The 57,671-nt window shown below is 56.3% G+C and carries 49 protein-coding genes and 5 pseudogenes (2 of these 54 running past the window's edge); 23 read left to right on the plus strand and 31 right to left on the minus strand.

Translation table 11 applies throughout. The features are described from left to right. The 6 genes and pseudogenes from BSF40_RS09165 to BSF40_RS09185 form a co-directional block, all read left to right on the plus strand. A protein-coding gene (locus tag BSF40_RS09165; protein WP_095964878.1) for a carbon-nitrogen hydrolase family protein crosses the window boundary here: on the plus strand, positions 1–114 show its 3' portion. 708 nt of this gene lie to the left of the window's left edge; only the last 114 of its 822 coding nucleotides appear in the window; its start codon lies beyond the left edge, outside the window; the stop codon is at positions 112–114. Between the two features lie 223 nt (positions 115–337). Next, positions 338–613: pseudogene (locus BSF40_RS09170) on the plus strand (amino acid permease); the annotation flags it as partial. Between the two features lie 38 nt (positions 614–651). After that, a complete protein-coding gene (locus BSF40_RS32990; protein ID WP_256589444.1) occupies positions 652–783 on the plus strand; it encodes a hypothetical protein in 132 nt (43 codons plus the stop codon). Positions 784–938: 155 nt separating this feature from the next. After that, positions 939–1,373: an NUDIX domain-containing protein gene (locus tag BSF40_RS09175; protein WP_095964879.1), complete on the plus strand. Its 435-nt coding sequence runs from the start codon at positions 939–941 to the stop codon at positions 1,371–1,373. A 23-nt stretch (positions 1,374–1,396) separates the two neighbouring features. Continuing rightward, positions 1,397–2,035, plus strand: a complete 639-nt coding sequence (locus tag BSF40_RS09180) for a LysE family translocator (protein WP_095964880.1) — start codon at positions 1,397–1,399, stop codon at positions 2,033–2,035. 2 nt (positions 2,036–2,037) lie between these two features. Continuing rightward, the gene (locus BSF40_RS09185; protein WP_095964881.1) at positions 2,038–2,535 is read left to right on the plus strand and encodes a GNAT family N-acetyltransferase; all 498 of its coding nucleotides are present in this window, start codon (positions 2,038–2,040) and stop codon (positions 2,533–2,535) included. Positions 2,536–2,654: 119 nt separating this feature from the next. On the opposite strand, the gene metR is transcribed toward BSF40_RS09185, so the two are convergent. After that, positions 2,655–3,572: a transcriptional regulator MetR gene (gene metR / locus BSF40_RS09190; protein WP_015093694.1), complete on the minus strand. Its 918-nt coding sequence runs from the start codon at positions 3,570–3,572 to the stop codon at positions 2,655–2,657. A 108-nt stretch (positions 3,573–3,680) separates the two neighbouring features. Continuing rightward, on the minus strand, positions 3,681–8,909 hold the full coding sequence (locus tag BSF40_RS09195; RefSeq protein ID WP_095964882.1) for a dermonecrotic toxin domain-containing protein: 5,229 nt from the start codon (positions 8,907–8,909) through the stop codon (positions 3,681–3,683). A gap of 218 nt (positions 8,910–9,127) precedes the next feature. On the opposite strand from BSF40_RS09195, the gene BSF40_RS09200 reads away from it, so the two are divergent. Continuing rightward, positions 9,128–10,162: an alpha/beta fold hydrolase gene (locus BSF40_RS09200; RefSeq protein ID WP_095964883.1), complete on the plus strand. Its 1,035-nt coding sequence runs from the start codon at positions 9,128–9,130 to the stop codon at positions 10,160–10,162. A gap of 202 nt (positions 10,163–10,364) precedes the next feature. Here BSF40_RS09200 and BSF40_RS09205 read toward each other — a convergent pair whose 3' ends face one another. The 16 genes from BSF40_RS09205 to BSF40_RS09290 all read right to left on the minus strand — a co-directional run bounded on the left by BSF40_RS09205 (position 10,365) and on the right by BSF40_RS09290 (position 29,784). Beyond that, a complete protein-coding gene (locus tag BSF40_RS09205) occupies positions 10,365–11,693 on the minus strand; it encodes a sigma-54 dependent transcriptional regulator (RefSeq protein WP_095964884.1) in 1,329 nt (442 codons plus the stop codon). Continuing rightward, complete coding sequence (locus BSF40_RS09210; RefSeq protein WP_015093698.1) at positions 11,690–13,603, minus strand: sensor histidine kinase; 1,914 nt, start codon at positions 13,601–13,603, stop codon at positions 11,690–11,692. The genes BSF40_RS09205 and BSF40_RS09210 overlap by 4 nt, the downstream gene beginning before the upstream one ends. 163 nt (positions 13,604–13,766) lie before the next feature. After that, a complete protein-coding gene (locus BSF40_RS09215; protein ID WP_057716227.1) occupies positions 13,767–14,501 on the minus strand; it encodes an amino acid ABC transporter ATP-binding protein in 735 nt (244 codons plus the stop codon). Further along, complete coding sequence (locus BSF40_RS09220) at positions 14,498–15,169, minus strand: amino acid ABC transporter permease (protein ID WP_095964885.1); 672 nt, start codon at positions 15,167–15,169, stop codon at positions 14,498–14,500. Before BSF40_RS09220 ends, BSF40_RS09215 begins: the two co-directional genes overlap by 4 nt. Next, positions 15,169–15,915: an amino acid ABC transporter permease gene (locus BSF40_RS09225; protein ID WP_007975080.1), complete on the minus strand. Its 747-nt coding sequence runs from the start codon at positions 15,913–15,915 to the stop codon at positions 15,169–15,171. The genes BSF40_RS09220 and BSF40_RS09225 overlap by 1 nt, the downstream gene beginning before the upstream one ends. A gap of 193 nt (positions 15,916–16,108) precedes the next feature. Continuing rightward, complete coding sequence (locus BSF40_RS09230; RefSeq protein WP_095965129.1) at positions 16,109–17,023, minus strand: glutamate/aspartate ABC transporter substrate-binding protein; 915 nt, start codon at positions 17,021–17,023, stop codon at positions 16,109–16,111. A 277-nt stretch (positions 17,024–17,300) separates the two neighbouring features. Beyond that, entirely contained in the window at positions 17,301–18,929 is a 1,629-nt protein-coding gene (locus tag BSF40_RS09235) for a glucan biosynthesis protein D (RefSeq protein ID WP_095964886.1), read from the minus strand. Positions 18,930–20,502: 1,573 nt separating this feature from the next. Then, entirely contained in the window at positions 20,503–21,198 is a 696-nt protein-coding gene (locus BSF40_RS09245) for a hypothetical protein (protein WP_095964888.1), read from the minus strand. A gap of 100 nt (positions 21,199–21,298) precedes the next feature. Continuing rightward, positions 21,299–21,817, minus strand: a complete 519-nt coding sequence (locus BSF40_RS09250) for a hypothetical protein (protein WP_095964889.1) — start codon at positions 21,815–21,817, stop codon at positions 21,299–21,301. Between the two features lie 1,340 nt (positions 21,818–23,157). After that, on the minus strand, positions 23,158–23,490 hold the full coding sequence (locus BSF40_RS09255) for a hypothetical protein (protein WP_095964890.1): 333 nt from the start codon (positions 23,488–23,490) through the stop codon (positions 23,158–23,160). 400 nt (positions 23,491–23,890) lie between these two features. Continuing rightward, positions 23,891–24,673 (minus strand): slipin family protein, encoded by a 783-nt coding sequence (locus BSF40_RS09260; protein WP_095964891.1) that lies wholly within the window; start codon positions 24,671–24,673, stop codon positions 23,891–23,893. A gap of 3 nt (positions 24,674–24,676) precedes the next feature. Beyond that, positions 24,677–26,062, minus strand: coding sequence for a nodulation protein NfeD (locus BSF40_RS09265; RefSeq protein WP_172435682.1), 1,386 nt, complete (start codon positions 26,060–26,062; stop codon positions 24,677–24,679). A 147-nt stretch (positions 26,063–26,209) separates the two neighbouring features. Further along, positions 26,210–26,743 (minus strand): inorganic diphosphatase, encoded by a 534-nt coding sequence (ppa, locus tag BSF40_RS09270; protein WP_095964892.1) that lies wholly within the window; start codon positions 26,741–26,743, stop codon positions 26,210–26,212. 26 nt (positions 26,744–26,769) lie between these two features. Further along, entirely contained in the window at positions 26,770–27,066 is a 297-nt protein-coding gene (locus BSF40_RS09275; RefSeq protein ID WP_095964893.1) for a DUF6388 family protein, read from the minus strand. 674 nt (positions 27,067–27,740) lie between these two features. Further along, complete coding sequence (locus BSF40_RS09285; protein ID WP_095964894.1) at positions 27,741–29,126, minus strand: HAMP domain-containing sensor histidine kinase; 1,386 nt, start codon at positions 29,124–29,126, stop codon at positions 27,741–27,743. After that, positions 29,104–29,784: a response regulator transcription factor gene (locus BSF40_RS09290; RefSeq protein WP_095964895.1), complete on the minus strand. Its 681-nt coding sequence runs from the start codon at positions 29,782–29,784 to the stop codon at positions 29,104–29,106. Before BSF40_RS09290 ends, BSF40_RS09285 begins: the two co-directional genes overlap by 23 nt. A gap of 1,109 nt (positions 29,785–30,893) precedes the next feature. On the opposite strand from BSF40_RS09290, the gene BSF40_RS09295 reads away from it, so the two are divergent. Beyond that, positions 30,894–34,220: an Ig-like domain-containing protein gene (locus BSF40_RS09295; protein WP_371918070.1), complete on the plus strand. Its 3,327-nt coding sequence runs from the start codon at positions 30,894–30,896 to the stop codon at positions 34,218–34,220. A gap of 131 nt (positions 34,221–34,351) precedes the next feature. Here the strand turns inward: BSF40_RS09295 and BSF40_RS09300 are convergent. The 5 genes and pseudogenes from BSF40_RS09300 to BSF40_RS09320 all read right to left on the minus strand — a co-directional run. Beyond that, a pseudogene (locus tag BSF40_RS09300) lies at positions 34,352–34,504 on the minus strand (Na+/H+ antiporter NhaA); the annotation flags it as partial. A gap of 174 nt (positions 34,505–34,678) precedes the next feature. Further along, positions 34,679–35,152 (minus strand): DoxX family protein, encoded by a 474-nt coding sequence (locus tag BSF40_RS09305; protein WP_095964898.1) that lies wholly within the window; start codon positions 35,150–35,152, stop codon positions 34,679–34,681. 21 nt (positions 35,153–35,173) lie between these two features. After that, positions 35,174–35,938, minus strand: a complete 765-nt coding sequence (locus BSF40_RS09310; RefSeq protein WP_095964899.1) for a DNA-binding domain-containing protein — start codon at positions 35,936–35,938, stop codon at positions 35,174–35,176. Further along, positions 35,935–36,789: a DUF692 domain-containing protein gene (locus tag BSF40_RS09315; protein ID WP_095964900.1), complete on the minus strand. Its 855-nt coding sequence runs from the start codon at positions 36,787–36,789 to the stop codon at positions 35,935–35,937. Before BSF40_RS09315 ends, BSF40_RS09310 begins: the two co-directional genes overlap by 4 nt. A 27-nt stretch (positions 36,790–36,816) precedes the next feature. Then, entirely contained in the window at positions 36,817–37,089 is a 273-nt protein-coding gene (locus BSF40_RS09320; protein WP_095964901.1) for a DUF2282 domain-containing protein, read from the minus strand. Between the two features lie 249 nt (positions 37,090–37,338). Here BSF40_RS09320 and BSF40_RS09325 point away from each other — a divergent pair, with 249 nt between their 5' ends. Both BSF40_RS09325 and BSF40_RS09330 read left to right on the plus strand, forming a co-directional pair. Next, positions 37,339–37,911, plus strand: a complete 573-nt coding sequence (locus tag BSF40_RS09325; protein ID WP_095964902.1) for a sigma-70 family RNA polymerase sigma factor — start codon at positions 37,339–37,341, stop codon at positions 37,909–37,911. After that, complete coding sequence (locus BSF40_RS09330; RefSeq protein ID WP_095964903.1) at positions 37,908–38,549, plus strand: DUF1109 domain-containing protein; 642 nt, start codon at positions 37,908–37,910, stop codon at positions 38,547–38,549. The genes BSF40_RS09325 and BSF40_RS09330 overlap by 4 nt, the downstream gene beginning before the upstream one ends. Before the next feature lie 286 nt (positions 38,550–38,835). On the opposite strand, the gene BSF40_RS09335 is transcribed toward BSF40_RS09330, so the two are convergent. After that, positions 38,836–39,039 (minus strand): hypothetical protein, encoded by a 204-nt coding sequence (locus BSF40_RS09335; protein WP_095964904.1) that lies wholly within the window; start codon positions 39,037–39,039, stop codon positions 38,836–38,838. A 55-nt stretch (positions 39,040–39,094) separates the two neighbouring features. Continuing rightward, positions 39,095–39,340, minus strand: a complete 246-nt coding sequence (locus BSF40_RS09340) for a hypothetical protein (protein WP_095964905.1) — start codon at positions 39,338–39,340, stop codon at positions 39,095–39,097. A 387-nt stretch (positions 39,341–39,727) separates the two neighbouring features. Here BSF40_RS09340 and BSF40_RS09345 point away from each other — a divergent pair. Both BSF40_RS09345 and BSF40_RS09350 read left to right on the plus strand, forming a co-directional pair. Beyond that, positions 39,728–40,936 (plus strand): annotated as a pseudogene (locus tag BSF40_RS09345) (TrkH family potassium uptake protein); the annotation flags it as partial. A gap of 133 nt (positions 40,937–41,069) precedes the next feature. Beyond that, positions 41,070–42,440: a class I SAM-dependent methyltransferase gene (locus BSF40_RS09350; RefSeq protein ID WP_218195149.1), complete on the plus strand. Its 1,371-nt coding sequence runs from the start codon at positions 41,070–41,072 to the stop codon at positions 42,438–42,440. Positions 42,441–42,491: 51 nt separating this feature from the next. On the opposite strand, the gene BSF40_RS09355 is transcribed toward BSF40_RS09350, so the two are convergent. After that, a complete protein-coding gene (locus BSF40_RS09355) occupies positions 42,492–43,124 on the minus strand; it encodes a trimeric intracellular cation channel family protein (protein ID WP_095964906.1) in 633 nt (210 codons plus the stop codon). A gap of 122 nt (positions 43,125–43,246) precedes the next feature. Here BSF40_RS09355 and BSF40_RS09360 point away from each other — a divergent pair, with 122 nt between their 5' ends. Both BSF40_RS09360 and BSF40_RS09365 read left to right on the plus strand, forming a co-directional pair. Beyond that, the gene (locus BSF40_RS09360) at positions 43,247–44,539 is read left to right on the plus strand and encodes a malate dehydrogenase (protein WP_095964907.1); all 1,293 of its coding nucleotides are present in this window, start codon (positions 43,247–43,249) and stop codon (positions 44,537–44,539) included. 85 nt (positions 44,540–44,624) lie between these two features. Then, the gene (locus BSF40_RS09365) at positions 44,625–44,810 is read left to right on the plus strand and encodes a ribbon-helix-helix protein, CopG family (RefSeq protein WP_077185744.1); all 186 of its coding nucleotides are present in this window, start codon (positions 44,625–44,627) and stop codon (positions 44,808–44,810) included. A gap of 69 nt (positions 44,811–44,879) precedes the next feature. Here BSF40_RS09365 and BSF40_RS09370 read toward each other — a convergent pair whose 3' ends face one another. Next, positions 44,880–46,535 (minus strand): SulP family inorganic anion transporter, encoded by a 1,656-nt coding sequence (locus tag BSF40_RS09370; protein ID WP_095964908.1) that lies wholly within the window; start codon positions 46,533–46,535, stop codon positions 44,880–44,882. 140 nt (positions 46,536–46,675) lie between these two features. Between BSF40_RS09370 and BSF40_RS09375 the strand changes: the two genes are divergently transcribed. The 3 genes from BSF40_RS09375 to BSF40_RS33485 all read left to right on the plus strand — a co-directional run bounded on the left by BSF40_RS09375 (position 46,676) and on the right by BSF40_RS33485 (position 47,438). Further along, positions 46,676–46,906 carry a hypothetical protein gene (locus BSF40_RS09375; RefSeq protein ID WP_095964909.1) on the plus strand — a complete coding sequence of 77 codons (231 nt, stop codon included), beginning with the start codon at positions 46,676–46,678 and terminating at the stop codon, positions 46,904–46,906. 24 nt (positions 46,907–46,930) lie between these two features. After that, a complete protein-coding gene (locus BSF40_RS31730) occupies positions 46,931–47,119 on the plus strand; it encodes a hypothetical protein (protein WP_141249720.1) in 189 nt (62 codons plus the stop codon). Between the two features lie 199 nt (positions 47,120–47,318). After that, positions 47,319–47,438, plus strand: coding sequence for a transposase (locus BSF40_RS33485; RefSeq protein WP_141249721.1), 120 nt, complete (start codon positions 47,319–47,321; stop codon positions 47,436–47,438). Here BSF40_RS33485 and BSF40_RS09380 read toward each other — a convergent pair. Continuing rightward, positions 47,439–48,026: pseudogene (locus tag BSF40_RS09380) on the minus strand (IS66 family transposase); the annotation flags it as partial. 418 nt (positions 48,027–48,444) lie between these two features. Between BSF40_RS09380 and BSF40_RS09385 the strand changes: the two are divergent. Further along, positions 48,445–49,032 (plus strand): annotated as a pseudogene (locus tag BSF40_RS09385) (IS66 family transposase); the annotation flags it as partial. Positions 49,033–49,065: 33 nt separating this feature from the next. On the opposite strand, the gene BSF40_RS09390 reads toward BSF40_RS09385, so the two are convergent. The 3 genes from BSF40_RS09390 to BSF40_RS09400 form a co-directional block, all read right to left on the minus strand. Continuing rightward, positions 49,066–49,599 carry an NUDIX hydrolase gene (locus BSF40_RS09390; RefSeq protein WP_095964910.1) on the minus strand — a complete coding sequence of 178 codons (534 nt, stop codon included), beginning with the start codon at positions 49,597–49,599 and terminating at the stop codon, positions 49,066–49,068. A 92-nt stretch (positions 49,600–49,691) separates the two neighbouring features. Beyond that, positions 49,692–50,543, minus strand: coding sequence for a universal stress protein (locus BSF40_RS09395; protein WP_095964911.1), 852 nt, complete (start codon positions 50,541–50,543; stop codon positions 49,692–49,694). A gap of 11 nt (positions 50,544–50,554) precedes the next feature. Next, complete coding sequence (locus tag BSF40_RS09400; RefSeq protein ID WP_095964912.1) at positions 50,555–52,042, minus strand: SulP family inorganic anion transporter; 1,488 nt, start codon at positions 52,040–52,042, stop codon at positions 50,555–50,557. Between the two features lie 513 nt (positions 52,043–52,555). Between BSF40_RS09400 and BSF40_RS33490 the strand changes: the two genes are divergently transcribed. From BSF40_RS33490 to BSF40_RS09435, 5 genes are all read left to right on the plus strand, one after another. After that, positions 52,556–52,900, plus strand: coding sequence for a Na+/H+ antiporter NhaA (locus BSF40_RS33490; RefSeq protein WP_371918071.1), 345 nt, complete (start codon positions 52,556–52,558; stop codon positions 52,898–52,900). Next, a complete protein-coding gene (locus BSF40_RS09410; RefSeq protein ID WP_371918072.1) occupies positions 52,866–53,816 on the plus strand; it encodes a Na+/H+ antiporter NhaA in 951 nt (316 codons plus the stop codon). The genes BSF40_RS33490 and BSF40_RS09410 overlap by 35 nt, the downstream gene beginning before the upstream one ends. Positions 53,817–54,012: 196 nt before the next feature. Continuing rightward, entirely contained in the window at positions 54,013–54,498 is a 486-nt protein-coding gene (locus tag BSF40_RS09415; protein ID WP_218195150.1) for a GNAT family N-acetyltransferase, read from the plus strand. Between the two features lie 1,107 nt (positions 54,499–55,605). After that, a complete protein-coding gene (locus BSF40_RS09430; protein WP_095964914.1) occupies positions 55,606–56,850 on the plus strand; it encodes a malic enzyme-like NAD(P)-binding protein in 1,245 nt (414 codons plus the stop codon). A gap of 365 nt (positions 56,851–57,215) precedes the next feature. Further along, positions 57,216–57,671, plus strand: the 5' portion of a protein-coding gene (locus BSF40_RS09435) for a YoaK family protein (RefSeq protein ID WP_095964915.1). The gene runs 306 nt beyond the window's last position; 456 of the gene's 762 nt are visible here — the first part of the coding sequence; its start codon is at positions 57,216–57,218; the stop codon falls past the right edge of the window.

A 57,671-nucleotide genomic window follows, 5' to 3' on the forward strand; every position in this document is an offset into this window, starting at 1 on the left:
TTGACGGCGGCGCGTCAGGATTATCGGTATCTGGATGATCAGCGGCTGAAGTTGCCGGGGGAGGTGGTCGAGCATGCATCTGGATTGCTGGAGCTGCTGATTCCCAAGGGCTGATCCAGATTCTGTGTGGCTGGCGCTGGCCCCTTCGCGAGCAAGCCCGCTCCCACATTTGATCTCGGGCATTCACAAAACCAATGTGGGAGCGGGCTTGCTCGCGAAGAGGCCCTCCAAACGACATACCTGCTTGATCATTCACCGAAGAACAACAACGCAACACCCGAAATTTGCGCCGAACTCGGCTCTGCCATAAATCCAATAAAATTCGGAGTGGTCGCTCATGGCTCGTTTGCAACGCACCCTGTCACTGGGGGTGGTGGTGCTTTTTGGCATCGCCTGCATGACGCCGATCATTGTGATCGGCACCTTTGGCATCCTCGCTCAATCTACCGTCGGCATGGTACCGGCCGCGTACCTCGCGGCGTTGGTGGCGATGTTCTTCACCGCAATGAGCTACGGCCGCATGGCCTCGGCCTTCCCGGTGGCCGGCTCGGCCTATAGCTATGTGCGCAAGGCCATTAGCCCGAAACTCGGGTTCATCGCCGGTTGGGCCGTGTTTTCCCGTTCATCGGCCTGGCAGCGGATTTGTGGTTGATGGTCAGCCTCGATCACCTGGCGGTGTATCTGGGGTTGAGCTGGCTGGCGATCGGCGTGTTGTACCTGGCGGTGTTGACCGGCGGTTTCCGTCGGCAGCCGCCGGAGATGGATTTCCAGGAAGCCACGTAAAGGAAACTGTAGGAGCGAGCTTGCTCGCGATAAACCTGAGGGCGCCGATGGGCAACTGGTTCTACGCGTTTTCGTTCACGACCATCGCGAGCAAGCTCGCTCCTACAGGGCGGACATGTGATCCTTAGCGCTTTTGAGTCAAAGGCCTTCTGTTTATGACGACGTTTTCCATACCTGCCTCCCGGACCATCCGCATCGCCGCCGCCCTGTTGATCGGCCCCGATGGCCGCACATTGCTGGTGCGCAAGCGCGGTACCACGGCGTTCATGCAGCCCGGTGGCAAGATCGAATCCCATGAATTGCCGGTTCATGCGCTGGCCCGGGAGCTGGAGGAAGAATTGGGTCTGGACATCGACCCGGCGCAGGCCGTTTACCTCGGTCACTTTTCGGCACCGGCGGCCAATGAGCCGGGTTTTGTCGTACACGCCGAGCTGTTTCAGCTGAGGATTGATTCAGACGTCACCCCGGCGGCGGAGATCGAAGAGGTGATCTGGATTGACCCGGTGACCGACGGCGGTGTCTGTCTGGCGCCATTGACAAGGGACCTGATCCTGCCGTTTTATCGTGCATCGCTGACTGCGATCGCCTGATCATCACGCAAAGGACCTCGCCCATGATCCCGCTTCAAGACCTGCTGATTTTTGCTGCTGCCGCGTTGCTGATGGTACTGACCCCGGGGCCGAACATGATCTACCTGATCTCCCGTTCGATCTGCCAGGGGCGCAAGGCCGGGGTGATCTCCTTGCTCGGCGTGGTCGCGGGTTTTTTCGTGCACCTGTTTGCTGCGGCCGCCGGTCTGACTGCGGTGTTCCTGGCAGTACCGATGGCCTATGAGGTGTTGAAGTGGGCCGGTGCGTTGTACCTGTTGTGGCTGGCCTGGCAGGCGGTCAAACCCGGTGCGCGCTCGCCGTTCGAGGCGCAGCAGTTGCCCCCGGATTCGTCGCGCAAGCTGATCACGATGGGCTTTCTGACCAGTGCCCTGAACCCGAAAATCGCGGTGTTCTATCTGTCGGTGTTTCCGCAGTTCATTACGCCGGAGCATGGCTCAGTGTTCAGCCAGAGCATCATCCTGGGCCTGACCCAGATCAGCGTCAGTTTCAGCGTCAACCTGCTGATCGCCATGTTTGCCGCGGGTATTGCCTCGTGGTTCGTCAACAATCCGACCTGGCTGGCGATGCAGCGCTATTTCATGGGCTTCGTGTTGTCGGCACTGGCGCTGCGGCTGATGCTTGAGCAAAAACGGATGGCCTGAGCATGTGGATCGAGCGACTGGATGCCAGCCATGCCCTGGACTATCGGGCACTGATGCTCGAAGCCTACGATCTGCACCCGCAAGCCTTCACCTCGAGTGTGCGTGAGCGGGCGGCGATGCCGCTGGGCTGGTGGGAGTCGCGCCTGACGAGCAAGCTGGACCTGGTGCTGGGGGCGTTCGAGGACGGTCGGTTGGCCGGCATTGTCGGCCTTGCCTTCGAGCCTCGGGAGAAGGCAAGGCACAAGGTGACGCTGTTTGGCATGTACGTGACCGCCGGGGGCCGCCAGCGTGGGCTTGGCTATGAACTGGTTCAGGCGGCATTGGCCGAGGCGCAGCACCATGGAGGTTTGCGCCTGATCCAGTTGACCGTCACCGCCGGCAACGATGCCGCGTTCAATCTCTACCGGCGCTGCGGTTTCGTCCAGTTCGGCCTGGAACCGATGGCCGTGCGGGTTGGGGAGGATTACTTCGACAAAATCCACATGTGGCGCGAGCTCTGAAGTCACCGCAGATCCCCTGTGGGAGCGGGCTTGCTCGCGAAAGCGGTGTGTCAGGCAACATCAATCTTGAATGTTATGCCGCTTTCGCGAGCAAGCCCGCTCCCACATTTGATCGCATTTCAGCGAACCGCACTAACGCCGTCCAGCGTCGAAAACGACGTGTCCTTGGCCGTCAGCAAGAAGTCGCGCATGTACGGTGCATCGAGCATGTCGGCGCGGATCGCCGCATACAGCGTGGCGAACAAGCCCTTCTCACCCAGCCGCTTGGCTTTCACATAACCCCGCGAACTGTATTCATGCAGCGCCCAATGGGGCATGCCGCACACGCCACGACCGCTGGCCACCAGCTGCATCATCATCACCGTCAGTTCCGAGGTGCGGACCTGGGCCGGTTCGATGTCGGCGGGTTCGAGGAAGCGGGTGAAGATGTCCAGCCGGTCCCGTTCCACGGGGTAGGTGATCAGGGTTTCCGGGAGCAAGTCTTCGGGGACGATATAGGCCTTGCCGGCCAGGCGGTGCTGGTTGGCCACCGCGAGCATCGCTTCATAGGTGAACAGCGGTACATAGGTGATCCCGGCCAGATCCAGCGGATCGGAGGTCACCACCAGGTCCAGGTCACCACGGGCCAGGGCCGGCAGCGGAGCGAAGGAGAAGCCCGAGGCCAGGTCCAGCTCGACTTCCGGCCAGGCATCGCGGAACTGGTCGATGGTTGGCATCAGCCACTGGAAGCAACTGTGGCATTCAATGGCCATGTGCAGGCGCCCGGCGGTGCCCCCGGCCAGGCGACTGATGTCGCGTTCGGCGGCGCGCAGCAATGGCAAGGTGGCGTCGGCCAATTGCAGCAGGCGCAAACCGGCGCTGGTGAAGCGCACCGGTTTGGTCTTGCGCACGAACAACGGCATGCCCATGCGCTCTTCCAGCTCCTTGAACTGGTGAGACAGGGCCGACTGGGTCAGGTGCAGGCGATCGGCCGCATCCACCAGGCTATCGGCTTCGCGCAAGGCGTGCAGGGTCTTGAGGTGACGGATTTCAAGCACCGGAGGCTCCATGAGTAAAACTTGTAGATAAGCCGAAAAGGTTGAGTTTGTCTCATGTTGGTGCTGCTGTCCACGACGGGGCACATTGCGTGCCCCGTCGTTGTCATTTTACAGCGTGGAAAAGTGCTTGTTGCCCAGCGGCTTGCCGATGTCGCCGCGCCAGATCGCGTCGACCGTACCGCCACTGGCGACCACGGCCTGCTGCCATTTCAGGCCGAGGTTGCGTTGTTCCGGCAGTTTCAGATGGCCTTTGACGAAGTCACCGAATGCCGGCTGGGCCGAAGTGTAGTGGAAGTGGGCGTACCATAGGGTTTGCGCCGGTTCGCTGCGCAGGTCGCGCACCTCGTACTCTTGCAGGAAATCCCGTCGTCCGTCGGCGCGTTTGCCCAGGTCGCGCAAGCCACCCTCCTTGCGGATGTCCACCACTTGTTGTTCGCGCAGATAGTCCAGATAACCTTCAGTCGGGGTTTTACTGCTCATGCTCTGATTGATGCGCAAGGTACGCCCCGTGCGCAACATTTCATCTGCCCGATTGCGCAGTTGCAGCGCTACGGCATCGGTGGGGGACAAGCGTTCGATGGCCCGGGCACGCATGGTCAATTCGGTGGCCTCGCTGCCCATCATGTGCTCAAGGTCGACCGGTCGCATGTCCCGCCGTGCATAGCCTTCGACTTTGCGGGTATAGGCATTTGCCGCCTCCAGCCTGTTCCTGGCTTCTGTCAGCAGTGGCCCGACATCGGTGGGCAGTTCCGGCTGCACGGAGCCCGTTGGCTCGCTGAGGTGATATTTGCCGCTTGAGCGCGGCAGCCAGGTTTCCGTGTGGCCATCGACCCCTTCGATGGTGATTCGCTTTTGTCGGGTGACGGCGTCGGTGCTGGCGATGCCGATCAGCAACTGGTTGTCTTCGGTCTCGAACAGTTGCTGTCCGGACCGGCCTTCTTTAGGTACCACCGAAGGGGGCGTCTTGGTGGCCCGGCGTGCAAAATCTTCAACCTTGTCCAGGTTGTCCAGAAACGCGGTGACCTGTTCCAGGTCCAAATGCTGCGGATAGCCGAGGGTCCAGGCGCCCAGCTGACGCCGGAACTCGGTATAGGTGGCCAGGCAGTCTTTGAGGACTTTACTGCGCTGACTGACGCTGGCGCTCACCTGGGGTAGCTGATGTTGCGTCAGCAGCGCGCGGCCGACCTTGTTGCGGGCTGTTTTCAACTGTACGTGGAAGTACATCCAGGACAGGTCGGTCACCGCGTCATAACGGGTGATGATTTCCAGGGTGTGCGCCGTTTTCAGGTAGTAGTGATTGGCCTCGCTGAGTTTCTCATTCACGTTCGTCATGGCCTTCGCAATCTCCTTTTTTTGCGCCGGGTTAGTGATACGGCGGTTCCAGCGATTGGCTTCCTCGACCGTCGTATGCAGCTGATCGAAATCTTTGAGAAAGTTTTTGCGGATCTCCTTGCGTTGCGCCATGAACTGCAAGTGCGCGGCGGTATCGGTGATCGCTGTGGCATCTGACCGGGCGATCAGCTGATCGATACGATTGAGGTGTTCCACCAGCCGTTCCTTGGCCAGGTTGATCCGCCGCACCGAACGGTCGACGATGATCCAGGCGCAGCGGCTTTGGATGCCTTCGATCTGCACGCGTTTGCGGCCATGGCTATACAGCATCAACTCATCGAGATTCAGGTATTGGGCCTGGGCAAGGTCGATATCGTTCGCGCAGGCGACATCGGCACGGGTGCGAAGGGCTGGGCGCTGCTGGAGTTCGAGGCCGAAATAGTGCTCAAGCAGGGCGTTGTTGCTGCGGGTCTGGGTATCGAGCCGCGCCCTGTAGGCCTCGGCGGTATTGGTCAGGGTCAATTGCCGGCGCAAGGCGCGGTCGGTCCACCAGCGCGGCAGCCAGCGGCGAATGGCGGCCGGCCAGAGTGGGTCCAATCCATCGGCCATGTGCCCGAGCACCGCGCCACCGCCCACGCCGCCGCCTTCGATCACGGTGCCGTACACCGCGAAGTGGGTGTTCCAGTGGCCTGACTCATCGAGGGCGACTGGCTGTTTGTAGGTCCGGCTGCTGGTGCCACTCAAGCGCCAGCGGGGTGGTTCGCCTTCCAGTTCGATGCGATAGATTCTTCCCTGGCTGAGCATGAAGTCGCCGTCGGCGTGGCGATACACGTTGCGATAAATGCCTTCGCTGCCCGGTTGCAGGTCCGCGAGGGAAATCGGTTTTTCATATTCATAACCCTTGAAGCGCTCCAGCGACCGCCGCGCCTGGGGTTGCGTCGATAGCTGCAGGGCTCGCGGACTTTTGCCCAGCGCCCGCCACTGACGACTGCGCGTGGCGACGCGGGCAGTAGCAGGGGTGGCAGAGGTGCCGGGGAGAATGTCCATGGCCGCGTCGATCAGCGACAACAGCACCGCCTCCACCTCGGCCAGGCCATGGCCGACATCACCGCGCAGAAAGGCCGCCACCGCCAGGTTGGCGCTGTTCCAGGCGTCGTACAGGGCGATGGTCGTACCGATGAAGGGCAGCATGCCCACGGCCATTTTCAGGTAGTTGAACATTGCGCCGGACTTCAAGGCGACCTGTTCCAGGTACAACGCATCATTGGAGCGCGACGTCGCCCGATGGGCCTCCAGCAAACGGCCCATGTGTACATTCAGCAGATGCGCTGCCAGGGAGGTGCTGGCTGGCCAGGGTGTACCGACGCCGATCAGCCCGTCGAAGTTTTTCAATAGGGCCTGGTTGATCCGACTGATGTGGTGGGCGACATCACCCGTCAAGGCGCGGCCGGCCAGGTAGTTGACCATCGGACTGCGCAGGCAATCGTTGAACAGGCGCATCCGTGCCTGTTCAAGGCTGTCGAACTGGCGCAGATAAACGCCGTCGGGGCTGTCGGGCAGATACAGCAGGGTCAGGCCGCTGACGTGCTCCACGATAAAGGTGACGCCGGTCAAGGTGCTCGGTCCCTGGGCGTGGGTGTCCTTGCCGCCCACGGTCAGGTGCGCGGGCAGCAACTCGATGCGCTTGCCGTCGCTGGCAAAGGCTTCACGGCTGTTGGCGTCGATGGCGATTTCCAGCACTTGCCGGCCGCTGGCATCGATGTCCTTTGCCAACTCGGCGAATTCGCCTTGCAGGCGAAGCATAAGGCGCCACGGCTCACTCAGGCATTCGCGTCGATATTCATTACTGAAGGTCGATGCCGTCGAGGTGCCGAGGAACGTCTCACGGATCAGCCTTTCATATTGCCCGGCCAGATCCAGCTCGGTGACCAGCTTGCGCAGCCAGGACGTCGTGATGGCGCTTTTCAGTTTCTGCTGTTGTGTGGCGTCGGCACCGCTGACCTCGACCTGCATGAACGACAGTCGCCACCACATTTCCTGATCGATGTTGCCCAGCGCCAGTTCACCCAGTGACAGCTTGCTGCGCTGCTCGCTGGCGACCAGCACATTTTGTTGAGGGGTGCCCGGAGCGGCGCCTTCAGTCACCACTTTCTGCCACCGAGTGGAATCGGGAACGTCGAGCTGCACCTCCACCCGTTGAGTGAGGTCGAATTCCACGCGCAACCGGGCGTCGACAGCCTTGATGGCGAAGGCTTCCCGTGGCGGCAGTTCGCGTTCGAACCACGCGTGGGAACGCTGCATCGCGGCGATCCAGGATTTGAACAGCGTCTTGAGCCGGTCACGCTGCAGGGCAGGCAGTTCGCGATGCCACGACGGCAATTGAGCGGCCAGTGCACTGCTCTGGTTTTGCTCGACGATGCGTGCGTACACCCAGTCCCGGGCGGCGGATTGGGGGACGGTCAGGCAGGCGAGGGTCTGCTCGCGCAGTTTTTCCAGTTCGGCCGCACGCTGGCTGGTACGAAGCGGAACAGGATTGGCTGCAATGATCCGGGCCGCTTGTTGTTCACAGCTGTGGAGCTGGATTTGCAGGGCGTATTTAAACGGCGAGCCGCTCAGCGGTAAAACGTGCACTGCCAGGGCAGGGTCGTTGACCGGGCGTTTGAACAGCGATTGTTCCAGCAGCTGTCGAGAGGCAAACCGTTGCAGTCCACCGAAGCGTCCGGGCCAGTACAGCAACAGGCTGTCGGTCGAATTCGCCAGCAGCGCCGAGGGTTTGGCAAACAGCAGAACGCCGTCCAGTTCCTCGGTTTGCGTGCGGCGGGTGTCGCCTTCGGTGTCGGTTGCCGACAGTTCCAGCCGCGCGACCACCAGGTCGTCCGCGCGGGGCTGATCGGGGGCATCCAGCACACTGATGAGCCATTGATGCTCTTCACTGCTGATCTGATTCAGGCTCAATTGCAGTTCGGCTTCTGAGCGCAAACCGTCTTGGCGTGCCTGGAGCAGGGCAGCGTAATGCGGGCCCGGCTGGTGGCGCAGCTCCAGCCATTTGAGGCCATCGGCTGCGTCCAGTAGCGCCGTCGCGGCGGCGTTGCTGGCCTGCTCGGCAGCGCTGAGGCCCTCGAGTTGCTGTTGCAGGTGTTGCAGACGTGGATCCTTGGCATCCCCCGCAAAGTCATCGCCGAGCAGACTCTCCAGGGCCGTGCGTTGTTGTGCCAGCGCGCGGTGCCGCACGCCCAAGGGAATATCGGGGTTGAGCTGGCCGAACAGGGCAGCGTTGTCGTCTGTTTCCTCCAGTGGCAGGTCGGGGGGCGCGGCCAGCACGGCAGCATTGCCGGGCCGGTCCGTGGGGGCGACGGACAAGCGGGACAACAGGGCTTCGGCGCCAGTGCGCAGCACAGCCTTGTCGAGGACCGTGTAATCGACGCTGCCCTTGTCCATCGACAGTCGGGGCTGGTCGAACCGCTGTGGTTGATGCTCGGTCAACCAGCGCTCCAGTTCAATCCGGCTTTGAAAGGTCATCCAGGCGGATGAGTGCGACGGCAGGTACAACAGCTGAGCGACCGGTTGATCGGTATCCCGGGTGATGACCAGCGCGCCCGACAGTGGGGCAGACAGGCCGTTGCCATCGTTGAGATTCAACTGTTCGACGTACACAGGGTGCTGGTCCGGTGTTGGCGCTGGCGGGTCGAGGAGCGCCAGTAACGTTTTGATCTGCCCGGTATCGAGGATGCCTTGGGCAAACGCCCATTGGCTCGACACCTCGAAATGCTGGCGATACAAGCGGATGGCTTGCTCCCGACGCGAGCGATCGGTGCCGAGCGCACGTGCGCTCCACCAAGCGGTGTCGAGGTGGGCTTGCGAGCTTTGCGCCATGAGGCTGAGCCACTGCTCGCAGCATTCTTCCCAGCGTGCCGAGGCGCTCAGGCTCAGGCCCTGGTCCGGGTTGGCGGGCAATGGGTGGATGAGGCCGAAATCGGCCGTAAGGGGGGTAGTTTGTTCAACCATGACGATGAGTCTCCAGAAGGCCGGGCCGTGCCGGCGGTACGGGCATTAGGCGGCGTTCGACAGGAGGAGGGGCGGTACATAGTTATCGCCAAACCGGCTGTGACGCCGGATGACCGCCCGGCGCTCTTCATCAAACTGTCATGGAACTGTGGCAGCGCGCTTGAACAAACTTCATCAGACTCGCGCTCTACTGGGGTTCTGCGTTTTGGTGTTTTTTCATGGGTGCTGCATTCTTTTCACGAATCATGTTTCTGGCCGCGCTGTTGTTCGGCCTGCCGTCGTTGGCGGCCTCGCGTTGTGACGTCAATGTTCCGACCGAACGGGTGGATCTGGCCCAGGTAAGCCTGGCGTACCAGAGCATCGGCCGTGTGTCGGATCCGGCCTTGCTGCTGGTGATGGGCCTGGGCGGGCAGTTGATCCACTGGCCGGACGAGGTGGTGGTCGCCCTGTGCCAGCAAGGGTTCCGGGTGATTCGCTATGACAATCGCGATGTCGGCCTGTCGACCTGGCGGCAAGCACCGGCCGAAGCCAACCTGACATTCGAAGTGCTGCGCTACAAACTCGGATTGCCGGTGTCGTCGCCGTACTCGCTGACCGACATGGCCGACGATGGCCTGGGCTTGATGGATGCCTTGCACATCGATCAATTCCACGTGTTGGGCGCCAGCATGGGCGGGATGATCGCCCAGCACATGGCGGCCATGGCCCCGCAGCGGGTCGAGAGCCTGACCCTGATCATGACCAGCTCCGGGGCCGAAGGCTTGCCGGCGCCGAGTGCGGCGCTGGTGCAATTGCTGGCCCGGCGGGGTGCACCGAACCGCGAGGTGGCCCTGGAACAACAGGCCGACTTGCTGGCGGCGCTGGGCAGCCCGATGGTGAGCGATGATCGTCAGGTGCTGTTGCATCAGGCGGCGCAGTCCTATGACCGGGCGTTCAATCCCGAGGGCGTGAAACGCCAGATCATGGCCATTCTCGCCGAGCCGAGCCGGGTCGCGCTGCTCAACCGGTTGCGGGTGCCGGCGCTGGTGGTGCATGGCACGGCCGACCCCTTGCTGCCGGTGATGCACGGGGTGCATCTGGCGGCGCATCTGCGGGGCAGTCAGTTGGTCTTGATTCCGGGCCTGGCCCATCGTTTCCAGGAGGCATTCAAGGTGCCGTTGCTGGCGGCGGTGTTGCCGTACTTGCGCGAGCACCGTGAAGACACTTCGCACTGGGCGCAGATCGAGCCTGTGGCCGATCACAATCTTCTCTAGCTCCCTCGGTCCAGTGTGGGGGCGGGCTTGCTCGCGAAGAGGGAGAATCAGTTGGCATTTGAGTTGACTGACACACCGCTTTCGCGAGCAAGCCCGCTCCCACAGGAGAATGTATTTCTCTGTGAAAGCGTAGTCAGGCCAGCGAGGGGGCTCACCACCACCGCCGCGCCCAGGGTCGTTTTGAGAATCAGGTCCACACAGCTCAATGGCTCAGGCCGTACTTTTTCACTTTGTCGAACAGCGTGGTCTTGGCCATGCCCAGTTCCTGGCTGGCCTGGGTCAGGTTGCCGCCGCTGCGTTGCAAGGCATCGCTGAGCAGGTTGCGCTCGAAGGCTTCCACCGCTTCGGCAAACGCCAGGCCTTGATTGCTGCCGCCGGCACCGGTTTTCTTGAACGCCGGCAGGCCCAGGGCAAAGCGCTCGGCAACGTTGCGCAATTCACGCACGTTGCCCGGCCAGTCGTGGCTCATCAGGTTGGAAACGGTCTGGTTGTCCAGCTCCGGCACCGCGCGATCGAAGCGCAGGGACGACTGCTGCAGAAAGTGTTCGAACAGTTGCAGGATGTCCTCGCGGCGCTCGCGCAGCGGCGGCAGTTCCAGGGTCACCACGTTGAGGCGGTAGTACAGGTCGCTGCGGAATTCGCCGGCCTTGCTCGACTCGACGAGGTCGGACTTGGTCGCTGCGATGACGCGGCAATCCACCGCCACGCTCTGGTTCGAACCGAGGCGTTCGAGGGTGCGTTCCTGCAATACCCGCAGCAGCTTGATCTGCAAGGGCAGGGGCATGCTTTCCACTTCGTCGAGGAACAGCGTGCCGCCGTCGGCGTGTTCGATCTTGCCGATCCGCCGCTTGCCCGCACCGGTAAAGGCGTTGGCTTCGTGGCCGAAGATTTCGCTTTCGAAGAGGTTTTCCGGCAGGCCGCCGCAGTTCAAGGCGACGAACTGCTTGGTGTGCCGCCGACTGAAATCATGCAGGCAGCGAGCGACCAGTTCCTTGCCGGTGCCGGTCTCGCCTTCGATCAACACGTTGGCCGACGTATCGGCGACGTTGGCGATCAGTTCCCGCAGGTTCTGCATGGCCGGCGAGCGCCCGATGATCCGCCCTTCGAGGGAGTCGCGCTCGGCCAGTTGCCGGCGCAGCGACGACACTTCCCGCGCCAGGCTGCGTTGCTCGAGGGCGCGGCGGGCTACGTCCACCAGGCGCTCAGGGGAAAACGGCTTTTCCATGAAGTCGTAGGCGCCTTTCTGCATCGCACCGACGGCCATGGAGATGTCGCCGTGACCGGTGATCAGCACCACCGGCAGGCTGCGGTCGCGCTCCTTGAGCCGGGTCAGCAACTCCAGGCCATCGATGCCCGGCAGGCGAATATCGCTGATGACGATGCCGGCGAAGTTGTCGCCGACCCGCACCAGGGCTTCTTCGGCGCTGCCCACGCCAATGCAGGGAATGTCTTCCAGGGTCAGCGCCTGTTGGCAGCCGAGCAGCACATGGGGGTCGTCTTCGACGATCAATACACTAAGGTCGTTGTTCATATTGGCTCGGCGGGAGTGGGGCTTACCAACGGTAAACTGAGGACGAATGCGGTACCACCGCTGGCCGGGTGCTCGACACCCAGGTGACCGCCGGTGGCGGCGGCCAGGCTGGCGGAAAGGGTCAGGCCAAGGCCCAGGCCCTGTTCGCCGGGTTTGGTGGTGAAGAAGGGTTCGAACAGGTGCTTGCGCGCTTCGGCGTCGATGCCGTGGCCGTTGTCACGCACGCGCAGCCGGTATTTGCCATCGAAAGTTTCGCCTTCGAGCCACAGCTCGGGTTGCGGCTGCGCTTGCATGGCATCGAGGGCGTTGCCGATCAGGTTGACCAGAATCTGTTCCAGGCGGGTCTGGTCGATCTGCACCTGCACCGCGTCAAAATGGCGGTGCAATTGCAGAGGCGTGTTTTCCACCCGTGCGCCGTGCAATTGCAAGGCCGCGTCCACCGCTTTGCCAAGGCAGGCCTGACCCTTGTCGTCACCGCGCCGGGCGAACGAGCGCAGGCTGGCAGTGATGCGGCCCATGCGGTCGATCAGTTCGTTGATGGTCTTGAGGTTGGTGCTGGCGACATCGAGCTGGCCGCGTTCGAGGAAGCGCACGGTATTGCCGGACAAGGTGCGTAGCGCCGCCAGCGGCTGGTTCAGTTCGTGGGCGATGCTGGTGGACATCTGGCCGATGGCCGCGAGTTTTCCGGCCTGTACCAGTTCATCCTGGGCGCGGCGCAAGGTCTCTTCGGCGTGCCGGCGTTCGCGGATCTGCCCCTTGAGCCGTTCGTTGCTGGCGCGCAGGTCGGTGGTGCGTTCGGTAATCCGACGTTCCAGCTGGTTGTTGGCTTCCTGCAAGGCTTCCCGGGCCGCGAGGCGGGTGGCGATCACCTTGCGCCGCTCGTTCCAGGCGATCAACAGAAAGGCGCAGAGGGCAAACGCCACGGCCACCAGAATCCCCTGGTTGATCGCTTCGCGGCGCAAGTCCTGGAGCGGCGTGAGCAGGGTGAAATTCCACGGCGTATCGCTCAAGGGCCGGGTTTGCGACAGGTAGCTGATGTTTTCATCGTCGCGATCTTGTTGGAGCAGCAGTTCACTGTTGGCCGGGAACGTGAGTTTTTCCACGCCTTCGGACAGGGTTTCCCGGGCCAGCGGTTGCAATTCGTTGAGCGGGAACCAGTAGTACTGCAGGCTGCGGGCAAGTTTTTCCTTGGTTTCTTCGCTCAGCGGCACCACCGATTTCAAGCGTCGAGCCGGATCGCTGGAGAGAATGATGATGCCGTTCTCGTCGCTGACGAAAGCTTCCAGCCGCGCGCGCTGCCAGCGCTCTTCCATGGCTTCCAGACGCACCTTGACCACCGCGACGCCGATGATCTTGCCGTGTTCTTCAAGGCCATGGGCCAGGTAGTAACCGGGTTCGCCGTTGGTGCTGCCGATGCCGTAGAAACGCCCCGGCTGACCGCGCACGGCGTTCTGGAAGTAGGCGCGAAAGGACAGGTCTTCACCCAGGTAACTGTCGACATCGCGCCAGTTGCTGGTGGCCATGACGCGGCCGGTGGTGTCCATCACGTAGATGGCCCGACTGCGGCTGCGCCGGTTCAGGCCTTCGAGGTAATCGTTGACCGTTTGCCGGTGTTCCGGGGTCGGGTCGGCCAGCAACTGCGAAACACTGGTTTCGAGCTCCAGCAGGCTGGGCAGGTAGGTGTATTTGCTGATTTCGCTTTCGACGGCACGGGCGTGCAGTTCCAGCTGACGCTGGCCGTTCTCGCCGAGGCTGCGAATGCCATAGTGCTCACTGATCCAGAAGCCGATATAGCCCAGGCCGATCATCATGGCGATGATCAGTGGCGGCAGGAACAAATGACGAACCAGACGGGGTTTCACGGCGAGTGATGGCGACGCTGCGCGATAAAGATTAGGGTCGCATTTCATCACAGATGCCTTGGGTCAACCACAACGCAAATCTCAAGATCACCACTGAACCAGTGTGGGAGCGGGCTTGCTCGCGAAAGCGGTGTGTCAGTCACATCTATGTTGGATGTGCCGCCGTCTTCGCGAGCAAGCCCGCTCCCACATTTGAGGAGCGGTGTTTTTCTTAGTGCTGCAGAATCTTGTTGAGGAAGTGCTGCGTACGCTCGGCGCGGGCATTGATGTCACCGAAGAATTCTTCTTTCTTGCAGTCTTCGATGATCTTGCCCTGGTCCATGAAGATCACCCGGTCGGCCACTTTACGGGCGAAGCCCATTTCGTGGGTCACGCACATCATGGTCATGCCTTCGTGGGCCAGTTGCACCATCACGTCGAGCACTTCGTTAACCATTTCCGGGTCCAGCGCCGAGGTCGGTTCGTCGAACAGCATGACGATCGGGTCCATCGCCAGCGCACGGGCAATCGCCACGCGCTGCTGCTGACCACCGGACAATTGGCCCGGGTGCTTGTGGGCGTGAGCCGAGAGGCCGACGCGCTCGAGCAGTTGCAGGCCTTTCTTGGTGGCTTCTTCCTTGCTGCGGCCCAATACCTTGATCTGCGCGATGGTCAGGTTTTCGGTAATGGTCAGGTGTGGGAACAGCTCGAAGTGCTGGAACACCATGCCCACGCGCGAACGCAGCTTCGGCAGGTTGGTCTTCGGGTCGGCGATGGAGGTGCCGTCGACCACGATGTCACCCTTCTGGAACGGCTCCAGGGCGTTGACGCACTTGATCAGGGTCGACTTGCCGGAACCGGATGGCCCGCACACCACGATCACTTCGCCTTTTTTGACCTCGGTGCTGCAATCAGTCAGAACCTGGAAGTCCCCATACCACTTGTTGATGCTTTTGATAGAGATCATACGGCGAACCTTTTTTGCAGACGCTTGACCAGCTGCGAGGCGGCAAAGCTGATGATGAAGTACACGAGACCCGCGAAAATCAGGAACTCATTGGAGCGGCCAATGATGTCGCCACTGGCGCGCGAAGCATTGAGGAAGTCCACCAGGCCGACGGCGTAGACCAGCGAGGTGTCCTGAAACAGGATGATGCTCTGTTGCAGCAACAGCGGCGTCATCTTGCGGAACGCCTGCGGCAGGATGATCAGGCGCATCATCTGGCCGTAGGACATGCCCAGGGCTTGGGCAGCGCCCATCTGGCCCTTGGGAATCGACTGCACGCCAGCACGGACGATTTCGCAGAAGTACGCCGCTTCGAACATCATGAACGCCACGATGCACGAGGCGAACGCGCCGATCGGGGTGTCTTCGCCGGTGATCCAGCGCAGCACGAACGGTACCGCCAGGTAGAACCAGGTGATTACCAGCAGCAACGGGATCGAGCGGAAGTAGTTGACGTACGCGCCGGCGATGTTTGACAGCAGCTTGCTGTGGGACAGACGCATCAACGCCAGGATGGTGCCGAGGATGATCCCGCCGACCACGCCCATGGCCATCAGCTTGAGGGTCATGACCATGCCGTTCCACAGGCCCGGCAGGGACGGGATGATGCCCGAGAAATCGAATTCCATCATTTACCCCCTACGGAGATCAGGCCCGGTACGGCGACTTTCTTCTCGACCAGGCGCATCAGCAACATCAGGCTCATGTTCAGGGTGAAGTAGATCAGCGTGGCCAGGGTAAAGGCTTCAAACAGGTTGGCGGAGAACTCGGCGGTCTGTTTGGTCTGCGCGAGCAATTCCATCAAGCCGATCAGCGACGCCACGGAAGTGTTCTTGAAGACGTTCAGGAATTCCGAGGTAAGCGGCGGAATGATGATCCGGTAAGCCTGGGGCAGCAGCACGTTCCAGTAGATCTGCGGCAACTTGAAACCCATGGCGCGGGCCGCGGATTCCTGGCCTTTGGGCAGGGCCTGGATACCGGTGCGCACCTGTTCGCAAACCCGGGCGGTGGTGAACAGGCCCAGGCATACGACAACGCTGAGGAAGGCCGAGGTGGTCGGGTTCAGGTCCTGCTTGTACCACTCTTGCAGGTCGGCCGGCAGCAGGTCGGGTACCAGGAAGTACCAGATGAACAGCTGAACCAGCAGCGGCACGTTACGGAAGAGTTCGACGTAGCAGGTGGCGATGCCCGATACGATGCGGTTCGGCACGGTACGCATGACGCCCAGGATCGAGCCCAGTGTCAGGGCGATGATCCAGGCCGCGATGGCGATGCCGATGGTCCAGCCCAGACCGGACACGTACCAGTCGAAATAGGTCTCGCTGCCCACGCCGGTGGACTTGAAGAACACGCCCCAGTCCCAGTTGTAATTCATTAGGGTCTCCCCTCAGTTCAATCGATGTACAAGTGCCCGCTTGGGGGAAGCTCCGTTCCCGCCTGACCTTGACGATCAGGCACACGCTCCCGGCTCGACAGCTACCGGTTCGAGTGTTTCCAAAAATTCCAGCAGGAAGTGACCACCTCCTGAAAGGGCGGCGGCCCTTTCAGGAGATAAGGTTAGTCAGAAATCAGGATTTCTTGTCGTCAGCCGCTTTATCAGTCGGATTGGCGATCAGGGCCTTGAGTTCGTCGCTCATCGGGAAGTTCAGGTTCAGGCCTTTTGGCGGAATTGGCTGCATGAACCATTTTTCGTAGATCTTGTTGATCTCGCCCGATGCGTAGGTGGCCTTGATGGCGTCATCCACAGCCTTCTTGAACGGCTCGTCGCCTTTGCGCACCATGCAGCCGTAGATTTCGTAGGACTGTGGAGTGCCGGTTACGGCCCAGTCGGTTGCCTTCTTGGCCTTGGCTGCTTCACCGGCCAGCAGGGCGTCGTCCATCATGAACGCAACGGCACGGCCGGTTTCCAGCATCTGGAACGACTCGCCGTGGTCTTTGGCGGAGATGACGTTCATGCCCATCTGCTTGTCGGCGTTCATCGCCTTGAGGATGCGCTCGGACGTGGTGCCGGCGGTGGTCACGACGTTCTTGCCGGCCAGGTCAGGGAAATCCTTGTACTTGGAGTCTGCCTTGGACAGCAGGCGAGTACCGATTTCGAAGATGCCGACGGAGAAGTCAACCTGCTGCTGACGCTCGACGTTGTTGGTGGTGGAACCGCACTCGAGGTCCACGGTGCCGTTCTGCACCAGCGGGATACGGGTTTGCGAAGTCACCAGGTTGTATTTGACCTGGAGGTTTGGCATGTCGAGGTCTTTTTTCAGGGCTTCGACGACTTTCAGCTGGATGTCGTGGGAGTAGCCGACCGGTTTGCCGGAAGCATCCGCGATATAGGAAAACGGAATGGAAGCGTCGCGATGGCCCAGGGTGATGGTGCCGGACTCTTTGATCTTCTTCAGGGTGCCGGTGAGTTCGGCGGCGAAAACTGGCGTGCTGATCAGAGCGGCAGCAATGGCTGCGCCCAGGATATGGGGAACGATGCGCATCAAATTTTCCTCGACATTGTTTTTTTTATGGAGCCAGTTCATCGGCCCTTTTGTGCTGCAAAACACCTGAGCGCTACGATGAGTGAGCGCAAAGGACATTCGTCGAAGAAGTGTAGAGCATGACTCGTGCCAGACCAGTCTGAATTAGTCAAAGTATTGATTTATAAGGGAATTAAATATTTTTTGCGCTGAAATGTCAGTGAAGTGATCCGGTTAACCGAACCGACCCGCAGGTCGCGTTCGGAAAACCGAATGCTGGCAGGGTGCTACCCGATCATCAGGTGTACTTGCGTTTGTCCGGCGCTGGCGGGAAGTACTGGTACAACCAGGTTTCACTCAGTGTGCGGTCGTTGGTGCGGATGAACAGGCGCAGCTCGACGGGCTCCACGCTGTCATTGGTCGGGTACCAGTCAAACAGGATGCGGTAGCCCTTGATGTCATCGAGCTTGAGCACGCTGAAATCCTTGACCTCGCCGTTCGAGCAAGTGACCACCGGCTCGATGCCTGTGCCTTCAGGCAAGCGGTCCAGACCACCACCGGTGAAGTCCACGGCAAAACGACGGGCCCAGACGGGCGGGTAATGCTCGCCCGGCGCCCAGCCTTCGGTGAAACCGCCCATCCCGGAACGGGTGGCGTTGACCCGTGCCAACGGCGTTCCGACTGGCGGCAATGCGCTCCAGTACAGCTTGTAGCCGTAGTTCAGCGAATCGCCGGCAGCCACCGGTTTCTTAGGGGTCCAGAAGGCGACGATGTTGTCCATGGTCTCGCCGGTGGTAGGGATTTCCAGCAGATCGACCGAGCCTTCGCCCCATGCGGTGGTCGGCTCGACCCACAGGCTCGGGCGGCGGCTGTACCAGTCGACGGTGTCCTGATAGCTGGCGAACTCGTGGTCGGTCTGCACCAGGCCGAAACCTTTCGGGTCCTTGTCGGCGAAGGCATTGAATTGCAGGGTCGCCGGGTTGTTCAGCGGACGGCAGATCCACTCGCCGTTGCCGCGCCACATGGCCAGGCGGTCGGAGTCGTGGATTTGCGGGTGAATGGTGTCGCACATGCGGCGCTCGTGGGTGCCGCAGCTGAACATGCTGGTCATCGGTGCGATGCCCAGTTGGTCGATGGCGGTACGTGCGTTGACGTGGGCATCGATCTCCATCACCACGCGCTCGGCCTGGCAATCGATATCGAAGCGGTAGGCACCGGTGGCGCTCGGCGAGTCGAGCAGGGCGTAGACCACGAAGCGGGTGCTGTCCTTGTCCGGTGTCTCGAACCAGAACTTGGTGAAGTCGGGGAATTCTTCGCGCTTCTTGGCGTAGGTGTCGATGGCCAGCCCGCGGGCCGACAAGCCGTACTGGCCGGTGGCGTCCACCGCACGGAAGTAACTGGCGCCGAGGAAGGACACGACATCGTGCTTGTCCAGTTCCGGGGCCTTGAACAACTTGAAGCCGGAGAAACCCAGGTCGCCCTTGAGCTGTGCGGTGTCGACCGTAGTGTTTTCATAGTTGAACAGCGACGGGCGGAAATGCACCTCGCGAGCCATCCGGGTTTTCGGATCGACGCTGTACATGCGCACCGGCTGCTTGAACCCCATGCCGACGTGGAAGAACTGCACGTCCAGCTGACCCTTGAGTTCTTTCCACAATGAATGATTGCCGTCGTAGCGGATCGCATTGAAGTTCTGCGGCGTCATGGTCGCCAGGGTCGGCGGCAACTGTTGCTTGGTGTCCTGGTAGCGATTGCTGGCGAGCTGTTTGGCCTGCAGCTTCAGCGCCTCGAAATCGAATGCGCTGGCCTCGCCATCAGCGGTGCCGCCGCTGGTGGCCCAGGCTTGGGCGGCCAACAGGCCCGTGGCGGACAAACCGGTGTAGGCCGCGATGGCCATGGAGGCTTTGAGCAAGTTCCTGCGGTGCATAAATACAACCTGTCGTGAGCAATCCCGCGCCGTTCCTGGCACGTGCTGGATCAGAAAAAACGGTTCGGACATGCCTTCGGCCAAACGCAACGGACTGTAGAACAGATGCCCGACAGCTTAAACCGTTCGATTGCAGAGCAAAATTGATTGATGGCACAGCGCCGGCTCGGCAATGAAACAAGACATGTCGGGAAACAATTCCGACAGTGATGTTTCAAAATTAAGTCTGTCGAGCCTGGTCCCAGCTAGCCCCTATCAGCCCTGATAAGGTAGGAGGTACGGCGGAGGAATTAAGTCTGTTGATGACTCAAAAGAGTCGGTTTTCAATTTCAGTCCTAGGAATTAAGTCTGTCGAAGCTTCGTAAGGCAATCGCATCCACATTTGTAAGCAGCTGATAACTTCAGCATTGCGATTTGTGAGCCTCAACGTCCAGATAGAAGATGATACGCGAACAAACAGAGCGAGCCTTTGATGAAGTGTTTGGTCGTCTCTTTGGCCCTAAAGAGCCAGGACAAGCAGATGCCTAACCCTTCCACCGAGGGGACGTCGTCCAGCAAGCCGCTGGCAGCCTCTCATGTCAAACGCTAGTTAACTTCTATGCTGGGAAGCGCTTACAAGTGCCTCCTCCTAATCGATTTCGATAGTATGCGACCGGCTACTTTGGGTCGGATTCAGCCGGTCGTGGAAGGCAGAGATCGGCCACAAGCCGCCTGTCGGCGATCGTCGAAGCAAACGGTGGTCAGAGCAATAGCGCCGGGCTACTATTCAGCCCTACATTTGCTGAAAAGCAATGCATGTCGGAGTTTATTAAGGCTCCTTAGGCACAGGAACAATTATGATTCTTGGATCTCAATATTTATTTTCAGCAGAGCTAAACAAAGAAAAGAACAACTTTCTAGTGTATGAGATCGGCCTGTTGAGCCTTAAGGCTGCGCTTTCAACCCGAGCGAAAGATTGGCCCATCTACTCGCCCTCCTGCAAGGAGTATCAGCGAGAAAAAGTTAAGCACGGTTTCCGGCAAGTGCTTGATGATATTTTTCCAAGTACTCGACTGAAATCGTGTACGAAAGCGAACATGTTCAATATATCGATAATGTCGCAAATTACTTTTCAGCCAAGCACGGAAGTTCGTTATATAAAGGCCGCTTCAGATTTGGCGTCGCCCAGAAGCTAATCAACATCCACTTGAAGTACATGTGGGTGGCGGGTTTGGGCTCTGAACCACCACACTGTCCGCTAGACGGGATCGTACGCGACTTAGCGTGCCTGAACTACGGTTGGACATCAAGTGACTCGAAATCACATTATATAGAAGCGATTGATCAACTCAGACATAAGGCATCACCAAAGAGCTTGTTAGTGTGGGAGCTCCAAGAGTTTCGCCGCAGAGCTCAACCTGGGACGTAAGCTCTTTGTTTCATCACTGACATTCACTAGCTTAAGAACGGATGACCGCTTTGTGTTGATTGCTGCCTGTCGCGAAGGGCCGCGTCGACCCGAAGCAGACGGTGGAGGTCAGAAATAAATCACCGTTATTTCTGACCCCATTACCACGCGGCAATGGTAGTTTATTCACTTCCTGGAGAAGAGGATGATGACTAGAATAGTGCACATCAAGGCGACAACCCAGCCCCCAATCTTCTTGATTTCGGCGACCTTAGAAATGAGCTCGGCATGTTCGGAATGAGTTGGTTGAGGTGCGACTTCCGTTGTTGTGCGCTCTTCCTCCGAATGATCGTTATGAGCTAATGGCGCCTTCCCGACTACTTGTATTGTCACCTGATCAGCAAGGATCTGGTTTTCAGCTTCAGCATCCCAAGCCGTAAGGCTATGCTTGGAAAACTCATCATAGAAAGACTCCACAATGTCTTGGCCCTTTGGGGCAAAAGTAAACCCCAATATGTAATTCGTCTGGTTTGGATAGACATCCAGTAAAAACTTGAAGGTTTCTCGAGAAACCCAGACTTGAATTTCAAAACAATGAGGCTGATGTTCAAAGGGAGGTATATAGGTGATACTCCCGAGATGCCCACTTTTCGAAGTCCCTTCCCATATGTGGACCGGACCTTCTTCTATATATTTTAGGCCGAAATCGTGGTTGCTCCAGGGAGCAAAACCAGGATTTTCGAAGCGAGAAGGGATAAAAAACTGACCATTGGAAGGCCTGGCCTGGAATACGAGTTTTCTGGATTCTCCCTCATTACGCAGATCGGCAAAGAATCGCGGATCGGAGAGATCGAGGTAAATCAATGGTTTGAACCAGTCCATGCAGAATCCTCAACTGTTTTGACCTAACACCCTGCTTCAGCCGCGGATTTTCCGCAGAGAAGCGGAGGAAAATCCGTCGGCTGGAAGCGATTGTTGGACCTCATGTATATCCCTTCCGAAACAAATCGCACGCCCTGTCGAGCTTGAGCGGATCAACGAACAACTCTCCAGTAAGTGGCTTGATAAATGTACCCTTTACCTCCAGTGTCAAGTGCGACGGCAGCGGAGTGCGGCGTCCACGGTTAGCGCCGTTGTCAATCCACCGCTGCGGATTGAGGGAGCTTGCTGGCGAGCTGTCGAAGGCTGCGATTTCGTCGAACAGCCAGACCTTTGCATGTGGACCATAGATAGTTCGGAGCACTACCTCCAGTGACTCAGCAAGGGGCTGTTGGTAATAAGCGCTACTCAGTGCGTCCTTTAACCCCCGCAGGACATCACGGTTGTAGAGGACGCCTTCTTCTGGCGAGAGGTAGTACTGGGCTCGGTAACCCGAACGACCGTTAAAGAATTGATCAAACGTGGCTTCCTGTTCCAAGGGAAGCTGGGCTACAAGCCTAAAGTATCCTTGGCATTCGTTTGCCTCTTGCCAGCACAAGCGAATACGACCGCTCTTCGCCACGCGGGAAACCTCCTCAATAACTTTGGCAAGTAGGTGGTCTGGTTGGGGTACTTCCAGGAGACGTGAGTGCCGAGAAGTTATCTCTGGTCCCAACGTCCATTCGGTAACAGGCACAATTCTCAGCGTTCTGTTCATGAGGTCCAACTCTAAATAGGCGTCAAGTGGGGGGGTAACGCCTTCACGGGCATAAATTTCCTTGTTCTCTAGTCCGCTCCTAACTAGGCCGGGGATCGTGACGGTACTGTGACCGCAGAAGGGGGTTATACACCATGGACAGAAGGCCTAATCTGCTCAATCAATTCCGGCAGCAAACCAAGCATAGCTTCTCATTTGCCATCGTTCTGCCCACCGGCTGCTCTTGGCCGTTTTCAGCCCTTCGCGGCAGGCAGAAATCGGCTCAGAGTGTGTAAAAAACGCTTCACAAAAATTGAAGTATGCGCATCTACGTTAAATCTGAAATTTTATCGGCACGTCAGCAGATGTGGATTTCGCGTAGAAACGCGATTTCCAGTCCGATTTTGAGTACCTGTCGCGCTCAAAAACGTTTTTACACAGCCTCGGCCAATAGCGGACGTCGGACAGCTAGTCAAATTTGGCGCAGCATCCGCCTGTGCCTGTGACAACTGCATCCCGCTTGACGAACAATGTCGGCGCGATGATCGGCAGAACGCGGCCAAAAGTACCCCATAGACATCATGCCTGAGAGTCCGTAATGTATAGAAATTATGTCGCATACTCTCCCAATCCCATGTCGTCCTTACTCATCTGGGATTCAGCCGATCAATGAGTTACGCATGGACAAGGAGCGTTATAATACCCACATCGCGCAACGCATTACGCCATATGCTTTGTCTACTCATAATTAAACCTTGAAGAAAAATCCAGGTAAAACTAATTAACCTTTACGTACCAAATGAAGCGAAATAAATCCAAAGCAAGCTGATTTCTATTATTCAAAACGATCAAGATGAATTTATCAAAAGCGCACTTACTGGGCTGACTGTTTGCATTAACGCTGTTGAGCAACGTAACTCTAGAATATATCTAGAGGTTCTCCTGCCGCAAGCTATTCAAAAGGCTATACGCGCCATTAATGCTTACAAGCCAAAAATAGAGTAGCGCAAGACATAAATATTAAGCTTCGAGCAGAAAAGCCATTTCACCACCCTCTAAGCGGGCAGTTCAGAAAAACCGACTTTCTAAACGGAATCGACTGATTCCTGGTCGTTGCGACCGGCAGAACTCGGCCACAAGCAGTTATCCAGAACATGACAACGAACCGAATAGCCACCAAATGAAAGCCGTTCAACGCCTAGCCTGCAAGCCGTGTGAAAATCCACCTACATCGACTTGGTTGAAACCACTTCGACAAATCGGAATTTTTTCCTAGCCGCCTTAGTAGCTTCTTGCTCTGCTAGGAGGGTACTCAACGTATCGGCCTCATGGACCATCTCGTGCGTCTTACCTTCAAATTCATTGCCCACCCGGAGCGTGACTCTCAGCCTGGGCGTGAATGCTTTCGCAACTTTCTTTTTCTCTGCCGCGTTCGCCGACTGCGTGATCACGATATCCGAGAGAGGCTTTTGCACTGGAGGCGCACCGCCATGCGTAACTTGCTCGCCACCACCGAACAGCGCCTGGCGCATCTCTTCTTCAATTAATACTGGGTTCATGCCAATTCTCAGAGGGATGTTATGAGTAGCTGGTACGATTCTATCAGCATGACGAATTTCTCCAGTAGCGAGTCCCCTCTGATCAGGTCTAACCCCTTGGCCACCACGGCTGAAGGATTTAGGTTCGCCGTGTACCGACACGGCCACGTAAGGCCAAACCAAAGCTGGCTGCGGCGACCGGTTGAGTCCACAGCCAAATACGGCCCCTTAAAATGGCCAGCCGAATGTTCCGTTCAAGATCGGTTGCAGTACATCCAAAGCTGATTCGTATAAAAGTAACGACATGATGTCTGGATGTTGGCGCCGCCGCCGAATTGACCCACATGCCGATGGAAAACTAACTCACCTATAACCGGGGCAAGGCCAGCACAGGCAATGGTTCGCAAGGGATCAGACGGTGTCAATGACATCTCGGCAACTGGGTCAATGCGGCGGCGGCGCCAACAGCCATTCCTTTCAAAAACTCAATCGGCAATGGAAATACAATGGTCGAGCTCTTGTCCCCGGCGATGGCACCCAGTGTCTGCATATAGCGTAATTGCATGGCACCAGGCTGGCGCCCAAGCATTTCGGCGGCCTGCATGAGCTTCTGCGAAGCCTGTAATTCCCCTTCAGCATGTATCACCTTGGCCCGCCGTTCACGCTCGGCCTCGGCCTGTTTGGCGATGGCACGGATCATCGACTCATTGAGGTCGACGTGCTTGATCTCGACGTTCGCCACCTTGATCCCCCAGGCATCGGTCTGGGCATCAAGCACTTGCTGGATATCGGTATTTAGTCGTTCACGCCCGGCGAGTAGCTCGTCAAGCTCATGTTTGCCGAGCACGGCCCGCAGGGTGGTCTGCGCCAACTGGCTGGTGCCCATAAGGAAGTCTTCGATCTGAATGATCGCCTTTTGCGGGTCAAGAACCCGGAAGTAGAGCACTGCGTTAACCTTCACCGAGACGTTGTCGCGGGTAATCACATCCTGTGTCGGCACATCGAGCACCACGGTGCGCAAATCCACGCGAACCATCTGTTGCACCATCGGAATCAACAGAATCAATCCCGGCCCCTTGACCCGCCAAAAGCGCCCGAGTTGGAACACCACCCCGCGCTCGTATTCGCGCAGAATCCGGACGGCCGAGAACACCAACACAAGGAGCAGGGCTAGCAGCGCGCCAAAACCCAATTCGATGAACATGGATCAACCTCCTCGCGGTGGCGTTTCATCCAGCGCAGTGACGTCCAGCATCACGCCCGTGCGCGCCACCACCCGGACCTGTTGGCCCAGATGCAGGGGCGAGCGGCTCTGCACTTGCCATTTTTCGCCCTGCAGTTGCACCCAGCCGCTCATTGGTAGGCCAGGCATCAGTCCCGTCACCGTGACCAGGCTGCCGACCAAGCCCGCATCGCCGCTGACCAGGGCACGGCGTCGGGCCTTGAGCGCCATACCGACCAGAGTCATCAACAACAGGGCGCTGATCAGTGCCATACCGATGATCAGCGTCAACGGGATGCCGAAGCCTGGTACATCGGTGTCCATTAAAATCACTGCACCTACTACAAAGGAAACTACCCCGCCCAAGCCGATTACACCAAAACTCGGTAGAAATGCCTCCGCGATCATGAAGGCGAGTCCTAGCAGAATCAGTCCGACCCCGGCGTAATTCACGGGTAACAGTTGCAGGGCATACAGCCCCAGCAACAGGCAGATGCCACCGAGTACCCCTCCGACGCCCGATCCAGGGTTCATGAATTCAAATATCAGGCCATAGACCCCGAACATGATCAGCAGCAATGCCACGCTGGGGTTGGTGATCACCACCAGCAGTTGTGTGCGCCAATCAGGCGCATGGTCGATGAGCGCAGCCCCGGCGGTGCTTAGCCTCAACGTTTTACCGGCGACATTCAGGCTCTTACCGTCCAGTTGCTTGAGCAGGTCTGCCACGTCATTGGCCACATAATCGACCACCTTAAGTTTGAGCGCTTCGTCGGCCGACAGGCTCAGCGATTCACGTACCGCTTGTTCGGCCCAGTCGGCATTGCGGCCGCGCAATTGCGCAAGACCACGGATGTAAGCCGCCGCATCGTTGATCTGTTTTCGAGTCAAGGTGTCCTGTAGCTCAGGCGGAGAATTCTTGTCAGTGGTGGGTGTGGTGGGTGAGCGCGGTGGCTCGGGTGCGGTCCCGGGTAGGCCGCCGATCTGCACTGGCGTAGCGGCGCCCAAGTTGGTACCCGGGGTCATGGCGGCAATGTGGCTGGCATACAAAATATAGGTGCCGGCGCTGGCCGCGCGTGCGCCACTAGGGGCAACGAAACTGGCCACTGGCAGGGGGCTGGCCAGAATCGCCTTGATGATCAAGCGCATCGAAGTGTCCAGCCCGCCGGGGGTGTCGAGGTTGATGACCACCAACTGCGCGCCCTCGGTCACCGCACGCATCAAGCCGCGTTCCACGTAGTCGGCACTGGCCGGACCAATAGCATCGTTGACGGTCAGGACCACGACACTGCCCGCAGCCGTCGCCGAAACCGTCGGTAGCCAGACCAGTATCATCACCAAGAGCAGGCGGCGCCACCAGTGACTGTTCACGGGACCCTCCCAGTTGCGGGTTCGGCAGTCTTCAACCTTCACTTAAAGCGTAGTTGAGACAGCCATGGGCGATACAGGCGCGGCGGTTAGTCCATTGTCTATGGAGATAGGGGGCGCTTCACAACTGTGGCTCAAGCGTGCGTCAATCTACTGTCTTCTGACAAAAGTGGCGACCGACTTGCGAATTTCCTCCCTCGCTTCATCTGAGTTCCCCCAACGGCCCATCTTCACCCACTTCCCCGGCTCCAACGTTTTGTGGTTTTCAAAATACTCCTGGATCTGGGCGAGCAACATTACGGGAAGGTCTTCCCACTCCTTCACGTTGCTGTACATAGCGCTAAGGCTCTCGTGAGGTACCGCGATTACTCTGGCTCCCGGGCCAGTTTCGCCTGTTGTGTACATCACACCAATTGGACGACTGCGAACTACAACGCCAGGCGATACTGGGTAAGGGCAAATTATCAGTACGTTCAGAGGATCACCATCATCACTCTGTGTATTTGGAATAAATCCGTAGTAGGCCGGATAGAGCATCGTTGCGCTGAAAAAACGGTCAACGAAAACCTGGCCACTTAATTTGTCCATTGCGTAAATAACTGGAGAATGGTTTGCAGGGATCTCGATAACTGTAAAGAAATCATCGGGGACTTCGTTACCTGCTGTAATTTCCTTATAATTCATGTTCGCACCTCAACAATTTAAGAAGACTACCCGCTAATCCCATTTAGTTGGCAATACTCCTCCCAGTCCATTTCTACCATTTCTGCCACTTCTCGATGGAACTCTAGGGTAAGGTATTTCAGTTGCTCTGGGGACTCTGAAATCATTGTGAGGGTTAGCTCCCACACCTCGATTCCCAGACGCATAGCCTCTTGCTCAAAGGCTGATTCAATGCAAAGTTTTCTTTCGACCAGACTCAACCCTTCGACAGCGTCATTGAGCGATGAATTACCGTTGAAAAATTTCGAGAGTGCTAACTCTCTTCGTAAATCATCCGAGTTCATCAGCTTCTCCAGCACTATCATCCGTCTGGGTATTTTTGCCTCAGAGTGACATGGATACTGCCGATGGCTAGGCAATCTCAGTGTCAACAAACCAGCCCCGGACCATTTTGGTAAAAACAGATGCATCGCATCCCACCAACGCTGCCACCACCCACCCAGCTCTCAGCTTCTGGCCGTCATCGTACAGATCCAGTCTTCCGACGATGGTATCAGCGGCAATGAGGGCCTCCAGCGGTCCATCAATCTCAGGGGGCGTCTCTACTTTTCGATTTGTGTTTTGGTGAGGGTCAGATCGTCCGGCAACCCCAGCGCAATCAATCGTTGTTTACCCTTCCAGAGCACAGACTATGTGAGTAGACGCATATCGCTGTTGTGACTGGTAATAACGCCTCCCGTTGCCACGTAGATCGTATTCAAGCTTGGGCCCCGAAATTTGGCGCCGCAGGAACCATCACCCTCGAGTGTCAGTGTCAGCCAGAGCATGCTTAACCAAAATCAAGAAGCGTTGTGACACAGAGCACGACCAACACAAGCCGGAACAATAGGCATTTCACAAGCAGAAGCCTTGGTTTAGCTTGAGCAGACAGTACTGCAAGGCTAGTGCACGGTACTGGGGCACTCACATTAAGCTAATTAAATTAAATTTAATGTTCAGCCTCTGTTGAATCCGAAGATCAGTCGGAGATCATTGGGCAGTGAATCAAGACACGGGTACCGCTGTGCATAGCGGCAGACTGGATATCTAGGGAGTAACCGTGCAATTTGACGATGGCAGCGACCAACGATAATCCAAGGCCATGCCCGGGTTGCATTCTGCTTGCATCCCCTCGATAGAGTCTGCGGATGACGTGTGTACGGTCCGTCTCGGGTATGCCGGCCCCATCGTCAGCGACTTCAATGATGACCGTTGAACCCTTGATACTGCCCTGCAGTTTGATATGCCCCCCCTCTGGCGTAAATTTGATGGCGTTATCGAGCAAATTGACCAGGGCTTCAAACAGCAACGAAGCGTCGCCATACAGTTGGGGTAACTCATTGGTAATTTCCAGGGAGAGCGTCTGAGAGCGATCTAGTGCCAGAGGTTCATAAAAATCATGTGCTTGTTGTAACAGCGCCATGATTTGAAACGGAGCAAATGCCGAACGGCGGCGCATGTCGTCGAGTTCGGCAACCCGAAGCAATCCTTGAAAACGCACCATGATCGATTCACTTTCCTCAAGGGCCTGATTTAATGTTTGCTCATGATCACTGTCCAATGGCAGTTGCTGGAGCTGATAAAGCCTCGCTCGCAGCCGTGTCAGCGGCGTACGCAAATCATGGGCGACACCATCGCAGACGCTTTTGACCTCATGCATCAGTTGCTCGATATGATCGAGCATCGTATTCACAGCGCTTGCCAGCATATCCAATTCATCGCGGCGGGCGGACAAGGGTAAACGCTCCGACAAGTTGCCTGAAACGATACTCTCCGTACAAAGCTGCAAGCGTTTGACACGGCGCAATGGCAGACGCCGCAATAAATGCCAACCAATCAATCCTGGGATGAGCGTTAACGAAAACCCCCACATCAATGCCTGCTCGATAATCCCACCAACAGCTGAAATCGAGCCACCGTCGCGTGCCAAAATAAGAATATGTCCGTCGCGGCGCCGTGTTAAAAGGGCATAGCTACTTCTTGTTTCTTCATTGGGCAACGCAATACTCAATCCGCGCTCAAGGTAGTGGACCTTGCCATCGTCGGGCAGACTGGAGCGTAGTTTGAGCAGGTCTCCTGCGACGTGTTGTCCATCGGATGTGAACAATCCGTAAGCATCGATCCCGGGCGTCGAGTAGGCTTCACTGGCAGCCAGTTCCTTCACCAGTTTTTTATCATCAATTTTTTCATAGTAGTGCGCACGCTGCAGTAACGTCCGCTCTGCAACGGTTCCCAGGTAGTTGGAGATTTCCCAGTACAACACACCGGTAAAAAGTGCCCCCCAAGCGACAAAAAATATGGCGTAGAACCCGATCAGTCGACTACCGGATGAGCGCCATTCCTCAGTCTTTGGTAGCAAGGACATAGCCGGCACCACGTATTGTATGGATGACGGGAGAGCCTTCATCGCCTTCGAGTTTTTTGCGCAGTCGGCCAATGTGAACATCTATGATGTTCGTACCCGGATCAAAGTGATAGCCCCAGACTTCTTCGAATAGCATAGTACGGGTGACCAGTTGGCCAGCACTACGCATCAGGTAATTAAGCAGTTTGAACTCAGTTGGAAGCAACTGAATGTGTTCGTCGTTTCGAGTCAATGTGTGCTCCACCAGATCCAGTCGCAGGTTTCCACAACTGAGATGCGGATGGCTGGAGTCGGCACTGCTACGTCGAAGCAGTGCGTCTAGACGCGCAACCATCTCGATAGGAGAAAATGGTTTGGTCAAATAGTCGTCGCCGCCCGCACGAAGCCCCTTAACGCGCTCATCTACATCTGAAAGCGCACTGATCATCAGGACCGGTGTCTGGATACCAAGGCCCCGCAACGTGCTGACAATTGTTAGCCCATCAAAATCGGGAAGCATCCGATCAAGAGTAATGGCGTCGTATCCTCCTGCGATTGCTGAGGCCAGTCCGTCCCGTCCGGTGGCGGCCCATTCAGGACTGAAACCGTGACATTGGAGTGCAGTGATGATGATTTCCGCCGTTACTTTGTCATCCTCTATAACCAACGCACGGCTCATAACTTCCTCCGTTTAATCTGTTTACATTTCCTCCGGCTCAATGCCAAGAGCCGATGCAGCCGTACCCTAGTGACCAACGCAACGGAGGAAAATTAAATTTTTCTTAACCTACCTTAACGTCGCCGCCTGGCATCGGATGGACATATTTCCAATAGCAGATGCTCACACGCACCGAAAGGATGAATATGTGCCCCCCTTATCTGGCTTTCTTTTATTCGGCCTGGACTCAGCATGGATATGCTAGGGAAGCCTAGCGCAAAGCCCCATACGGTAACTGGATAGCTTGTGTGGTGGTACGAGCAGCACAGAATTGAATTGTTCCTGGAGAGCATCGGCTTGAGGGTCAACATCCAAAGGCGAAAATGGAGCTGAGTGTTGGCGAGCGGTACGGCAGATGTCACTCGTGAGCCAAGCGTCCAGTTTGTTCAAAACTCCTTCAAAGCCACGTTGGTGCCCGAGTCTCTCGTTGATTGCGACCAGCTCGATTCCTGTCTGCCTGATTGCTTAAAAAAATGACTTTTGGCAATATCGACCTTCTGCGCTCCTTTGTCAGTTCTCCATCCCTCTCATATGGGAACTGCGTAATTGAGAAGCGCAGATCAACCCGGCTAAGTGCCGGGTTTTTTTTGTTCGCTCGACAATTATGTGGTTCACGTTGAACAATTTTTTGCCGGGCGTGGCGCCGCTACATTATGCATAGCTCGGCGTAGATCCCCACCAGTGAGGCCTCAAAGAATTACCACTGATGAGATGCGTTTGAACGCCATGAAGGTGTGTAGACCGCCGGATGTCATACAGATGGCCACCACTGCCCCCCCCAAATAAGGGGCATTTCACCCGCTTAAACGACCATCCCCCCCCAAAGGTCTCCCTCTGCGTATTTCATGCCGCTGATACTCGCAAAAATAACTTATTGATAAGTCGTAATTTTTTTCATCCTTTTACACTTGGCCCAGCTTTTGCCGTGGTCCCTATACCGCCGCAGTTGTCGTCCCGATTGGGGCTGGGGGTTCGCCTTTTGGGCATGACGAAAGGGGACAAAAATGAAACTCGCTACACTAGGGTTCAGTTCACTCAGCTTGTTACGGACGCCGGGGGCGGTCTCTGTGATGGTGCTCTCTACCAGCCTTGCCTCGGTCAGTGCGGCACCGTTGGATGATTTCGGTCCGCCGCCGCCAACGGATCCTTCGGCGTTTACCAATCCCCCTGCCGACCCCAAGGCCGCGTTGGATGCCTTGCTGACATTGCCACCCGCCAACCAGGGCGCCATCGCCCTGCCCAATGGCGTTTTTGGCACCCGCACCACGCCAACGGTCGACAACGTGCTGCCGCCAAACCTGCAGACATCCTTCAAGATCCCCACCAATGGCAAGCCCAGCCCATTGTTCGGAGCTCTGCCGTACACTCAGCAACTGCTGCTGCTTGAAGAATTCGGCACGGAAAAACTCGACCCGACCCTACCGGCACCGCCCCTGACCTTCCCGGTTCCGATTGTCGGCCCGGCCCCCCAGCAGGACCCGAACAACATCGCCCGCAGCGGCCCTTCGAGGGCGGCACTGGAAGCCTTCTTGCGCCAGCCGGGGCTGTACCCGTTTCCATCGCAGTTTTCCAACGTGCTGGACCGCAATCCGTGGAAAGCGCAAATCGAAGCTTTCCTCAACCGCCATCCGGTCGGCTCGCCGGCCGAAGGTCGTCCGCCAGGAAAAGGCTGGTCGCACCAGCGCTGGAACGAGTTCTTCCCACAGGTCGCCTTCAAGACCGCGCAAGCGGGCGCCCAGCTCAACAACGGCATGCGCGACCGCCGACAGTTGCACAACTACGCCGTCGGTGAGTTCGGGCCCGGTGGGCTCTACAACCAGACCTCGGCCACCCCGGTCATTGCGGGCACCACCAAAGGCATAAATGTCCGTTTTCACCCCAACATGCCGATTCAGAACCACAAGGCGCTCTGGACCTTCGACGGCACCTTTCCGCCAAAGCTGTTGATGGTGCGGTACGGCCAAACCGTGCTGTTGCGGCACTACAACGCCCTGCCGATCGATCCGTCGGCCAACATGGGGTTTGGCCTGCACACCCTCACCACCCACGAACACAACGGCCACACTCCAGGCGAAAGCGACGGATTTGCCAATGCGTTTTTCTTCCCCGGGCAGTACTACGACTATCGCTGGCCGCTGCAACTGGCCGGTTACGACACCATCAACACCAGCGCCCAGGATCCGCGCGCGGCGTTCCCCTGCGCCCCGGGCGAAACCCTGTATGTCAACGATGCCACGCCGGGCCTCAAGACCTGCAACAACGGCAGCATCAAGATCCGTGGCGACTGGCGTGAAACCATGAGTACCCACTGGTTCCATGACCACATGCTCGATTTCACCGCGCAGAACGTCTACAAGGGCAACGCGGTGATGATGAATTACTACAGCGCACTGGATCGCGGTAACGAAGCCTTCGAAGACGGCGTCAACCTGCGTCTGCCCAGCGGTTCGGCATTGCCCTGGGGCAACCGCGACTACGATGTGAACCTGATAGTGGCCGACAAGGCTTGGGACACCAATGGCCAGTTGTGGTTCAACCCGTTCAACACCGATGGCTTTCTCGGCGATCAGATCCTGGTCAACTGGCTGTACCAGCCGCGCCTGAACGTGCGGGCGCGCAGCTATCGCTTCCGCATCCTCAATGCTTCGGTGTCGCGCGATTTCAGGATCGCGCTGGTGCGTGAAATCGCCGGCACCGGTGGCGAATTCCCCGGCCCGACCGGTTCCGGCCTGTCTTACACCCGCGTGCCGTTCCACATGATCGCCAACGACGGCAACCTCATGGAACACGCCGTGCCGTTCGATGGCAGCATGGACCTGGACGCCGACGGCGATGTGCAGGACCACAACGCTATCCTGCCCACCCAGAGCATCGCCGAGCGTTACGACATCATCGTCAACTTTGCGAAAAACGGGATCCAGACCGGCGACAAGCTGTATTTCGTCAACCTGATGGAGCACCACGACGGCAAGGGTCCAGAGGCTGTAGCACTGAGCCTGGCCGATGTCCTGTCCGGCAAGTACAAGGCAGTGCTCAAGCTGGGCAGCAAAGGGTTGGAATGGGACGCTGGCGACCCGGCGGTGGGCAAGTTCATGCAGCTGGTGGTCCAGCCTTATGCCGGCCAGGACGTGAGCATGAACCCCGCCGACTTCGAACCCGCCAAACCGGGAAAACCGGCCGGCAAGACCATGATCCCGCTGACCCTGAACCGCGACGACCCGACGGTGCAAGCCAAATTGAAACTGGCGCGGCATCGCGAGTTCATCTTTGGCCGCTCCGACGGCACCGACGAACAACCCTGGACCATCAAGACCGACGGCGGTCCAGGCTTCCCCATGGACCCACGCCGGATCAGCGCCGCCCCGCAACTGGCCAACGGTCCGACCCCGGCCGGGTTCTCCGGCGACGGCACCCTGGAAGTGTGGAAAATCAGGAACGGCGGCGACGGCTGGAGTCACCCGGTGCACGTGCATTTCGAAGAAGGCATCATCCTCAACCGTGACGGCAAGGCGCCGCCGGAATGGGAAAAATGGGCACGCAAGGACGTCTATAACATCGGCGTAGGAATCGACAGCTCGCAGGACGTGGACATTGCGATCCGCTTCCGCGAATTCGCCGGGACCTATATGGAGCACTGCCACAACACCCAGCACGAGGACACGGCCATGCTGCTGCGCTGGGATGTCGAGCACCCCGGCCAGTTCCAGTTGATGCCAACGCCTCTGCCCGGCTGGGACGGTGTCACCTACGTCAACTCCGCCGCGCTGCCGACCTTCCGCACTGGCGATAAACGTGTCGAGGACGAGGACAACCAAAAACCGGTCGCCAACGCCGACAGCGCCATCAGTAACACCGGCCAACCGGTGACCATCAACGTGCTGGCCAACGACACCGACCCTGACGGTAACGTGCCACTTAAAGTGGTGGGCCTGGAGCAACCGGACTCCGGCAAGGGCGTGGTCAGCACCGATGGTCTGCGCGTAATCTACACACCACCGGCCACGATCCCCGCGCCGTTCACCGCGACCTTTACCTATCAGGCTAGCGATACCAGGGGCGCCGAGTCGGCCCCGGCGACGGTGTCTGTGGCGGTCTCGGCAGCGGTCAACGAGAACCTGATCGTCACCAGCGCGACCGTCACCGCCCGCAGCAACAGCCGCTGGTATTGGGTCCTGTCCGGCACCACGTCCCGTGGCACGGGCAATACCATCACGGCGACGGCCACGACCACAACCGGTACGGTGAACCTTGGCACCGCCACCCTGACACGTACGCCTACAGGCGCTCGTTGGCGAATAGCGGTGACGACCGTCGGCAGTGGTCCGTCGCCGAGCCCGACAGCGACCATCAAATCGGCCTTCGGTAAGACAGTAACGGTGCCAATTAGCCGTCGTTGATACAAAGTCTTAAGTGGGCTGCCGTTGTGCGTAGGAAGATAAGCACGTTGTAAATCATCACGACGCAGTGGCTAATCAGCCATTGCGTCGTTGGGTTTGCACAGTTGGATATTTATATAAGGCATGTACCCTTAGAACTCCGTCTTCCCCCAGATCAATCCGATGATTGCCGCTATAGCTGACGCGGCGAGCACACTGAGTTTTGCCGCAGACAGTAGCGTAGGATCAGGAAATGCCAACGACGCAATGAAAATAGACATGGTGAACGCACCCAGCCCGATGATGGTAGCTTACGAGCGGGATGCAACTCTCCCCAGCAAAGAACCTTCTGACGACTAAAGCACTTCATCGAAGGACGATTCGGGGCTGCTCTGGTAGCCGGTTATCTGTCCGAAATACCTGGTTGGGCCTGAGCACGTAATCCTCCCGTCAGACAGTGCGAGGCACGCGCCAAAGCATCATTTGATGCCGAGCGGGCGATCCAGCGACATTGCACCCCCACCACGGGCGACGATGAGAAGTAATAGGCCCGCCCAGGAAAGGTGTGTAGGCCAGGCATCAGGGTAGACAAATACTTGGATTACAAACGTCATACCCAGTAACGCGAATGCTGATAGTCGTGAGAACAGGCCCAGCACAAGAAGCAGTGAAAACAAATGTTCACTGTAGGTAGCGAGGTGCGCGGCCAGTTCCGCAGAGATAAATGGCAGTGAGTATTCTGTGCGAAACAGCTCAAAGGTACTGGGCGTGATCGTCAAAAAACCACTGACTTTGGTGCGTCCTGACATCAAGAAAATGGCCGCGATGGATAGGCGAGCAACCAGCACCAATAGCGAGTCACCAATCATTAAGCCAAGTCGGTCTGCAATGCGGTTCCACATGCCTCGCAAAGATTTGTCGGCTGTTGACGAAGTATTTCGTATCACGTCCATGATGTCTCCGTTGGTTAATCTTCAGAGAGAGCTGTGGGTGTTTACAGCGACGAACGCGTCGGCACTGAACAAGCGGGCAATGAGGTCTGCCAGATCTAAATCAGACTGAACCTCAAGGGCTTTTTCTGCAGCCAGTTCAAGCGGCAGGTATGCCGCGCAGGCGTCTAGAAACGTGCAATCCGCAGCACTGGCGGCTTCCCAACAAACCCGGCCTTGCTTGCGCGTCAGAAGCGCTCCTTCGCCGCGCCAGTCGAGTTCGTCAGGCATGTCCCGCTGTTCGCGATTGAAGCGCCAGATGGTGTAGGCCGGGTGGTCTGGGAACCAAGCCCAACGGGAAGCGGCCTTCGGTGTGAGTCCGTTGCGGGCCAAGTCCTTTTGGGACATGTTCGCAAATAAACTCGGATCAATGTCGGGCTCATCTTTGGCGCAATGGACTTGTATCCAAAGCAGATCCAGGCGGCCAATGTCGCCCAGATAAGGCATTTCTCGCGCATGTCCAAAAGCGTCGAGAAAATCCGGGAAATCAGCGCCGTAGTGCAGCAGTCGGGAATCCGTCGGTGGCGACTGCCGGGCATAGATCGCAGCAGCGGCCTTAAGCCACTCTGTCCCGACCAAACGCTCGATGGTGGGAAAGTTCGCGAGCAATGCGTCCGTGGATCCTTTCAAGACAGTATTGCGGTACACCAAAAAACCGGGCTGTTCGATTAGTGCAGTCATTCCAGTCGAATTTCGCTCATATAACGCATCGACGAATGCATCCTGAAAGCTTGCGAGTGAGGTGTTCATATCGTCACTTCCGATGGTCGCCTCTTACCGATGTTCAACAGCGTCTGTGCTCTGTCTCGTTCAGCCAGCAAGACATCGAACCCTGGGATATTGTCGTCGCGCTCGATCAAGGTCGGGCGCATGCCGATCCGTTCGATAACGCGTTGATACAGCAACCAGACCTCGTCAGCGATGGGGGCATCGTGAGTATCTATTAGCAACCGCGTATCTCCCGGATCCACTGCATGGCCTGCCAAATGGATTTCCACAATCGCCTTGGCCGGGAAGGTATCCAGATACATCGACGCATCGAAGCCCAAGTTATGCGCGCTGATGTGGACGTTATTGATATCCAGCAGCAACCCACAGCCAGTTCTCGCGCTCAGCTCGGTCAAAAAGTCGAGTTCGCTGAATTCATGACCATCCAGGCATAGGTAATGGGTGGGGTTTTCAATGGCAATAGGACGTCTTAGGGCGTCTTGTGTCCGTTGGATATTGCTTACGATGCGCTGCAATGCCTCAACCGTGCGAGGGAATGGCAAAAGGTCAGGATGATACTGACCACGCCATGCTGACCAAGCTAGGTGCTCGGAAATCAACGCAGGCTGAACGTGATCTGCCAGCGCTTTCAGGCGCTTCAAATGGTTTTCGTCCGGCGGACAATCGGCAGCCAGTGAAAGTGAAACGCCGTGCAGCGACAGCGGGTGTTGATTCCCAATTGCCTCCAGCCATGCGAGACGGGGGCCACCACCTACCATGTAGTTTTCCGGATGAACTTCGAACCAGAGCCCCTCAGCCGTACAGTCAAGCGCATCTGAGTAATGATTCGGTTTCAGGCCGAGCCCGGCCCCCATCTGGCGTGCAGTTTTCATGGTTGGTGTGCCCCCGTGGTATTACGATTACTTGGGTGCGAGAGTACCCATGCCTTTTGGAGTTTTGATGGAGGTACAAGTACCCGCAGGGACGTTTTTCCAGGCATTAGGCTGGTAGTCCACTTTGGCGGTGCCTGCGCAGGTGGTACCGGCACCCGCCTTGCAGTCGTTCTTGCCCGCTAGGGCAACGCCGTAACATTTCTCCATAGCGCCTGCGGCAGCAGGAGTCTCTGCAGCCATAGCACCTGCAGCGAATGTAGAGAAGGCGACAGCAAGGGTGGCAAGCTTGAGATTGTTCATGGTTGTGTCTCCAGATGATGGGGGGTGGTCGTCGCATCAGCGCTTGAGTACCGTGCTTGCGATCCAAAAAGTAATTCGATGGTTTTTCACTTCCGGTTACAGCGACTGCAAAATGTTTTTCAAACCTACAAAATTTGATTCGCTTGTTACCTTATGCCGGTAACCGCATGTTAGATCTGCTGCTCGTCACTAACGCCGGCATCATGCAGGAGCGAGATATTTTTACTTTTCGTGTAACTAGAGCGAGCGATGGAACGAACTACACATAACGATGTGTTGCGCAGTCGAGAGCTCCACCTTCAGGCTCTGTTTATCGCAGGTCTGGACGGAGATGAGGGGTCTTATCGAACGTTTTTATCGGAGTTAAGTGGTCATCTTCGTGGTTTTTTACGCTCGAGAGTTCAGCAGCGACCTGGTGAAGTCGAGGATTTGCTGCAAGAGGTTTTGCTGGCCGTTCATAATGCGCGCCAGACTTATCGGATAGACCAACCGCTGACGGCGTGGGTTTTTGCCATTGCGCGTTACAAGCTCATCGACTTTTTCCGAGGGAGGTCACGTCATGACGTGTTCAACGATTCCCTCGACGATGCGGCAGAACTATTTGCCGAGCCACATCTTGAACCTGCGCAGGCCAGTCGCGACCTAGGCAGGTTGCTTCAGCAGCTACCTGAACGTCAGCGTCTACCTATCGTGCACGTAAAAATAGAAGGGCTGTCTGTTACTGAAACCGCTCAAATGACGGGGTTATCTGAGTCTGCGGTGAAGATAGGGATACACCGAGGGCTTAAAGCACTGGCGTTAAGAGTTAGAGGTGCACGATGAATACTGATGATTTTATTTCCCTGCTCGCGTCGGGTGTGACCCCGGTTGACCGCAGGACGCCTGCTAAGCGATTCAGCGGCGCGGTTCTGGCCGGCCTCTTGGGCGCCACTTTGCTGGTAATAGCAATAATGGGCATTCGACCAGACTTGGGCCAGGTCATGGCTACACCGATTTTTTGGGCTAAGATCGCCTTTCCGCTCTGTCTGATGATTGGTACGCTGAGCATGGTAATGAGGCTGGCTAGACCTGGAATAGCCTCGGGCCCCGGAAAAAATCTGATTTTCGCCGCAGTCGCTTCGGTGTGGGTAGGATCGATCTATGTACTCTTGGTGGCCCCACCGGATGATCGCCTTGCGATCATCCTCGGTGAAACCTGGAGAGTATGCGCACGCAACATAACCTTGCTGTCGATTCCGGGGTTTATCGCTGTGTTTTGGGCGCTACGCGGTCTCGCGCCAACCAACCTGACGCTCTCAGGAGCCTGTGGCGGACTGCTAGCAGGCTCAATGGCAACGATTGCTTACTCCCTTGGCTGCCCCGAGATGCAGATACCATTTTGGGGAGTGTGGTACTTGTTGGGCATGCTGGTGCCGACGGTACTAGGCGCATTACTCGGTCGACGCTGGCTGCGCTGGTAGCAGATCGTGGGCATCACCCATGCTGGCGGTCAGAAATATCTACCGACACCATCACTTCAGGCGATGCGTGATACCGAACGCATATTGAGATCAAGCAGATGAGCTAGCTGAACAATCATGATCCATGCCTGATACTGCTTTGTAAGCGATCTGCTTTGGGCCACTCAAAACAGCGGCTGGCAGAGGGCGTTGGTAAGGAACGCGCCCTAGTTTATCGCTCAGTTGCTTCTCGATTGCGCTGTAGAGAACTCGATCGTTAACAGAATACGCGAGAACCTAATTGAGGTTAGTCATCACCCTTAAGGTCGCCGTATCCACCGGGCAGCTCCATCCACTCATCCAGAGCTGCAATCTGTCTCGCAACAGCGGCATCCCAATCAGGGCCTACAGCCATATTTTTTTTCATCATGTCATTGATGACCGCTGTCGCCCTTTGATACTCATGATGTATTTCCAAAGCTTTAGCTAGAAACTCTTCTTGCCGACTCATAGGGTCTCCTGACGATCAGGGGAAAATTCGCTACGTTCAACACTAGCTGAAATTTTCAGTCCTCCAATGGCCCGTAGCTATCTGCGGCTCGATCATCCAGACAAGGCATAGGGTTCGTTTCTGATTCAGAAAGAAAGGCAGCCCATGCCTCGTATGCCTGTTTCTGTCGTTCGGCAGCTTCACTCCACGGATCGCCAGTGATTTTCCGTGCTGATACCAGCATCATCATGTGATTCGTAGCAGCGTCCAGTTCCAGCAAAAGATGGTGAGACTTTAAGCGGAAATCATCGATATTGATCATGAAGTGATAGCTCCAAGATAGGACTGGCTCGGCACGAGGAGCCGCTATCCCTATGGGTCAGTGTGGCACCAAGCCATAGACTTTGTGCGTTAGGAGGACAATTGGTAATTCTTAAAGCAACTGGCGACTAACCGATTCTTTGGCGGCGGTCATCGCCTTCACCAAGCCGATCTGATAGTTGGGTCAACACGTGATTAAATCATTAGTGGTACTGGAGAGTCCCCGAAGAACCACACCACCTGCGAGCGCTTGCCGCGAGACTTAGCCGATCTGTTTCATCGACCGATTGAATCCGGCTAGCTGCCCGTAAATTTTTTACGCAAAATTTACGGGTTGTTGAGGTTAAGCATTCGATACTGCGCGGCGCTAATTTGGCAGATTAATTTTATGTCCCTCGCAGCAATGCGGCTCATCGGCTTCATCTTAGGTGTTTTTCTGATTACGCTGGCCGTTAGCATGGTCATCCCCATGATCACACTGGTGGCCTATGAGCGCAGCGACGACCTATCGGCCTTTCTTTGGTCGAGTTTGATTACCTTCATCTGCGGTCTCTTGTTGATCGTGCGGGGGCGTCCAGAAACTACTCAGCTTCGTCCGAGGGACATGTACCTGCTGACGACTGGCAGTTGGGTCGTTGTGTGCACCTTCGCTGCGTTGCCAATGGTGCTTATCAGCCACATCAGTTACACCGACGCCTTCTTTGAAACCATGTCCGGTATAACAACCACTGGCTCAACTGTCCTGAGCGGTTTGGATACTGCTTCACCAGGATTGTTGATGTGGCGCTCCATGCTGCATTGGTTGGGAGGCATCGGTTTTATCGGCATGGCTGTGGCGATCCTTCCACTGTTGCGAGTAGGCGGCATGCGTCTGTTCCAGACAGAGTCCTCAGACTGGTCGGAGAAAGTGACGCCGCGCTCCCATATTGCAGCCAAGTACATCCTTTTGCTTTATCTGGGACTCACTGGAGTCGGAGCTCTGGCGCTCTGGATCGCCGGCATGACGCCATTTGAAGCAGTCAATCATGCAATGTCCTTGATCTCTACTGGGGGATTCTCGACTTCGGACGCCTCACTTGGGCATTGGACGCAACCCGCGATTCACTGGGTGGCGGTGATTATCATGATTCTGGGTAGCCTACCCTTTACGTTGTATGTCGCGACATTACGCGGTCACCGCCGGGCGCAACTCAAGGATCACCAGGTACGAGGATTTGTTGGCTTCTTGATCCTTACTTGGTTGGCAGTGGGTACGTGGTTGTGTTTTCACAGCGATTACGGATGGTGGGATGCGTTTCGTATCGTGGCGGTCAATGTGACCTCGGTCGTCACGACCACAGGAGTTGCGGTTGGTGATTACACTCTTTGGGGCAGCTTTGCTGTCTTGCTGTTTTTCTATTTGACCTTCGTCGGTGGATGTTCAGGCTCAACGGCAGGCGGTCTCAAAATTTTCCGTTTTCAGGTTGCGGCCGCTCTACTTGTCAGTAGTTTGAAGCAGTTGATCCATCCTCGAGCCGTGATTCAAAAGAAGTACAACGGTCATCCCATTGATGAGGAAATTTTGCGCTCGCTTTTGACCTTCTCATTTTTCTTCTCCTATAGTCATCTAGGTCAAATCTGACGTCAGTCATCGGTCGCGCATCAACACCGTGCACGCGAAAGAATGCAGTCACGCCGTACGATCAATACTGGCGGTGTGCCTCGTCATTACGCGCAAAAAGGATCTCATCGTGACTCACAACGAGGGACAGAGTGATCAAGCAGCAATGGCCGCTTCTGACCTGCTCGAGCTGCTTTTTCGTGCCTATCGCGGCGGCATCAGCGTACGGTTGTGGAACGGTACAAGCATGCGACTCGGTAAAGCCGCGGAACAAGCGCTTCCCCCATTCACCCTGATATTTCGTAGCCCACAAGCAGTACTGAACTTGGCAATCGGGCGAGCCCCTCTGCGCTGGATTGATGCCTATCTTCGTGAAGACATCGATATCGACGGCGATCTGTTCAGCGCCTTGGCACTGAAAGATCACCTGGGGAACCTGAGCATTCGCGGTCTCGATCGACTTGAAGCGATTACCGCGGCGCTGCGCTTAAAACTGGTGATCCTTAGCAGTAAGCCAGCTCGTCACCATCACCCGAGGCTCCCTTCACGTCGAGTTAGCATACGGTCCCGAACCGCCAATCTAGAGACCATCGCCTTTCACCACACTTTGCCGAGCGCTTTCTACAGGTTATGGCTGGATGAGTCGATGGTCTATTCCTGCGCCTACTTCAAGCGCATCGACGACGAACTGGAACAAGCGCAGCAGCAAAAGCTGCACCTGATCTGCCGCAAACTAATGCTCAAGCGCCGCGATCATCTGCTTGATATCGGTTGTGGTTGGGGAGCACTGATCATTTATGCCGCACGTAATTTTGGTGTACGCGCCCATGGCATAACCACCAACCAGCAACAGATGGACATTACACGAGAAAAAATTTGCGAAGCGGGCCTACAGGATCTGGTCACCGTCGAGGTCGCTGACTACCACACTCACCCGGGCGAAGAAATTTACGACAAGGTGACCAGCCTCGGCATGTTTGAGCATGTCGGCCTGGAGAATCTGCCACGGTATTTCACGGCCGTGTATCGACTCTTGAAACCCGGCGGTCTTTTCCTCAATCAGGGGATTACTCACGATGTGCATGGGTGGAAAGAAACTTTGTCCACCCTGTTCATCGATCACTACATTTTCCCCGAAGGCCAGCTCGATACCGTCAGCCATATCCAGCAGGCGATGGAGCATTGTCTATTCGAAATCGCCGACGTCGAAGCGCTACGCCACCATTACGCACTGACGCTCAAGCGTTGGGTTGAGCGGCTCGAGGCGAACAAGGATCAGGTGTTGGGATTAGTCAGCAAGGTCACCTACCGCACATGGCGTCTGTATATGACGGCGTGCGCACTCGAGTTCGAAGCTGGTGACCTGGGGGCCTACCAGATAATATCGAGTAAACGTGCAGGTAGCTTTTTAGCCCTTCCCTTGACGCGCAATCATCTAATGGCGAGGGGAAAAAAAAGGCTGCAGGAGCAGCCTCAAGGATGGGGGGGCAGAGATGACTAGCATCACTGGTGTTTTCTTATAAGGCGTAGCTTTGTCGGCCAACCAACAAGATCAATCGACTACATGGAACCTTGGTAGCATCCATTTCCAACGAATGGCGGCAATACGGCTGACAAAAACGAACGCAATGGCAATTGCAGACGCTACTTCAAGTGAAATCTGCAAATCCAGCAGCGTGATGTAGGCGACGGCACCCAAAATACTGATGGATGCATAAACCTCACGTCTAAACACCAACGGTATTTCGTTACACAACACATCACGCATCACACCCCCAGCGACTGCGGTAGCTACACCCATGATCACTGCGATGCTGGGAGGGAGGTTTTGCTGAAGAGCCATATCTGTTCCTGTGACCGTAAATACAGCCAATCCAAATGCATCGGCTACCAACAACACCCTCTCGTTGAAGGTTTTCAAGGTCTTCGCCCAAATCATGGTTCCCAGCGAAGCACTAACCCCTACCAAAAAGCCATTCTCATTGGAAACCCACTCGATCGGATAATGAGCCATCAGTACGTCACGCAAGGCACCGCCGCCTAAAGCGGTGACTAAACTGATGGTGATTACGCCAAACCAGTCCAACGATTTTCGCCCTGCCATTAGGGTGCCTGTCACTGCGAAGGCTGCAACGCCTAACAACTCACAGTAATAGATCACCCAACCAGCGTGGTAAGCCTTCATCTACGTAACCAGCCTGTACTGCAAATGGGAAAAGCCCTTGAAATGAGGCTCCTTCAAAGGCACACATCAGGGTCTAATTACATTATCATAGTATTATAATAAATGTACAATCGAGGCGTGGGATGAAGACAGGACCAAAAAACACAGCGGCGTATCGTCATGAGGATTTTGCTCTTGGAAAAACCACCGTCGAATCAAGCGTGCGGGTCGAAACGGTCGGCGATCTGGCAATGGCGTATAGCCCAGGGGGGGCACAGCCTTGCTTGGCAATCGCGAAAAATCCGGATGACGCTTACCGCTTTACGGGTAAAGGCAATCTCGTCGCAATCATTTCCGACGGCTCGTCAATTCTGCATCTAGGCAACCTGGGGTCTCTTGCCAGCAAGCCGGTGATGGAGGGAAAGGCGCTCCTGTTTAGACGCCTGGCCAAGATCAACGCGGTAGATATCCAGGTCAACACCAGCGAATCGGCAGCATTCATTGATACGGTCGTTCGCATTGCCGACACCTTCGGTGGCGTACATCTGGATGGCATGGCTGAGTCTCAGAGCCGGGAGATCGAACAAGCGCTGATCGCTCGGTGCGACATCCCGGTGTTCTCAGATGAACCACACGGAATGGCAATCGTTGTGGTGGCCAGCCTGCTGACGGCATTAAAAGTTCAGGGCAAAAAACTTAAAGACGTCAGAATCGTCTGCGGCCTGCACGGGCGTGCGGCGGTCGAGTGTGTGAGATTGCTACTGAACTTGGGAGCCCACAAATCTCGCATTGTCGTAACAACCGGCTGTGTACGCACGATCGCGCAGTTGGGGCAAACTGTTCAGAACGGACTCACACAGCACTCGCCCGCGGCCATGAAGGGATCTGACGTTTTTATTGGTATTGCCGATCCAGACTGGTTAACACCGGAGGCCATTCTGTCGATGGCAAGCAACCCCATCGTGTTTGCCTACGCGGGCCCCTTTCAAGCGATTTTGCCTTGGCAGGCTCGTGAAATTCGGACGGATTTAATTCTCGCCACCGACAGCTTCGATCATCCAAATGAGTTAGCCAACTGCTTGGCTTCGCCCTTCGTCTTCCGAGGAGCCTTGGACGTTAGAGCGCGATGTATAAATGAAGCCATGAAGATTGCTGCGATCCGTGCTTTGCACCTGCTCGCTTTGCAACCGGTGCCGTTAGACGTACTGCGAACCTACAACGTCGACAGGCTGGTGCTGGGAAAGGATTACATTGTTCCCAAGCCTTTGGATGGGCGCTTGCACTCGGTGGTTGCCGGCGCAGTGGCCAGGGCGGCGATTGATTCGGGAGAGGCCAGGATCAGTTTTCCTGCCCATTACCCGTCTATCTATCCCTTCTTTTACCCGTTTCTGGTTGACGTACCGTCGCCACTTTTTGATCACGGTCAATCTAGCTAGCTGTAACGAACCTAACCGGTGACAAATAACCCTCTGCCTATTATAATTTGATTATCATCGAACGTTTTAGGGTACCGGTAATTCCATGGAAAATAAGACTGCACGATTAACTGTGCTCATTGATCCCGTCAAGAAAAAAGCACTTGAGGAGCTTTGTGCGTCTCAGGATCTGACGCCTTCTCAGGTCGTTCGTCAGCTTATTCGGGACTACCTGGAGACGCATGGCGTGTCCTACTCGACCAAAAGCAGAATTGCAGCCAATGGTAAGTGATTCGTCTGCGCATGGGCGGGCACGACGAATGCCTGCTCATCGCTCCTTCTTAGCCTACTGCACCCCATCTCAGCCTTGGGTCTTGTCGATCTCGACATAACTGCCCAGTGCGCCACTGAAGTCGGCATGATAATGCTCTGAGCCGAGCGCCTGAAGAATCCCTGCCCTGTCGAGCTTGCCGAGGACTTTCTCGTTGGCTTCACACAACTTCACGACGATACTGCGCTTGCGCAGCTGCTCAATGACTTCGAGCAGCGTTTGTAAGCCCGTGATATCCATGAACGGCACTCGCTTTAGTCGAATAATCAAAGTCCCAGGATCGGTGTGTGTTTGAGCCAAAACGCGCTCAAAGGTTTCTGCTGCGCCAAAGAAGAGAGGCCCCTCAATGGTGTAAACCAAAATACCGGGGGGAAGATGTACATGCCCATTCATACGCAACTCTACCTCCAACTCTTTTTCAACCATTAGCTGAATCTCCACAGAAGACGCCATCCGACGCATAAATTGCAGCATGGCGAGAATGACCCCAATGTTCACCGCAATCGCCAGATCACTGAAAACGGTCAAGCTAAAGGTAATTAACAGAATGGCAACGTCGGCTTTGGGGGCCCGTTTGACCATGCGTTTGAAGTGCTTCAATTCGCTCATGTTGTACGCAACCACGAATAAGATTGCAGCCAACGCACACAGTGGGATGTCAGAAGCCAAAGGCGCCAAGAAGAAGATCAGTAAGATCAAAGTGACGGCGTGTGCAAAACCTGCGATGGGACTGTTGCCACCATTGCGGATATTGGTCGCTGTACGAGCGATCGCGCCTGTCGCAGCAAAGCCACCAAACAGAGGAGTGACCAGGTTAGCAATGCCTTGTCCGACTAACTCCTGATTGGAGTCATGTTTGGTGCCGGCCATCCCGTCGGCGACAACAGCCGATAGCAGCGATTCAATCGCCCCCAGCATCGCGATCGCAAACGCCGGGCCAATCAACTCAATGACCTGAGGTAGTGTTATTTCAGGAAGGCCAATTTTGGGCAGTCCTTGGGGAATGCCCCCAAAGGCACTCCCGATTGTGGCCACGCCATCGAATTGAAAATAGGAATGCAGCGCCGTCACAACAACCATCGCAATCAGAGGACCAGGAACACGCCTTACGCCTGGTAGCTTCGGGGCGAGTATCACCAAAGTCAGGCTCAAGACCGCTAAAAGGGTCGTAGGCACATGAAGGCTGGGCAGCGCCTGGATGAGGTGCCATAGACGCTCGTGGAAATGCTCACCACTGATTTTCGGCAGGCCCAAAAAGTCTTTCCATTGCCCGACCCAAATGATCACCCCGATGCCAGCGGTGAATCCCACGATCACGGGGTCAGGAATGAACTTAATGAGTGCGCCAAGCTTGGTGATACCAAGCAGTAATAAAATGGCCCCGGCCATCATTGTCGCGATCTGCAAGCCATCCACACCGTACTTGGCTGTCACGCTGGCCAAAATGACGATGAATGCCCCGGTGGGGCCGGCAATCTGAAGCCGGCTTCCGCCGAACAGCGAAACCAACAGGCCGCCCACAATAGCCGTGTAGACCCCTTGTTCCGGTTTGACGCCTGAGGCGATGGCAAATGCCATGGCCAAGGGCAGCGCCACGACGCCGACGATGACCCCTGAGACGATATTTCGAAGCCAATGCTCGCGCCCTAACAAGCCCGCTTTCCAAGCTTCTCGTATCGCAATCATGACTAGCCTCGCTCTCGTGGCGTGTGCATACTATTTACACTTAGTGATAATAGTAAAGCAATTGACCTAGCCTCGGTACGACACCAACGACGCTGTAGATTCGGTGCTCAGAGAGCTAATCCCTATGTCCGGAGGCCCGCATGAAACGCGAAGACGTCAAAACCAAACACGGTGAAGGCATGCATTTCGATACGCATGTGATAGCCAACCCGGCCAACACGCACGAGTGGATCATTCTTTTCAAAAAGGATGCAGGAAGAAGCTATTTTCTGGTCAATGACAATGAGGAGATTGAGTCCTTTGGACGCGTCGATGATGTGATCCATGAGCTTCGCGAGCTGGGCATCAAGTCTGCTGAAGTTCATTTCTAATCGTTGCACTCAGGAAGTTTGATCATGTCAGTAACGATTGATCATCTATCCGGTCAAGACGAGGAGCTTTGGTCTGTCTGTTTCGGTAGCCGCCGCATTCACTTTCGTAACCAGCAAGGGGCCAAGGACTATGCGGCGACGCTGAAAGAAAGGATCGAAGCACCGCATACCTTTCCGCGAATTCACCATGCCTCTCCCAACCCGGACCACTGATCAACACTAAACTGGATTTTTCCTCCATTGGATAGCCTTGAAGTCTGACGAACGAGGAGCAGAACGCTAAACCTCTTGATAAAAGGCATCCAAGTCGTAACCGTCCGGCCAACTCACCTTCCTGACCCCGACGCCAAAGGCGACGGTGTCCACCTAATTTAAGTGGACACCATTTCTAGCCTTTTAAGCGGGTCTTTCCATGCAGTCACAACGCCGTTCCTATTCAAAATCCTTCAAGGCCCAAGTTGTCCAAGAGTACGCCCAGCCCGGCGCATCGATTGCCAGCGTCGTATGCGTCCGGGCATCACGCCTTGCGTGATTAGACCGGCTGCCAATTATGCGGCAGCAACTGATCGATCTCACTCGCCCGCTGCGTCGGCAGGCGCGTGAGAACATCCTTCAGATACGCGTACGGATCATGCCCATTGAGTCGTGCCGACTGGATCAAACTCATGATCGCCGCCGCTCGTTTGCCGCTGCGTAGCGATCCTGCGAAGAGCCAGTTCTTGCGTCCAAGCGCCCACGGCCGGATCTGGTTCTCCGCCCAATTATTATCAATAGGTACGGCCCCGTCATCGAGGTAGCGCGACAGTGCTGCCCAGCGTTTCAAGCTGTAATCCAGTGCTCTGCAAATAGCCGAACCTTCAGGCACGAGGTCGCGCTGGGCGATCATCCAGGCGTGTAGTGTCTTCATCACCGGGACGGCTTTTTCTTGCCGTATTCGGCGCCGTAAATCCGGCTCCAGATCGCGGACTTCGCTCTCGATTTCGTAAAGCAACTGGATGTAGCGCAGGGCCTGCTCGGCGAGCATGCTCTTGTTGGTGGCGTGCAATTCGAAGAACTTGCGCCGGGCATGGGCCATGCAGCCGATCTCGGTCACACCGAGTTCGAAACTGGCCTTGTAGCCGCCATTATGTGTTGCAACACATAACGCCGGTTATGTTGCGGTCTGAGTTATGTTGTGGTGGCAAAGGCGACGCCCCTGAATGGGGTTTTCGGCGTAGAAACCAACACATAAATATGAGCGACACATTACGCGCAGGCAGGCTTGTGACAACACCCCGATTGCTCAGCGCAGTGCTGTTGGCCTCTCTCACGTTCAGCAAACCAGCGATTTCGCTTGGGGCGTGCGTCAGCGGGAATTGAGCAGCAAAGCGATTTTTGAAAAAAACTGATACCCCATGGCAACGAAGGCCGCTAAGACGCTGAAAATTATGTTACGTCGATCACTTACCGCTACTACCGAATAAGCTGATCGGCCCGGCCGGGATCACATAACTCAGGCCGCAACATAACCGCCATTATGTGTTGCAACACATAATGGCGGCTACAAGGCCAGCTTCGAGCTGGGCATCAGCGAAATCGGCTGCATGGCCCATGCACGCCGCAAATTCTTCGACCTGCATGCAGCCAATAAAAGCCAGTTGGCGGAGCAGGCGCTTCACTCGATTGGCGGGTTGTATGAAGTCGAGCGACACGCCAAGGAAATGATCGACGAAGACCGCTGGCGATTACGTCAGGAAACAGCGGTGCCCATCGCTGAAAAACTGCATGAGTGGATGTTGGCCCAACGCGAACTTGTGCCCAAGGGTTCGGCCACGGCCAAGGCCCTGGATTACAGCCTTAAACGCTGGGTAGCGCTGACGCGCTACCTGGAAGATGGTGCTGTGCCCATCGACAATAACCAGATCGAGAATTTGATCCGGCCGTGGGCGCTTGGGCGCTCGAACTGGTTATTTGCCGGGTCGCTGCGCAGTGGAAAAAGGGCGGCGGCAATCATGAGCCTGATCCAGTCGGCGCGTATGAATGGGCACGATCCGTATGCCTATCTCAAGGATGTGCTGATGCGGCTGCCGACACAGCGGGCGAGCGAAATCACGCAATTACTCCCGCAGCATTGGATGCTTGCCTGAGACAGGCTAAGTGGACTTCGCCAAATAGTCAGCTCAAAGGCTGATTGGCATCAACAATTCGGAAGCGACTTTTCTCAGCATGTAGGTTTCGCGCAGAATTGATTGCCCCATCGAAGACTCGTGACGCTGCATGACGGCTTCATTGTGCGTGATGGCTTCATGCAGGTTGATCCAGACAGGCCGCATACCATTAGCGATTTCGTGGCTTTCCATTCTCACGGCCTCTAGCTGGGGCGCTACTTCGCATTGATAAAAATGCGAGGTCATGTGCATCAGATCGTACTGTGGCTTCCAGTAGGGCCGGTACTCCTCGATGTAACCGTAGTGCTGGAGCACCTGTATTTCACGAGCACCCGTCTCTTCCTCAAGCTCACGCTTCAGGCCTGTGACAATGTCCTCGTCACCATCAAGGCCACCTCCAGGAAAGCTGAAGTCGTTATAGCGCTCGGTGAACAACAACAGGATCTGTTCACCCCGCATCACGATGCCGCGTGCTGCATGTCGACGGAATACTCTGCCCTGCTTGGATTTCAGCTCGGGGTGAACAATTTCAGTTATGAGTTGCATGTGGTCTCGTTACGGCAAGATCAGTTAGTCATCGTCCAGGGTGGCCACGGCATTTCCGCAGTTCTGGAAATACTGTGGCCAGTGGAACTGGCTCAGCGAAGCAGCAATACGGGTAAAGTGGATGTTCGCAGCATCGTCGTGGTCGTGCTGCCTACCAGAAACTGCCTGATGCGTGAGTGCCCGTACGCCCCCATGACCAAGAGGTCAATGCCGTGCTCTGCCTGATACGCATGAAGTACCGACTCTACTTCGCCTGGGCGGATCTCGGCATGCACTAGCGGGCCAGAAGAGGCAAGTGTGGTTCGTGCTTTCTCCAGCTCGTTCTGGTTTTCTTCAGAGTCCGTACCAACCATGACGATATGAATTGGCAGGCCTTCGCACAGCGGGCTTGAAGCAAGCATCTGTACGGTCTTGTGGCCTGTAGCGCTGCCGTCAAATGCCACCATGACCGTTTCAGGTTTCCTGAAATGGCTGGTTGTAATCAGGATGGGGCGGTGGATAGTTCGGACTACCGCTTCAATCTGGCTGCCAAGACTTTGGGCACTGCGCGTGCTGTCCTCACCGACTCTTCCAATCACCAGTAATCGAATATCGTCTTGGAGATCGCTCAGGCTCTCGACGAGATGGCCATGGCGCTGCTTCAGATCAGGTGACATGACGCCAGAGATGACTGTTCGCTCGCGAGCTTTTTCAAGCATGTGCTGCCCATGCTCCAAGGCCAGTTTTGCACGCTGCGCATCCAGCGTGGCCAACTCTTCCAGTAGATGTTCTCTGCTACCGAGACCGATATTGCCGCTGAGGTCAGCGGATGCAGGATATTTTTCCTTATCCAGCACATGAAGCAAGGTCAGGGGAGCGCTGAGTCGTTGCGAGGCCCATGCTGCGTAATCGCAGACCGCCAATGAGGATTGTGAGTTATCAATGCATGCCATTACGTGGGTCATTGTCGTTCTCCTTAGTGGCTCATGAGCTTGTCGATGGCACCGGGTTTGTCATGCACGCCGAAGCGGTCAACGATTGTTGCGCTGGCTTCATTGAGACCGAGCACTTCAACCTCAGCGCCTTCACGGCGGAACTTGATCACGACCTTATCCAGCGCTGCGACGGCGGTGATATCCCAGAAATGCGCCTGTGTGAGATCGATGGTGACTTTGTTGAGAGCTTCCTTGAAGTCAAAAACTTCAGTGAACTTGTCCGCAGAGCTAAAGAACACCTGGCCCACGACGTGGTAAGTCCGATGCGATTCCGTCTCTTCCAGAGTGCTCTTGATATCCAGGTAGTGCCCAACCTTATTGGCAAAGAACAGCGAAGCCAGCAGCACACCTACCAGTACGCCGTAGGCTAGGTTGTGAGTGGCCACGACGACCACGACGGTCGCCACCATGACGAGGTTGGTCGACAGCGGATGCTCTTTCAGATTGCGCAAGGAATCCCAGCTAAAGGTGCCGATGGACACCATGATCATCACAGCCACGAGTGCCGCCATAGGGATTTTGGAGAGCCATTCGCCAAGAAATACCACCATCAGCAGCAGGAAAACGCCGGCACACAATGTCGAGAGACGGGTGCGGCCACCAGATTTCACGTTGATGATCGACTGGCCGATCATGGCGCAACCTGCCATGCCGCCAAGCATGCCGGCAGCGATGTTGGCCACACCCTGGCCTTTGCACTCGCGGTTTTTGTTGCTGGTGGTATCGGTAAGGTCGTCGACGATGGTCGCGGTCATCATTGATTCGAGTAGACCCACTACTGCCAACGCAGCCGAGTACGGGAAAATGATGCGCAGGGTTTCAAAATTCAGCGGAACTTCAGGCCAGAGGAAGATCGGGAGCGTATCAGGCAGTTGGCCCATGTCACCGACGGTGCGGATATCCAAACCGAGGTAAATGGCGATGGCAGTCAGCGTCAGAATGCACACCAATGGAGAGGGAATCAGCTTGCCGATTTTCGGTACATACGGAAACAGGTAGATGATTCCCAGGCCCGCAGCGGTCATGGCATAGACATGCCAGGTGACATTGGTCAGCTCAGGCAATTGCGCCATAAAAATCAGAATCGCCAATGCGTTTACGAAGCCGGTGACTACCGAGCGTGAAACAAAGTGCATCAACGAGCCAAGCTTCAGGTAGCCGGCAAGGATTTGAAGTACGCCACATAGTAGAGTCGCGGCCAGCAGGTACTGGAGTCCATGCTCTTTTACCAGTGTAACCATCAGCAGTGCCATGGCGCCTGTTGCCGCTGAGATCATTCCGGGGCGCCCGCCGACAAAGGCGATGACAGCACAGATACAGAAGGAGGCGTAGAGACCGACTTTGGGATCTACCCCGGCGATGATGGAAAAGGCGATGGCTTCCGGGATCAGCGCGAGTGCGACCACCAGCCCCGCGAGCACGTCGCCACGGACGTTGGAAAACCACGTTTGTCTAAGTTTTTGCAGCATAGAAAATATCCAAGGCAAAGCATCGCGCACGCCAAGGGAATGGCGAGCGAATCGATACAAATTCAAATTTTGAGGATTTTTTGCTGTGTGCTTAAGGTGTAAAACCAGGCGTACAGCAGTGCACACCCGCGAGCGAGGCTAGCGGAAGCAGGTTGTTGCGAGGGGGCGTAGCGCTAAGGCGGCGTAGGCTGCCAGTAGATCGTTTGGAGTACAGTCATGCTGATGTTCCTGTAGCTCAAGGGGTATGCGGAGAAGAAATATACAATGAAGCCATCGTCGATTGCGACCCTCTGCCAAGCTCCGCATGAGCTACGTCAGATACAGGCTTATTCAATGGGTATACCTGCGGGCAAGGCTTTGTTTTCCACCCGTTCTTGTCTGAGCTGGCCTGTGTGCTGAGAGGTGAGTTGGCCAGACGGTTACTCCAAGTCAGCTCAGAACACACCCAGCTGTTGGCCATTCATTGACGCTGGCTGATCAAGTTTTTATCACGCTCGAGGTTGGAGGCCCAAGGTGGCAAAATTAAAAGGCGTATCCGGTGCCGCCATCCCTCCAGGGCTCTCCAATGAAGCAGCCGGCGGTGTGGCATTGCTGGGCACCTCTCTCATCGCATTTGTCTTAGCCAACTCTCCTTTCGCTCCCAGCTATTTTGAGTTGCTACATCGCGTCTATCTGGGCCTGTCGTTAGCCCACTGGGTCAATGACGGCCTGATGACGTTGTTCTTCTTGGTCATCGGGCTGCAATTCAAGCGAGAATGGCTGGTTGGGGCATCTGGCCACGTGGGAGAAGCGCGCATTACCTGGCCGTGCGGCGCTGGGTGGCATGGTCCTGCCGGCGCTTATTCTCTGGGGTTTTAATCACTCCCAAAACGAAACACCATTCTTGATGGCTATTCCCACAGCCACGGACCTTGCATTTGCGCTGGCCGTCCTATCGTTACTCGGCGACAGGGTTCCAGCTTCGCTGAAAGTATTCCTAACCGCTGTCGCGATTCTGGATGATCTTGGCGGGGTCATGATCGTTGCCATTTTTCACACTCAGCACTTTTTTGTTCCGATGCTGCTTGCCTCATTGCTGCTGTTAAGCCTGCTTGTAGCGCTGAACAGCAAAGGGATAACACGCCTGCGCCCGTACATACTGACGGGGGTGTTTTTGTGGATTGCTATCGGGTTATCCGGCTTGAGCCCGACACTCACCGGACTCGTATTGGCGTTGTTCTTACCGCTAGGTAACCCAGATAAAAGATCCAGTTCTCTGTTGCGAACCGTTGAAGAAAAGCTCAGCCCTTATGTGACATTTTTGATATTGCCGATTTTCGGTTTTGCCAACGCCGGCCTGTCCCTCAGTGGCATGTCACTGCAAAATTTCACAGCCCCGGTCACGCTGGGTGTCGCGACGGGGCTGCTGATCGGGAAGCAACTGGGTATCTTCGCTGTAGCTGGTCTTGTAGTTGCGCTTGGGCTCGCCAAGCTCCCCGAGAGAAGCAACTGGTTGCAGCTTTACGGGGTTGCGGTACTTGGCGGCATTGGTCTTACAGCGAGACTATTGATCGGCGCCCAGACCGATTCAACGACTTCCCTAGCGATGACTGACGTAAAAAACGGAGTGCTGATGGCTTCTGTTTTGTCTGCGCTATTCGGCGTCTTGATTTTGCGTTCTCGAGCCACTCGTTCAGGCCCATCCAGAGCTCTACATTCCACCTGCGTCCATCACGCAGAGATCAATCATTTACTACGAAGCAGCACTGATCGGCCTTACCAACGAGAAACCTAAACGTCAGGAACACTCATCATAAGCCACAGTCTCTACGCTGTGTAATTGCCTCGATTTGACCACCTGTTTGTATTCGACTTGACCAGTTATTTTCATTCGAATTGACCGTGACACCTTTTATTATGTATCGCACGGCCATATGGCATGCAGTGTAAAATAGATAAAACCAGCATAGACAAAGCCGAGGTTTCGAGTGATGGCTACAGAATTGACAGTTCGAGTAGCACAACAGGACGATCACGAGTGGATTATTGCTGCGAATGGTGACGTCTATGCCACCGAGTTCGGTTTTGACAGGCACTTTCAGGATGGCGTCGCCGAAAAGATGCGCAACTTTCTTGAATTACCAAGTCCATTCAATCGCATCTGGGTTGGATTGGTAGGGGAGAAACGCGTAGCGTCGATAGCGATATCGGAGAGAGCTGACAGCGTGGCATTTCTTAACTTCGTGCTAGTCCTGCCGCAGTTTAGGGGTAAAGGTGTTGGTTCTGCGATGATGACACTCGCTCTTGATCATGCTCGCCAGCACTCGTTTAAGCAGGTGCAGCTAGAAACCTATAGCTGCCTTGTCGACGCAAGGGCGCTTTATGAGCGCCTCAACTTTCGAATGACTGAGGTGATGCCTGGGCAAAAGGCTTATGGGAAGAAATTCGATCTGGAATTCTGGTCGCTGAAACTCTAGGGATTCTACGAGCCACATCTCCGAATGTGCTGAAGTATACCCTCACCACCTGATCCGAGCTGCCCATGAGCCAGATGAGCTTTCCGACTTTGAATATGCCAGCAAGCGCAAGCAGACACGCCGCGAACGGTTCCTCGCCGAGATGGATCAGATAGTGCCCTGTAGCGGTTTACTGGCGTTGATTGAGCCGTATTACCCAAAGGCCGGCGGTGGTCGAAAACCCGCTCAAGCCATCGGCTGACCAATCCTCATTTATTGAGTTTCAATTGTGCTTGATCGCCGTGTACCAGCGACCCCTGCGCCCAAACCTCCCAAGTCACTACGTTGATTATTTGGCAATGCTCGCACTGAACCTCGAATCGATGCCTCGCGTCATCGGGAACGAAATCCATCGTTAGGTCACAGTACGCACAGTCAGACATCCTCTGTTCTTCCTTTTCGCCGTGGCTCATAAAGCAAGCCCCAAGTGAAGCGATAAGCATACCCGTCCTCCCCTTGAATCAGGGTGTTCGACTGGAACAATCGGGGGCAGACCACGGCATTGATGTGAGGGGCCAGCTCCTGGCCGGTTTCTGCCTGCTTACCTGTCGAGTCGTACGGGTATTGCCATTCAAACAGTGCAGGACCTTATTGATTTCAACAGGTACGTTCCAGGATCTACTGAGGAACGCGAATAATGGCTGTAAATGCTGCGCTGGTATTGATTCACGGGCGAATGACCCACGCAGAAGCCCTATGCAACTGGGTCATGAGCTCACGCAATTGTCGAAATACGCGGATCAGATCCAAGAGGTCATGAGAAAACTCTGAATCCTAATGTGCCGCGCTTAGGGCGTGACACCGCTTGGGACATTCGAGCGCGCAAAAAAATGGCCACACGAGGTGGCCTAAGACGGGTTCAAGCATAGGAGGATCTCTATTGACCAACAGATACAGGCCCGCCCTGAAGTCTTAAGGCCAATAGAGTTGGTCCGCTGGCTGACAAACCCCTTCATCAGCAGCGTTCAAGCCGGCAATTTGACCCTGGTCTGTGGGTCAGGATCTCGTTGCCTTGCATTATAATAGTGTTAACATGGCATTGTAATCAACGTCTAATTAGGGGCTCGCATGACTACCGACTTCAAGAAGGCTGCACTGGATTACCATGAATTCCCAACCCCAGGGAAAATCAGCATTGAGCTGACCAAGCCCGCCGACACAGCCGCCCAACTCGCACTGGCGTACAGCCCAGGCGTAGCCGAGCCCGTTCGCGAAATCGCGAAGGATCCGGAGAACGCCTATCGCTTTACTGGAAAAGGGAATCTGGTGGCCGTGATCACCAACGGCACTGCCATTCTGGGCCTCGGCAATCTAGGCCCCTTGGCCAGTAAGCCGGTAATGGAAGGTAAAGCGTTGCTGTTCAAACGTTTTGCCTGCATCGACTCGATCGATATCGAAGTCAATGCTGAGAGTTCCCAGGCCTTTATCGATACAGTCGTGCGCATTGCCGACACCTTTGGTGGTATCAACCTGGAAGACATCAAAGCCCCTGAGTGCTTTGAAATCGAAGAAGCACTGATCGAACAGTGCAGCATCCCAGTCTTCCATGACGACCAACACGGTACTGCTATCGTCACTGCCGCCGGTATGCTCAACGCACTGGAGATTCAGGGCAAAACCCTGGAGAGCGCGAGAATTGTTTGCCTTGGCGCGGGCGCTGCAGCCACTGCCTGCATGCGCCTGCTGCTCAGTCTCGGCGCTCAAAAAAGCAATCTTTACATGGTCGATCGCACCGGTGTCATCCACTCCGCACGAGAAGATCTCAACCAATACAAAGCACAATTCGTAAACGACGGTGGCCCGCGTACGTTGATGGAAGCCATGAACGGTGCTGACGTGTTTGTTGGTCTGTCCGGAGCCAACCTTCTTCCGGCTGAAGCGCTGGCAGCGATGGCTCCCAATCCGATCGTGTTTGCCTGCTCAAACCCCGATCCTGAAATCAGCTACGAGCTGGCCATGGCCACACGTGATGACCTGATCATGGCGACCGGTCGTTCTGACTACCCGAACCAGGTTAACAACGTTCTGGGCTTTCCGTTCATCTTCCGCGGGACCTTGGATGTTCGGGCAACCCGGATCAACGAAGCGATGAAAATTGCGGCGGTGGAAGCACTGCGCCAATTGGCCAAAGAGCCAACCCCTGTGGAAGTACTGCAAGCGTTCAACGTCGATAAGCTTGAGTTTGGGCGCGATTACATTCTTCCCAAAGCACTCGATGCTCGCCTGCTCGGAGCAATAGCCGGCGCAGTGGCCAAGGCCGCTATCGACACCGGCGTTGCGAAGCTGCATTACCCGACGCACTACCCGCTCTAAGCTGACGTCAATCATGCTGATGTGCCGCAGCTGCACGACCTTTTACAAGGTTGGCAGCTGTCGCACTCGGGGATCATCCAGCCGCAGCACGTCCTGAATATCGACAGCCCGCCATTTGCAAGATCATCCGCTCTTGGCAGATCGCGGGGTGAAGCTTTCGGGATCCCCGTCTGCTCCCCCAGCAGGTAATCACCACACAGAGTTGCCATCCCAGGCAATCCTGATCACCGATCAGAAAAAACGACAGTCAGCGGCTTTAACTCTCAACGAGCAGACCAGCCTAAATCGCGAGGACCTGGTGATATCAGATGTGCATAATCGGTTGGCTTTGTTGCTCCTCATACGCTTGGGACTGGGGTGAATAAATGCCGATTAAATACGTTAGGAGCCTCGCCGGGCGAAGACGCACCACAGATGCAAACCGACACCTTGGATTTGCCCTGGCCTTCGTCGCGGGAGCAATCAATGCTGGTGGTTTCCTGGCGGTGCATCAGTACACCTCACACATGACGGGCATCGTTTCTTCGATGGCCGACAACACTGTGCTGGGGGCCTACGACCTGGTGCTCAGTGGTACCGGCGCCTTGTTGTCCTTTCTGGTTGGGGCAGCATGCTCGGCGGTCATGGTCAATTTCTCCCGCCGCAGACGGCTGCACAGCGAGTTTGCAGTGCCACTCTTGTTCGAAGCCTTTTTGCTCATCTGCTTTGGTTTTCTGGGCGCTCGGCTATCCACCGTGGATGGTCTATTCGTGTCCGTCACCGTGATGCTGCTGTGTTTCATCATGGGTCTACAAAATGCAGTGATCACCAAAATTTCCAAA

This window comes from Pseudomonas sp. ACN5, assembly GCF_002303975.1.
GTDB classification, from domain to species: domain Bacteria; phylum Pseudomonadota; class Gammaproteobacteria; order Pseudomonadales; family Pseudomonadaceae; genus Aquipseudomonas; species Aquipseudomonas laurylsulfatiphila.

Excerpts from the sequence above, each read along its gene's own strand:
- BSF40_RS32990 (WP_256589444.1), top strand. The coding sequence starts at position 652 with ATGGTCAGCCTCGATCACCTGGCGGTGTATCTGGGGTTGAGCTGGCTG.
- BSF40_RS09175 (WP_095964879.1), top strand. The coding sequence starts at position 939 with ATGACGACGTTTTCCATACCTGCCTCCCGGACCATCCGCATCGCCGCC.
- BSF40_RS09180 (WP_095964880.1), top strand. The coding sequence starts at position 1,397 with ATGATCCCGCTTCAAGACCTGCTGATTTTTGCTGCTGCCGCGTTGCTG.
- BSF40_RS09185 (WP_095964881.1), top strand. The coding sequence starts at position 2,038 with ATGTGGATCGAGCGACTGGATGCCAGCCATGCCCTGGACTATCGGGCA.
- BSF40_RS09195 (WP_095964882.1), bottom strand. The coding sequence starts at position 8,909 with ATGGTTGAACAAACTACCCCCCTTACGGCCGATTTCGGCCTCATCCAC.
- BSF40_RS09200 (WP_095964883.1), top strand. The coding sequence starts at position 9,128 with ATGGGTGCTGCATTCTTTTCACGAATCATGTTTCTGGCCGCGCTGTTG.
- BSF40_RS09205 (WP_095964884.1), bottom strand. The coding sequence starts at position 11,693 with ATGAACAACGACCTTAGTGTATTGATCGTCGAAGACGACCCCCATGTG.
- BSF40_RS09210 (WP_015093698.1), bottom strand. The coding sequence starts at position 13,603 with ATGAAATGCGACCCTAATCTTTATCGCGCAGCGTCGCCATCACTCGCC.
- BSF40_RS09215 (WP_057716227.1), bottom strand. The coding sequence starts at position 14,501 with ATGATCTCTATCAAAAGCATCAACAAGTGGTATGGGGACTTCCAGGTT.
- BSF40_RS09220 (WP_095964885.1), bottom strand. The coding sequence starts at position 15,169 with ATGGAATTCGATTTCTCGGGCATCATCCCGTCCCTGCCGGGCCTGTGG.
- BSF40_RS09225 (WP_007975080.1), bottom strand. The coding sequence starts at position 15,915 with ATGAATTACAACTGGGACTGGGGCGTGTTCTTCAAGTCCACCGGCGTG.
- BSF40_RS09230 (WP_095965129.1), bottom strand. The coding sequence starts at position 17,023 with ATGCGCATCGTTCCCCATATCCTGGGCGCAGCCATTGCTGCCGCTCTG.
- BSF40_RS09235 (WP_095964886.1), bottom strand. The coding sequence starts at position 18,929 with ATGCACCGCAGGAACTTGCTCAAAGCCTCCATGGCCATCGCGGCCTAC.
- BSF40_RS09245 (WP_095964888.1), bottom strand. The coding sequence starts at position 21,198 with ATGGACTGGTTCAAACCATTGATTTACCTCGATCTCTCCGATCCGCGA.
- BSF40_RS09255 (WP_095964890.1), bottom strand. The coding sequence starts at position 23,490 with ATGAACCCAGTATTAATTGAAGAAGAGATGCGCCAGGCGCTGTTCGGT.
- BSF40_RS09260 (WP_095964891.1), bottom strand. The coding sequence starts at position 24,673 with ATGTTCATCGAATTGGGTTTTGGCGCGCTGCTAGCCCTGCTCCTTGTG.
- ppa (WP_095964892.1), bottom strand. The coding sequence starts at position 26,743 with ATGAATTATAAGGAAATTACAGCAGGTAACGAAGTCCCCGATGATTTC.
- BSF40_RS09275 (WP_095964893.1), bottom strand. The coding sequence starts at position 27,066 with ATGAACTCGGATGATTTACGAAGAGAGTTAGCACTCTCGAAATTTTTC.
- BSF40_RS09285 (WP_095964894.1), bottom strand. The coding sequence starts at position 29,126 with ATGTCCTTGCTACCAAAGACTGAGGAATGGCGCTCATCCGGTAGTCGA.
- BSF40_RS09290 (WP_095964895.1), bottom strand. The coding sequence starts at position 29,784 with ATGAGCCGTGCGTTGGTTATAGAGGATGACAAAGTAACGGCGGAAATC.
- BSF40_RS09295 (WP_371918070.1), top strand. The coding sequence starts at position 30,894 with ATGGTGCTCTCTACCAGCCTTGCCTCGGTCAGTGCGGCACCGTTGGAT.
- BSF40_RS09305 (WP_095964898.1), bottom strand. The coding sequence starts at position 35,152 with ATGGACGTGATACGAAATACTTCGTCAACAGCCGACAAATCTTTGCGA.
- BSF40_RS09310 (WP_095964899.1), bottom strand. The coding sequence starts at position 35,938 with ATGAACACCTCACTCGCAAGCTTTCAGGATGCATTCGTCGATGCGTTA.
- BSF40_RS09315 (WP_095964900.1), bottom strand. The coding sequence starts at position 36,789 with ATGAAAACTGCACGCCAGATGGGGGCCGGGCTCGGCCTGAAACCGAAT.
- BSF40_RS09320 (WP_095964901.1), bottom strand. The coding sequence starts at position 37,089 with ATGAACAATCTCAAGCTTGCCACCCTTGCTGTCGCCTTCTCTACATTC.
- BSF40_RS09325 (WP_095964902.1), top strand. The coding sequence starts at position 37,339 with ATGGAACGAACTACACATAACGATGTGTTGCGCAGTCGAGAGCTCCAC.
- BSF40_RS09330 (WP_095964903.1), top strand. The coding sequence starts at position 37,908 with ATGAATACTGATGATTTTATTTCCCTGCTCGCGTCGGGTGTGACCCCG.
- BSF40_RS09335 (WP_095964904.1), bottom strand. The coding sequence starts at position 39,039 with ATGAGTCGGCAAGAAGAGTTTCTAGCTAAAGCTTTGGAAATACATCAT.
- BSF40_RS09340 (WP_095964905.1), bottom strand. The coding sequence starts at position 39,340 with ATGATCAATATCGATGATTTCCGCTTAAAGTCTCACCATCTTTTGCTG.
- BSF40_RS09355 (WP_095964906.1), bottom strand. The coding sequence starts at position 43,124 with ATGAAGGCTTACCACGCTGGTTGGGTGATCTATTACTGTGAGTTGTTA.
- BSF40_RS09360 (WP_095964907.1), top strand. The coding sequence starts at position 43,247 with ATGAAGACAGGACCAAAAAACACAGCGGCGTATCGTCATGAGGATTTT.
- BSF40_RS09365 (WP_077185744.1), top strand. The coding sequence starts at position 44,625 with ATGGAAAATAAGACTGCACGATTAACTGTGCTCATTGATCCCGTCAAG.
- BSF40_RS09370 (WP_095964908.1), bottom strand. The coding sequence starts at position 46,535 with ATGATTGCGATACGAGAAGCTTGGAAAGCGGGCTTGTTAGGGCGCGAG.
- BSF40_RS09375 (WP_095964909.1), top strand. The coding sequence starts at position 46,676 with ATGAAACGCGAAGACGTCAAAACCAAACACGGTGAAGGCATGCATTTC.
- BSF40_RS31730 (WP_141249720.1), top strand. The coding sequence starts at position 46,931 with ATGTCAGTAACGATTGATCATCTATCCGGTCAAGACGAGGAGCTTTGG.
- BSF40_RS33485 (WP_141249721.1), top strand. The coding sequence starts at position 47,319 with ATGCAGTCACAACGCCGTTCCTATTCAAAATCCTTCAAGGCCCAAGTT.
- BSF40_RS09390 (WP_095964910.1), bottom strand. The coding sequence starts at position 49,599 with ATGCAACTCATAACTGAAATTGTTCACCCCGAGCTGAAATCCAAGCAG.
- BSF40_RS09395 (WP_095964911.1), bottom strand. The coding sequence starts at position 50,543 with ATGACCCACGTAATGGCATGCATTGATAACTCACAATCCTCATTGGCG.
- BSF40_RS09400 (WP_095964912.1), bottom strand. The coding sequence starts at position 52,042 with ATGCTGCAAAAACTTAGACAAACGTGGTTTTCCAACGTCCGTGGCGAC.
- BSF40_RS09410 (WP_371918072.1), top strand. The coding sequence starts at position 52,866 with ATGGTCCTGCCGGCGCTTATTCTCTGGGGTTTTAATCACTCCCAAAAC.
- BSF40_RS09415 (WP_218195150.1), top strand. The coding sequence starts at position 54,013 with ATGGCTACAGAATTGACAGTTCGAGTAGCACAACAGGACGATCACGAG.
- BSF40_RS09430 (WP_095964914.1), top strand. The coding sequence starts at position 55,606 with ATGACTACCGACTTCAAGAAGGCTGCACTGGATTACCATGAATTCCCA.